The 57,183-nt window shown below is 73.0% G+C and carries 53 protein-coding genes (2 of these 53 only partly in view); 23 read left to right on the top strand and 30 right to left on the bottom strand.

The window, feature by feature from the left end; all coding sequences use genetic code 11:
• From D7044_RS11590 to D7044_RS11565, 6 genes are all read right to left on the bottom strand, one after another.
• Positions 1-154, bottom strand: the 5' end (the start) of a protein-coding gene (locus tag D7044_RS11590; RefSeq protein WP_120679201.1) for a DEAD/DEAH box helicase. The gene continues 1,181 nt to the left of window position 1, outside the view; 154 of the gene's 1,335 nt are visible here — the first part of the coding sequence; the start codon lies at positions 152-154; its stop codon lies beyond the left edge, outside the window.
• A 192-nt stretch (positions 155-346) separates the two neighbouring features.
• Positions 347-550 (bottom strand): transcription antiterminator/RNA stability regulator CspE, encoded by a 204-nt coding sequence (gene cspE / locus D7044_RS11585; RefSeq protein WP_076466503.1) that lies wholly within the window; start codon positions 548-550, stop codon positions 347-349.
• A gap of 196 nt (positions 551-746) precedes the next feature.
• Positions 747-4,241, bottom strand: a complete 3,495-nt coding sequence (locus tag D7044_RS11580; protein ID WP_120688845.1) for an ATP-dependent helicase — start codon at positions 4,239-4,241, stop codon at positions 747-749.
• 63 nt (positions 4,242-4,304) lie between these two features.
• Positions 4,305-7,967, bottom strand: coding sequence for an ATP-dependent helicase (locus D7044_RS11575; protein WP_120688844.1), 3,663 nt, complete (start codon positions 7,965-7,967; stop codon positions 4,305-4,307).
• 156 nt (positions 7,968-8,123) lie between these two features.
• The gene (locus D7044_RS11570) at positions 8,124-8,669 is read right to left on the bottom strand and encodes an LOG family protein (RefSeq protein WP_120679195.1); all 546 of its coding nucleotides are present in this window, start codon (positions 8,667-8,669) and stop codon (positions 8,124-8,126) included.
• A gap of 4 nt (positions 8,670-8,673) precedes the next feature.
• Complete coding sequence (locus D7044_RS11565) at positions 8,674-9,558, bottom strand: LOG family protein (protein WP_120679193.1); 885 nt, start codon at positions 9,556-9,558, stop codon at positions 8,674-8,676.
• Positions 9,559-9,713: 155 nt separating this feature from the next.
• On the opposite strand from D7044_RS11565, the gene D7044_RS32590 reads away from it, so the two are divergent.
• Positions 9,714-9,881, top strand: a complete 168-nt coding sequence (locus D7044_RS32590) for a hypothetical protein (RefSeq protein WP_199716578.1) — start codon at positions 9,714-9,716, stop codon at positions 9,879-9,881.
• A 72-nt stretch (positions 9,882-9,953) separates the two neighbouring features.
• Here the strand turns inward: D7044_RS32590 and dapE are convergent, their stop codons facing one another.
• Complete coding sequence (gene dapE / locus D7044_RS11560) at positions 9,954-11,027, bottom strand: succinyl-diaminopimelate desuccinylase (protein ID WP_120679191.1); 1,074 nt, start codon at positions 11,025-11,027, stop codon at positions 9,954-9,956.
• An 81-nt stretch (positions 11,028-11,108) separates the two neighbouring features.
• On the opposite strand from dapE, the gene dapD reads away from it, so the two are divergent.
• A complete protein-coding gene (gene dapD / locus D7044_RS11555) occupies positions 11,109-12,068 on the top strand; it encodes a 2,3,4,5-tetrahydropyridine-2,6-dicarboxylate N-succinyltransferase (RefSeq protein WP_120679189.1) in 960 nt (319 codons plus the stop codon).
• Positions 12,069-12,121: 53 nt separating this feature from the next.
• Here the strand turns inward: dapD and D7044_RS11550 are convergent, their stop codons facing one another.
• Positions 12,122-15,457 (bottom strand): S8 family serine peptidase, encoded by a 3,336-nt coding sequence (locus D7044_RS11550; RefSeq protein WP_120688843.1) that lies wholly within the window; start codon positions 15,455-15,457, stop codon positions 12,122-12,124.
• Between the two features lie 137 nt (positions 15,458-15,594).
• Here D7044_RS11550 and D7044_RS11545 point away from each other — a divergent pair, with 137 nt between their 5' ends.
• Together D7044_RS11545 and D7044_RS11540 are read left to right on the top strand one after the other, a co-directional pair.
• Entirely contained in the window at positions 15,595-16,152 is a 558-nt protein-coding gene (locus tag D7044_RS11545; RefSeq protein ID WP_120679184.1) for a sugar O-acetyltransferase, read from the top strand.
• A 102-nt stretch (positions 16,153-16,254) separates the two neighbouring features.
• A complete protein-coding gene (locus D7044_RS11540; protein WP_233564952.1) occupies positions 16,255-18,873 on the top strand; it encodes a hypothetical protein in 2,619 nt (872 codons plus the stop codon).
• Here D7044_RS11540 and D7044_RS11535 read toward each other — a convergent pair.
• The 5 genes from D7044_RS11535 to fdxA are packed head-to-tail and all read right to left on the bottom strand — an operon-like array spanning position 18,850 to position 22,689.
• Positions 18,850-19,497, bottom strand: coding sequence for a nucleoside/nucleotide kinase family protein (locus D7044_RS11535; RefSeq protein WP_120688842.1), 648 nt, complete (start codon positions 19,495-19,497; stop codon positions 18,850-18,852). The genes D7044_RS11540 and D7044_RS11535 overlap by 24 nt on opposite strands.
• Positions 19,497-20,138 (bottom strand): SIMPL domain-containing protein, encoded by a 642-nt coding sequence (locus D7044_RS11530; RefSeq protein WP_120688841.1) that lies wholly within the window; start codon positions 20,136-20,138, stop codon positions 19,497-19,499. The genes D7044_RS11535 and D7044_RS11530 overlap by 1 nt, the downstream gene beginning before the upstream one ends.
• 55 nt (positions 20,139-20,193) lie before the next feature.
• Positions 20,194-21,207, bottom strand: a complete 1,014-nt coding sequence (locus tag D7044_RS11525; RefSeq protein ID WP_120688928.1) for a prephenate dehydrogenase — start codon at positions 21,205-21,207, stop codon at positions 20,194-20,196.
• Between the two features lie 49 nt (positions 21,208-21,256).
• Positions 21,257-22,366, bottom strand: a complete 1,110-nt coding sequence (gene dapC, locus D7044_RS11520; RefSeq protein WP_120679178.1) for a succinyldiaminopimelate transaminase — start codon at positions 22,364-22,366, stop codon at positions 21,257-21,259.
• Positions 22,363-22,689, bottom strand: a complete 327-nt coding sequence (gene fdxA, locus D7044_RS11515) for a ferredoxin (protein WP_076466513.1) — start codon at positions 22,687-22,689, stop codon at positions 22,363-22,365. The genes dapC and fdxA overlap by 4 nt, the downstream gene beginning before the upstream one ends.
• 78 nt (positions 22,690-22,767) lie before the next feature.
• Here fdxA and D7044_RS11510 point away from each other — a divergent pair, with 78 nt between their 5' ends.
• Entirely contained in the window at positions 22,768-23,745 is a 978-nt protein-coding gene (locus tag D7044_RS11510) for a GNAT family N-acetyltransferase (RefSeq protein ID WP_120688840.1), read from the top strand.
• A gap of 28 nt (positions 23,746-23,773) precedes the next feature.
• Here D7044_RS11510 and D7044_RS11505 read toward each other — a convergent pair whose 3' ends face one another.
• The 3 genes from D7044_RS11505 to mshB form a co-directional block, all read right to left on the bottom strand.
• Positions 23,774-24,238, bottom strand: coding sequence for a hypothetical protein (locus D7044_RS11505; protein WP_120688839.1), 465 nt, complete (start codon positions 24,236-24,238; stop codon positions 23,774-23,776).
• 78 nt (positions 24,239-24,316) lie between these two features.
• Positions 24,317-24,757: a hypothetical protein gene (locus tag D7044_RS11500; protein ID WP_120679834.1), complete on the bottom strand. Its 441-nt coding sequence runs from the start codon at positions 24,755-24,757 to the stop codon at positions 24,317-24,319.
• Positions 24,758-24,768: 11 nt separating this feature from the next.
• Positions 24,769-25,692 (bottom strand): N-acetyl-1-D-myo-inositol-2-amino-2-deoxy-alpha-D-glucopyranoside deacetylase, encoded by a 924-nt coding sequence (mshB, locus tag D7044_RS11495; protein WP_120679172.1) that lies wholly within the window; start codon positions 25,690-25,692, stop codon positions 24,769-24,771.
• 85 nt (positions 25,693-25,777) lie between these two features.
• On the opposite strand from mshB, the gene D7044_RS11490 reads away from it, so the two are divergent.
• Positions 25,778-27,925, top strand: a complete 2,148-nt coding sequence (locus tag D7044_RS11490; protein ID WP_120688838.1) for a prolyl oligopeptidase family serine peptidase — start codon at positions 25,778-25,780, stop codon at positions 27,923-27,925.
• Between the two features lie 110 nt (positions 27,926-28,035).
• On the opposite strand, the gene D7044_RS11485 is transcribed toward D7044_RS11490, so the two are convergent.
• From D7044_RS11485 to D7044_RS11465, 5 genes are all read right to left on the bottom strand, one after another.
• Positions 28,036-29,778, bottom strand: coding sequence for an ABC transporter substrate-binding protein (locus D7044_RS11485; RefSeq protein ID WP_120688837.1), 1,743 nt, complete (start codon positions 29,776-29,778; stop codon positions 28,036-28,038).
• 181 nt (positions 29,779-29,959) lie between these two features.
• Positions 29,960-30,946: an ABC transporter permease gene (locus D7044_RS11480; protein WP_120688836.1), complete on the bottom strand. Its 987-nt coding sequence runs from the start codon at positions 30,944-30,946 to the stop codon at positions 29,960-29,962.
• 67 nt (positions 30,947-31,013) lie between these two features.
• A complete protein-coding gene (locus D7044_RS11475; RefSeq protein ID WP_120688835.1) occupies positions 31,014-32,021 on the bottom strand; it encodes an ABC transporter permease in 1,008 nt (335 codons plus the stop codon).
• Positions 32,018-33,073, bottom strand: a complete 1,056-nt coding sequence (locus D7044_RS11470) for an ABC transporter ATP-binding protein (protein ID WP_120688834.1) — start codon at positions 33,071-33,073, stop codon at positions 32,018-32,020. The genes D7044_RS11475 and D7044_RS11470 overlap by 4 nt, the downstream gene beginning before the upstream one ends.
• 114 nt (positions 33,074-33,187) lie before the next feature.
• Positions 33,188-34,243, bottom strand: a complete 1,056-nt coding sequence (locus tag D7044_RS11465) for an ABC transporter ATP-binding protein (protein ID WP_233564961.1) — start codon at positions 34,241-34,243, stop codon at positions 33,188-33,190.
• 289 nt (positions 34,244-34,532) lie between these two features.
• Here D7044_RS11465 and D7044_RS11460 point away from each other — a divergent pair, with 289 nt between their 5' ends.
• The 6 genes from D7044_RS11460 to D7044_RS11435 all read left to right on the top strand — a co-directional run bounded on the left by D7044_RS11460 (position 34,533) and on the right by D7044_RS11435 (position 42,064).
• Entirely contained in the window at positions 34,533-35,081 is a 549-nt protein-coding gene (locus D7044_RS11460) for a Uma2 family endonuclease (RefSeq protein WP_120688927.1), read from the top strand.
• 33 nt (positions 35,082-35,114) lie between these two features.
• Positions 35,115-36,551 carry a TldD/PmbA family protein gene (locus tag D7044_RS11455; protein ID WP_120688832.1) on the top strand — a complete coding sequence of 479 codons (1,437 nt, stop codon included), beginning with the start codon at positions 35,115-35,117 and terminating at the stop codon, positions 36,549-36,551.
• Entirely contained in the window at positions 36,548-37,951 is a 1,404-nt protein-coding gene (locus D7044_RS11450) for a TldD/PmbA family protein (protein WP_233563200.1), read from the top strand. The genes D7044_RS11455 and D7044_RS11450 overlap by 4 nt, the downstream gene beginning before the upstream one ends.
• A gap of 314 nt (positions 37,952-38,265) precedes the next feature.
• A complete protein-coding gene (locus D7044_RS11445) occupies positions 38,266-39,072 on the top strand; it encodes a hypothetical protein (RefSeq protein WP_120688831.1) in 807 nt (268 codons plus the stop codon).
• A gap of 11 nt (positions 39,073-39,083) precedes the next feature.
• A complete protein-coding gene (locus tag D7044_RS11440; RefSeq protein ID WP_120688830.1) occupies positions 39,084-41,000 on the top strand; it encodes a fumarate reductase/succinate dehydrogenase flavoprotein subunit in 1,917 nt (638 codons plus the stop codon).
• The gene (locus tag D7044_RS11435; protein ID WP_120679151.1) at positions 41,000-42,064 is read left to right on the top strand and encodes a succinate dehydrogenase/fumarate reductase iron-sulfur subunit; all 1,065 of its coding nucleotides are present in this window, start codon (positions 41,000-41,002) and stop codon (positions 42,062-42,064) included. The genes D7044_RS11440 and D7044_RS11435 overlap by 1 nt, the downstream gene beginning before the upstream one ends.
• Positions 42,065-42,254: 190 nt before the next feature.
• Here D7044_RS11435 and D7044_RS11430 read toward each other — a convergent pair whose 3' ends face one another.
• Positions 42,255-42,695 (bottom strand): (deoxy)nucleoside triphosphate pyrophosphohydrolase, encoded by a 441-nt coding sequence (locus D7044_RS11430; protein ID WP_120679149.1) that lies wholly within the window; start codon positions 42,693-42,695, stop codon positions 42,255-42,257.
• Between the two features lie 183 nt (positions 42,696-42,878).
• Here D7044_RS11430 and D7044_RS11425 point away from each other — a divergent pair, with 183 nt between their 5' ends.
• Positions 42,879-43,184, top strand: a complete 306-nt coding sequence (locus D7044_RS11425) for a 4a-hydroxytetrahydrobiopterin dehydratase (RefSeq protein WP_120688829.1) — start codon at positions 42,879-42,881, stop codon at positions 43,182-43,184.
• A 119-nt stretch (positions 43,185-43,303) separates the two neighbouring features.
• Here the strand turns inward: D7044_RS11425 and D7044_RS11420 are convergent, their stop codons facing one another.
• Positions 43,304-43,699 (bottom strand): VOC family protein, encoded by a 396-nt coding sequence (locus tag D7044_RS11420; RefSeq protein ID WP_120679145.1) that lies wholly within the window; start codon positions 43,697-43,699, stop codon positions 43,304-43,306.
• On the bottom strand, positions 43,696-44,055 hold the full coding sequence (locus tag D7044_RS11415) for a DUF1801 domain-containing protein (protein WP_120688926.1): 360 nt from the start codon (positions 44,053-44,055) through the stop codon (positions 43,696-43,698). The genes D7044_RS11420 and D7044_RS11415 overlap by 4 nt, the downstream gene beginning before the upstream one ends.
• 108 nt (positions 44,056-44,163) lie before the next feature.
• Between D7044_RS11415 and D7044_RS11410 the strand changes: the two genes are divergently transcribed.
• From D7044_RS11410 to D7044_RS11390, 5 genes are all read left to right on the top strand, one after another.
• A complete protein-coding gene (locus D7044_RS11410) occupies positions 44,164-45,048 on the top strand; it encodes a LysR family transcriptional regulator (protein WP_120679141.1) in 885 nt (294 codons plus the stop codon).
• Positions 45,049-45,094: 46 nt separating this feature from the next.
• Complete coding sequence (locus tag D7044_RS11405; protein ID WP_120679139.1) at positions 45,095-45,457, top strand: PH domain-containing protein; 363 nt, start codon at positions 45,095-45,097, stop codon at positions 45,455-45,457.
• A gap of 65 nt (positions 45,458-45,522) precedes the next feature.
• Positions 45,523-46,278: a class I SAM-dependent methyltransferase gene (locus D7044_RS11400; protein ID WP_120688828.1), complete on the top strand. Its 756-nt coding sequence runs from the start codon at positions 45,523-45,525 to the stop codon at positions 46,276-46,278.
• A gap of 166 nt (positions 46,279-46,444) precedes the next feature.
• Positions 46,445-46,825 carry a carboxymuconolactone decarboxylase family protein gene (locus tag D7044_RS11395; protein ID WP_233564951.1) on the top strand — a complete coding sequence of 127 codons (381 nt, stop codon included), beginning with the start codon at positions 46,445-46,447 and terminating at the stop codon, positions 46,823-46,825.
• Positions 46,826-46,910: 85 nt separating this feature from the next.
• Positions 46,911-47,369 carry a GNAT family N-acetyltransferase gene (locus tag D7044_RS11390; RefSeq protein WP_120679133.1) on the top strand — a complete coding sequence of 153 codons (459 nt, stop codon included), beginning with the start codon at positions 46,911-46,913 and terminating at the stop codon, positions 47,367-47,369.
• A gap of 18 nt (positions 47,370-47,387) precedes the next feature.
• Here D7044_RS11390 and D7044_RS11385 read toward each other — a convergent pair whose 3' ends face one another.
• Positions 47,388-48,491: a threonine aldolase family protein gene (locus D7044_RS11385; protein WP_120688827.1), complete on the bottom strand. Its 1,104-nt coding sequence runs from the start codon at positions 48,489-48,491 to the stop codon at positions 47,388-47,390.
• Positions 48,492-48,677: 186 nt separating this feature from the next.
• Here D7044_RS11385 and D7044_RS11380 point away from each other — a divergent pair, with 186 nt between their 5' ends.
• Positions 48,678-49,490, top strand: coding sequence for an alpha/beta fold hydrolase (locus tag D7044_RS11380; protein ID WP_158609981.1), 813 nt, complete (start codon positions 48,678-48,680; stop codon positions 49,488-49,490).
• Between the two features lie 39 nt (positions 49,491-49,529).
• Here D7044_RS11380 and ychF read toward each other — a convergent pair whose 3' ends face one another.
• The 4 genes from ychF to D7044_RS11360 all read right to left on the bottom strand — a co-directional run bounded on the left by ychF (position 49,530) and on the right by D7044_RS11360 (position 52,476).
• A complete protein-coding gene (gene ychF / locus D7044_RS11375) occupies positions 49,530-50,615 on the bottom strand; it encodes a redox-regulated ATPase YchF (protein WP_120679130.1) in 1,086 nt (361 codons plus the stop codon).
• A 23-nt stretch (positions 50,616-50,638) separates the two neighbouring features.
• A complete protein-coding gene (locus D7044_RS11370) occupies positions 50,639-51,373 on the bottom strand; it encodes a Type 1 glutamine amidotransferase-like domain-containing protein (protein WP_120688825.1) in 735 nt (244 codons plus the stop codon).
• Between the two features lie 84 nt (positions 51,374-51,457).
• Positions 51,458-51,970, bottom strand: coding sequence for a hypothetical protein (locus D7044_RS11365; protein ID WP_233563198.1), 513 nt, complete (start codon positions 51,968-51,970; stop codon positions 51,458-51,460).
• Positions 51,971-52,083: 113 nt separating this feature from the next.
• Complete coding sequence (locus D7044_RS11360) at positions 52,084-52,476, bottom strand: winged helix-turn-helix transcriptional regulator (RefSeq protein WP_199716577.1); 393 nt, start codon at positions 52,474-52,476, stop codon at positions 52,084-52,086.
• A gap of 66 nt (positions 52,477-52,542) precedes the next feature.
• Here D7044_RS11360 and D7044_RS11355 point away from each other — a divergent pair, with 66 nt between their 5' ends.
• The 4 genes from D7044_RS11355 (at position 52,543) to D7044_RS11340 (ending at position 56,933) form a co-directional block, all read left to right on the top strand.
• Positions 52,543-53,442: an LLM class flavin-dependent oxidoreductase gene (locus D7044_RS11355; protein WP_120688824.1), complete on the top strand. Its 900-nt coding sequence runs from the start codon at positions 52,543-52,545 to the stop codon at positions 53,440-53,442.
• Positions 53,439-54,767: an FAD-binding oxidoreductase gene (locus D7044_RS11350; protein ID WP_120688823.1), complete on the top strand. Its 1,329-nt coding sequence runs from the start codon at positions 53,439-53,441 to the stop codon at positions 54,765-54,767. Before D7044_RS11355 ends, D7044_RS11350 begins: the two co-directional genes overlap by 4 nt.
• A 136-nt stretch (positions 54,768-54,903) precedes the next feature.
• On the top strand, positions 54,904-56,424 hold the full coding sequence (locus D7044_RS11345) for a DNA-3-methyladenine glycosylase 2 family protein (protein ID WP_120688924.1): 1,521 nt from the start codon (positions 54,904-54,906) through the stop codon (positions 56,422-56,424).
• Entirely contained in the window at positions 56,421-56,933 is a 513-nt protein-coding gene (locus tag D7044_RS11340; RefSeq protein ID WP_120688822.1) for a methylated-DNA--[protein]-cysteine S-methyltransferase, read from the top strand. The genes D7044_RS11345 and D7044_RS11340 overlap by 4 nt, the downstream gene beginning before the upstream one ends.
• 38 nt (positions 56,934-56,971) lie before the next feature.
• Here the strand turns inward: D7044_RS11340 and D7044_RS11335 are convergent, their stop codons facing one another.
• Positions 56,972-57,183: the end of a nitroreductase family protein gene (locus D7044_RS11335; protein ID WP_120688821.1), read on the bottom strand. 436 nt of this gene lie beyond the right edge of the window; only the last 212 of its 648 coding nucleotides appear in the window; its start codon lies off the right edge, out of view; the stop codon is at positions 56,972-56,974.

Genomic DNA, 57,183 nt, shown 5'->3' with positions numbered 1-57,183 from the left:
TACGACCCCGGCCGAGCACGTCCCGGCCGGCGAGCGAGTCGGGCAGGGTGGCGGACTGGATGGGGAACGGCTCGGCGATGCCCTGTGCCGACAACGCGGCGAGCAGGGCCGGAGCCAGGCCGGTACCGGCGAACGACGGAATGACGTCAGTCATGAGAAAGCCTTCCTCGAGGCGGCACGTGTCGAGGAAGGCGCCGGGGTGGCGCTGTCGCCGGTGCGGCGGAGCCGCCGGCGGTCGCAAGCACGAACCGAGTGGGGTACAGGTCGGCCCGCCGCCGTGCGGCGGCGGGCCGACTCGTCACTGCGCCCCGAAGAGCGCGGTGGGTGGTACGGAGTTACCCGACGATCAGAGCGGGCGGATGTTGGCCGCCTGCGGGCCCTTCTGGCCCTGCGTCACCTCGAACTCGACCCGCTGGTTCTCGTCCAGGCTCCGGTAGCCGGAGGACTGGATCGCCGAGAAGTGCGCGAAGACGTCGGCGCCGCCGTCGTCCGGGGTGATGAACCCGAAGCCCTTGTCAGCGTTGAACCACTTGACCGTGCCAATTGCCATGTTTCGTCTCCTTGACGGAACGTCGAACCCGCACCTGCTGCGGGCCCGGGAGCACTCGCGTGAATCACGTCGAGCACCTGTCGCTGCTGGTCGCCCCGCCCGGAGAACTCCGGACACAACAAAGTGCGCCTGGGGTCACGATCCACCAGGCGCACACAGAGTCTCTGGTAACCAAAACTGCAACAGCTCCAACCTATCACGGATGGACGCGCGATGTGTCGGCTTCTGCCGAGTCGGGCACGGCGGCGATCAGGTCGGTCAACCCGGCCACGTCGAGCAGGTCCGCCGGACGGACGGTCACCCCGTCCCGTACGTAGTGGAACGCCGCGCCAACCCGGTCGACCGGAACCCCGGCCAGCTCCGCCCAGGCCAGCCGGTAGACGGCCAACTGCACGGCGGCGGCCTCCGCCGCCGCGCCGGTCGGCTGCGCGCCGGTCTTCCAGTCCACCACGTCGTACCGGCCGCCGGGACGGCCGAAGACCGCGTCCATCCGCCCCCGGACCACCACCCCGGCGATCACCGTGGCGAACGGCACCTCCACCTCGACCGGCACCCGTTCGGCCCACTCGCTCGCCAGGAAGCGCTCCTGCAACTCGGCGAGCGCCTCGTCCGGCGCGGCGTCCGCGTCGGCCGCACCCGGCAACTCGTCCAGGTCGAGCAGCCGGTCCGCACCGAACCGCTGCTCCAGCCAGGTGTGGAAGGCGGTGCCCCGCCGGGCGTACGGGTTGGGTTCGGAGGGCACCGGACGGCGCAGCGTACGGGCCAGCCCGTGCGGGTCGCGACGCAGCGCCACCAACTGGGTGACGCTCAGCTGACCGGGCAACGCCACCTCGACCGCGCCCGTGGCCCGGGTCAGCTCGGCCCGCTCGGTCAGCAGCAGATCGACCTCCTGCCGCCAGCGCGCCACCTCCGGGTCGTCCGCCACCGGATCCGGCCCGGCGTCGCCCCCGGCCCGCGCGCCCTGCCGCACCTCGGCCGGCGCGCCGTCGAGCGCCTCCCGGACGGGGGCCGGTTCGTCGTCCGGCGACTCGTGCGGATCGCCCGCCGCCGCGTCGACCTCCGGTCCCCCGGTCAGGAACCGCCGGACCATCGCCGCGGCCTCGGTCAGCGCCGGGCGGCGCGCGCCCAACGGATCGGCCGGCCACTCCGCCCGGAGCACCACCTCGGTGGTCGGATTTCCCGCGTCCGGCGCCGGCTCGGAGACCCAGACGTCGACCAGGTGCCCGGACCCGCCCTCCGCGCAGGCGTCCTGCACCTCCTGCAGAAACACCGACGGGCCACGGGCCCGCTTGGTCCCCTCCCCCCACCAGTAGCCGGAGCAGAGCAGCAGCCGGCGGGGACGGGTCACGGCGACGTACGCCAGCCGCCGCTCCTCCCGCTCGTCGTGCGCCCGCCAGTCGTCGGTGAAGTCGGTCAACGCCCGGGCCACCCCGCGCTGGTCGGTCACCTCGCCGAGGTCCAACCGGGGCAGGCCGTCGGCGTCGCCGCGCAGCGGGAACGGCAGCACGCCCAGCCCGCCGAGCCAGTGGTCGGAGTTGCGGACCAGCCCCGGCCAGACGCCGCGGGTCAGGCCGGCGACCGCCACCACGTCCCACTCCAGGCCCTTCGCCGAGTGCGCGGTGAGCACCTGCACCGCGCCCTCGACGACCTCCACCTCGCCCGGGGTGAGGCCCCGCTCCTCGTCCTCCGCGGCGGCCAGGTAGGCGAGGAACGCCGAGAGCGTCGCGCCCGGTGTCTCGCCGCTGAACCTCGCCGCCACGTCACCGAGCGCGTCCAGGTGACCGCGGGCCAGGCCGGCGTCGCCCGTGCCGTCCCGGCCGGCCCGGACCGCCACCTCCACGTCCAGGCCGACGGTCCGCTCGATGTCCGCGATCAGATCGGGCAGCGACTGGTCCAGCCGGTAGCGGAGCAACGCCAACTCCCGGCCGTACGCGCGCAGCCGCGCGAAGCCCTCCGCCGAGTACGCCTGCGCCGGGCCGAGGTCGGCCAGCGCCTCGACGAGCGTCGCCTCGTCGAGCTGATCCGGAGTGATCTCGGGCAGATCGTCGGTGGCGAGCTGACGCCGAGCCACGGCGATGGCGCGTGCCCGGCGGTGCAGGGCCACCAGGTCACGCGGCCCGATCCGCCAGCGCGCGCCGGTGAGCAGGCGCAGCAGCGCCGCGCCGTCGGTCGGGTCGGCCAGCACCCGCAGCGTGCAGACCACGTCCCGCACCTCCGGGGTGTCCAGCAGACCGCCCAGGCCCACCACCTCGACCGGCAGCCCCCGCTCCCGCAGCGCCGACTCGATCGCCGGGATCTGGCTGCGTACCCGGACCAGCACGGCGGTCGTCGGCCGCAGCGGCACCGGAATGTGCTCGGGCAGCGCGTCGGGCATCCGGGCCGCGCCCCGCCAGGCGGCCAGCACACTGTCGGCGATCCACGCCGCCTCGTCGGCGTACGTCTCGAGCAGCGCGCAGTGCACGGTGCCGCCGGCCGCGCCGCGGGGGCTGCGATGCGGAATCGGATCGCGAACGGTCTGCGCGGCGTGCAGCTCCGGCACCCGCGCGCCCGCCGCCCGCAACGGCGTGGCCAGCGCGTTCGCCACCCCGAGGATCTCCGGTCGGTTACGCCAACTGGTGGTCAGGCCGAGCGCGGGGGCGGGCGTGCCGTCGCGGCGGGCGAACTCGGCGGGGAACCGGTCCAGGGTGCCCGCCGACGCCCCCCGCCAGCCGTAGATCGACTGACACGGGTCACCGACAGCGGTCACCGGGTGCCCGCCGCCGAAGAGGGCGCCGAGGAGCACCACCTGGGCGTGGCTGGTGTCCTGGTACTCGTCGAGCAGCACCACCCGGTAGCGGTCCCGCTCGATCGCGCCGACCCCCGGGTGGTCCCGGGCCACCCGGGCCGCCCGGGCCAGCTGGTCGGCGAAGTCCATCGCCTCGAAGTCCTCCTTGCGCCGGGCGTACGCCCGCACCAGCGGAAGCAACTTCAGGCGGGTCTGCTGGAGCTGGAGCGCCTTGCGCACGTCGGCGTAGACCCGGCCGGAGCTGGCCTGCACCTCCGCGAAGAACCGGCCCGTCCAGGCGGCCAGCTCGTCCGGGCCCACCAGGTGCTCGTCCAGCTCACCGGCGAGCGCCAGCACCGCGTCGGTGATGGTGCTCGGCATCCGGTCCACCTCGGACATGTCGCCGTCGAAGTTGCGTACCAGCAGGTCCACCAGCTGCCAGCGGGACGCCTCGGTGAGCAGCCGGGTGGACGGCTCGTAGCCGGCGCGCAGGCCGTGCTCCGTGACGATCCGCCCGGCGTACGAGTGGTAGGTGGCGATGGTCGGCTCGCCGGCGAGCGGATCGTCCAGCGAGTCCCGCTGCCGCCGGCCGAGCCGCCGGATCAGCTGGTCGAGTCGGGTACGGACGCGGTGCGCCAGCTCCCCGGCGGCCTTGCGGGTGAAGGTCAGCCCGAGCACCTGCTCGGGACGGACGTACGAGTTGGCCACCAGCCAGACCACCCGGGCGGCCATCGTCTCCGTCTTGCCGGAGCCGGCTCCCGCGACCACCAGCAGCGGCTCCACCGGCGCGGCGATGATCGCCGCCTGCTCCCGGGTGGGTGCCGGCAGCCGCAGCAGGCGGGCCAGCTCGACCGGGGTGTAGCGGGGTCCGGCGTCGGCCACCCGGGGCGCCGGGGTCGCGGCGCCGAAGAGGGCGGGTTGGGTCACGGCGACACCTCGGTTCGCGGCTCGGGGCCAGTCGGGCCACTCCTCGCGCTCACGCTCGTCAGCTCACTCCCCGCGTTCCGGCTGCCCCGGGCGGCGGACGGCCGGCGGTTCGACGACCTGACGCCCCTGCCCGGAGACCGGGCAGCTGGTCCGCACCGGGCAGACCCGGCACTTCGAGTTCGCGACGGCGGCGAAGGTGGCGGCCGCCATCGTATCGGCGGTGCGGCGCACCAGGGCGGTCGCCCAGCCGGCCTCCGGCCCCTGCGCGGCCGGCGGCTGGCTCTGCTCCTTCGCGTCCTTGGCCGTGGTGCCGAGCTGCACCAGCGCGGCGCCACCGGACTCGTCTCCGAAGTCGGCGAACGCCCCGGCCTCGACGGCCGCCTGATAGGCGCCCAACTGCGGATGCTCGGCCAGGTCGCTCCCGGTCACCGCGGTGGACTTGCCGGTCTTCAGGTCGACCACCACGAGCCGCCCATCGGCGTCGACCTCCAGCCGGTCGACCCGGCCGACCAGCTCGACGGGGTGGTGCGGGTCGTCCAGACGTACGGCGAACTCGTGCTCGATGGCGAGCAGCCGGCGGGGGTTACCGGCCAGCCAGCGGAGCAGCTTGTCGACCATCGCCTCGGCGCGGGACCGCTCCGGCCCGGCCATCCAGCGGGCCGCCAGTTCGATCGCGTCGAACCGGGCGGCCACGTAGTCGAGCAGCGCGCCCCGGTCGGCGCTGGCGTCCTCGGCGAGCATCGCGGCGGCGTGCACCAGATTCCCCACCCCCTGCGCGGTGCTGGCCGGCGCGCTGCCGCCGTGCCGCTCCAGCAACCAGCGCAGGCTGCACCGCAGCGCGCTCTCCATCGCCGAGGGAGTCACCCGGACCGGATCCCCCTCGTCCACCAGCGGCCGGTCGTCGGAGAGCCCGCGCAGCCCCCACCAGTCGTCCGGATGCGCGCCGGGCACGCCGGCCGCCGCGAGCCGGGCCAGCTCGGCCGCCGCGGCGCGCCGCCGGGCGTACGGGACCGCCGGGTCGACCACCACGGTGCGCAGCTCGGCGACGACGGCGGGCAACGTGAGCGCCCGGGGAGGCCGGGTGACGGGCAGCGCTGCGGGCCACCCGGTCGCCGCGCCGGCACGTTCCTCCTGGTCGCTGCCGCTGTCGTCCGAGCCGCGTGACACGGGTTGCTCCGGCGGCCCGTCGGCGATCGCGTCGCGTGAGCCCGGCCCGCCGCCGACCGCGTCGCGTGAGTCGGGCCCGCCAGCGACCGCGTCGCGCGAGCCCGGCCGGCCGGCGGTCGTGTGGTCCGAGCCGGACCGGTCGCCCGGTCGGTCGTCGGGGTCGCGATCCTCCGGGTCACCGTCGGGCGTGGGTCGCGGGGCGGGTGGGGTGGGGCCGTCGCCGGGCGGGTCGACGGGCCCCAGCTCGTGCAGGAAGCGGCTCGGCTGCTCCTCGTGGTCGTCCCCGCCCACCGCCGCCGAGGCGACCGCGCTGACCAGCAGCCGACGCCGGGCCCGGGTCACCGCGACGTGGAACAGCCGCCGCTCCTCGTCGAGCAGGGCCGAGGTCTGCCCGACCACCGTGGCCACCCTGCCGCCGTCGACGGCGCGGCCGGCGAGCACGTCGACCAGCCGCTCGGAGCCGAGCAGACTGCCCCGCAGCCGCAGATCGGGCCAGACCCCCTCCTGGACGCCGGCGACCGCGACCACATCCCACTCCAGCCCCTTCGCCGCGTGCGTGGTGAGCAGCCGGACGGCGTCGCCCCGGTCGGCGGTCGGGGCGAGGGTGTCGGCCGGCAACTCCTGGCCGAGAACGTGGTCGAGGAACACCTCCGTACGCGCGCCTGGCAGCCGGTCGGTGAACCGGGCCGCCGCGTCGAAGAGCACCATCACCGCGTCGAGGTCCCGGTCGGCGGCCTCGGCCCGACGCCGCCGCGCGACGTCCCCCTCGCCGGGCACCGGCCGGCCCCGGCTGATCGCGCCGGCCCACCGCTCGGCCAGGCCGCTGGCCTGCCACACCGCCCAGAGCACGTCCTCGGCCGTGGCGCCGGGACGCTCGGCCGCCTCTCGGGCGCGCGCCAGCAGCGCCGCCACGGTCTGCGCCGGCTCGGCCCATCGCCGGTCGATGCCGGCCAGCTCCGCCGGGTCCCGCAGCGCGGCGACGAGCAGCTCGCCGGAGGGACGCCGTTCACCGGCCGCCAGAGCCAGGGCGCGCAGGCCCTGCCGTAGCCGCCGCTCGGCCAGCGGGTCGGCTCCGCCGAGCGGCGAGTGCAGCAGCGCGACGGCCGCCTCCTCGTCGAGCCGCTCCGGTTCGAGCGCGCAGCGCAGCAGCAGGAGCAGCGGCGCGACCGCCGGTTGCAGGTGCAGCGGCAGGTCCTCGCCGTGCACGACGGTGGGCACCCCGGCGGCGTGCAGCGCCCGTTGCAGCGTGGGCAGCGCGAGCGCGGTGGAGCGGAGCAGCACCGCCATCGCCGACCAGGGAACCCCGTCGAGCAGGTGCGCCGTGCGCAGCGTGTGGGCCAGCCAGGCCGCCTCGCTGGTCGCCGAGCGGAAGGTGTGCACCTCCACGGCGCCGGGCGGCGCGTCGGGCAACGGTCGCAGCCGGCGGTGCGCCGCCGGGCCACGCAGCCGACGGGAGATCCGGCCGGCTGCGGTCAGCAGTCGGGCGCCGGCCCGGTAGGAGGTGGCGAGCAGCACCTGCGCCGCCGGCGCGCCGGAGACCGTCCGGAACCGGTGCGGGAACATGGTCACCCCGGCCGGGTCGGCACCCCGGAAGGCGTACGTGGACGAATCCGGATCGGCGAAGGCGACCAGCGGCTTCCCGCCCCCGGCCACCACGGCGAGCAGCTCCAGCTGGGCCGGGTCGGTGTCGGCCAGCTCGTCGACGTAGACGTACGCCAGCCGGCGCCGCTCGGCCGCGAGCAGCTCCTCGTCGTCGCGCAGCAGCCCGGTGGCGGCCCGGACCAGCTCGGCCGGGTCGTACGCGATCGAGCCGCGGTTGCTGACGTCGCGCAGCGCCAGCACGGCGACGTACTCCCGGAGGAACCGCGCGGCCGCCGGCCAGTCGGCCCGGCCGAGCCGCTCGCCGAGGCGGGCCAGCTCCACCGGGCCCACCCCGCGTTCGGCGGCGCGCATCAGCAGGTCCCGCAGCTGGGCGGCGAAGGCCCGGGTGCGTAGGGCGGGGCGCATGTCCTCCGGCCAGCCGACCGGGTCGTCCTCCGGCTCCTCGCCGACCACGTCCAGCAGCTCGCGGATGATCAGATCCTGCTCGGGACCGGTGAGCAGCCGGGGTGACGGCTCGCCCCGCTCGGCGGCGGCGCGCCGGAGCAGCCCGAAGGCGTACGCCGGGAAGGTGCGTACCAGCGGCTCGCGCAGCACCCGGTGACCCTCGCGGGCCACCCGGGCCTCGATCCGGTGGCGCAGCGCGGTGGCGCCCCGGCGGCTGAAGGTGAGCACGAGGATCCGCTCGGGGTCGACCCCCTCGGTCACCCGTGCGGCGACCGCTTCGACGAGCGTGCTGGTCTTGCCGGTGCCCGGCCCGCCCGTGACGAGCATCGGCCCGTCGGTGTGCCCGATCACCTCCGCCTGCACCGGGTCGGCCCGCCAGGTCGACCCGTCACCCGGACGCCACGGGCCGCCCGCCGGCCGCGCCGACGTGCCGTTCCCGGCGGCCGACCCTCCGGGCCGGCGGAGCCCGTCGGTCGGCCCAGTGGGCCGACGCACCAACCGGTACGCCTGCATCAGCTCATCCCACCACGCCCCTACGACACCCCCCGCACGCCACCCCGCCTGCCGGACGCCGCCGGAGGGGGCTGAGGGCACTTTGCCGGAAAGTGTCGGCTTCCGGGCCGGCGAGGCAACACCTTCAGGGAAAGTGCCGGGCAGGGTCGGGGACGGTCAGGCCAGGTGGGATTCGAGGGCGTCCAGGGCGGCGGGGACGGAGTCGACGACCGTCAGCAGGTCGAGGCCGGCCGGCTTGAGGAAGTGCTGGTCGGTGAGGTCGGCGAGCCAGTTCAGCAGCGGCCGGTAGAACCCGTCGGTGTCCACCAGCACCATCGGCTTGGCGTGCAGGGTGAGCGTGGCGGTCGTCCAGACCTCGAAGAGCTCGTCCAAGGTGCCGAGCCCGCCCGGCAGCGTCAGGAACGCGTCCGACTTGTCGATCATCAGGGTCTTACGGCTCGCCATCGAATCGGTGATCAACAGCTCGTCCGAGCGCAGGTCGGCGACCTCCAGGTCGACCAGCGCCTGCGGTATCACCCCGACGGTCGGGCCGCCGGCCGCCCGCGCCCCGTCGGCGATCGCGCCCATCATCCCGACGCAGCCACCGCCACTGACCAGGGTGTGCCCGCGCCGGGCGATCTCCGCGCCGGTCTCGGTCGCCAGGTCGAGCCAGCGCTGCTCGATCGTCCGGGAGGAGGCGCAGAAGACACAGATGGCAGCCACTCGCTCAGCTCTCCCTCGCTCCACCGGAATCGGCGGCGTCACGCTCGTCCGCGGCCTCCGCCGCGTCCCGCTGGTCGGCGGCGACGCGGGCCACCGCCTCCTCCCGGACCGCCTCCTGCTCGGCGGAGAGCGCCGCCTCGGCCTCCACGATGTGCCGGACCGCCGCCTCGACGGAGTCGGTGAGGCAGATCAACTCCAGGTCGACCGGCCCGATCTTGCCGTCGGCGGCCATCGTGTCGCGGAGCCAGTCGATCAGCCCCTGCCAGTACGCCGTGCCCATCAGCACCACCGGGAACCGGGTGACCTTGCCGGTCTGCACCAGGGTGAGCGCCTCGAAGAGCTCGTCCATGGTGCCGAACCCGCCGGGGAGCACCACGAACCCGTGGGCGTACTTGACGAACATGGTCTTGCGGGCGAAGAAGTAGCGGAAGTCGATGGCGAGGTCGACCCAGTCGTTGATGCCCTGCTCGAAGGGGAGCTCGATGCCGAGCCCGACGGAGAGGCCACCGGCCCCGCTGGCGCCCCGGTTGGCGGCCTCCATCACACCCGGGCCGCCGCCCGTGATCACCGCGTAGCCGGCCCGGGCCAGCGCGGCTCCCAGCTCCTCGGCCAGCCGGCACTCGGGGCTGTCCGGGCCGCTGCGCGCGGAGCCGAAGACGCTGACCGCCGGCGGGAGGTCGGCGAGGGTGTCGAAGCCCTCCACGAACTCCGAGAGGATGCGCAGCGCCCGCCAGGCGTCCCTGGTCTTCCAGTCGCCGCGCCCTCGGGAATCGAGCAGACGCTGATCGGCGGTGCTGTCCGGGATGGCCTGCCGGCGCAGGGTGACAGCCCCCCGGTGCCGCTCCCGCCCCGCTCTGCGGCCCGGCTCCCGCCCGTTGCTCTGACTCATGCAAGCAACCGTAGTGGAGCGACCCCCGCCGGGTGCACGGGCCGAGAACGCGTCGAAATAGTTCGCGATCTTGGGCAACCAAAACCGTCGCCCGTACGTCTTACTATTCACATACCGGGTATGCCCCGGCGCGCGCCTTCGGGGGAGGAGCCAGCGTGATCAGCAACAGCGAGATGATCCGGATCCGTCGTCAGATGCAGCGACGGATCCGCGACGTGGTGGCCGAGCGTCGCCGCGCCCGGCAGATGGAGCCGGCCGGCGAGCCGACCGGTGACTCCGACACCCGCCAGAGCACCGACCCGTCCCTCACCGCCCCACTCTGACCAACCGGCCAGGCCGGGAACGATCAGGAGGCTCGCGCCACCCGGCGCGAGCCTCCTGATCCATGTACGGGGTCAGGAGGAGGCCAGCCACCGGTGCAGGGTGGCCGCGCCGTCACGGATCTTGCCGATCTCGACGTGCTCGTCCTTGTGGTGGGCCAGGTTCGGATCACCGGGGCCGAAGTTCAACGCCGGAATGCCCAGCGCCGCGAAGCGGGCCACGTCCGTCCAGCCCAGCTTGCCGATCGGCGCGGCACCCACCGCTTCGAGGAACTCCCGCGCCGGCGGCGCCTCCAGCCCCGGCAGGGCGCCGGCCGCCGCGTCGGTCACCACCAGGTCGAAGCCGGCGAAGACCTCCCGCAGGTGCGCCTCGGCGGCCGCCGGGTCGCGGTCCGGGGCGTACCGGTAGTTGATCTCGATCTCACAACGGTCGGGGATGACGTTGCCGGCCACCCCGCCCTCGATCCGCACCGCGTTGAGGCCCTCGCGGTAGTCGCAGCCGTCGATGGTGACCCGGCGTGCCTCGTACGCCGTCAGGCGGCGCAACACCTCGACGGCGCCGTGGATGGCGTTCACCCCGTGCCAGGACCGCGCCGCGTGGGCCCGCTCGCCGTACGTGGTGACGTTCGCCCGCATGGTCCCCTGGCAACCGGCCTCGACGATGCCGTACGTGGGCTCCAGCAGCACCGCGAAGTCCGCCTGCAGCCACTCCGGGTGCGCCTCGCCGACCAGGAGCAGCCCGTTGTACCTCGACTCGATCTCCTCGGCCTCGTAGAAGAAGTACGTCACGTCGTACCGAGGGTCCGGCAGCGTCACCGCCAGGTGCAGGGCGTACGCCACCCCCGACTTCATGTCCGACGTGCCGCAGCCGTACATCAGGTCGCCGCGCATGGTGGACGGGAAGTTGTTGTTCAGCGGCACCGTGTCCAGATGCCCGGCCAACACCACCCGCTGCGACCGGCCCAGCTCGGTTCGCGCCATCACCGTGTTGCCGTGCCGGTACGTGGTGAGGTGCGGCACACCCCGGAGCACCTCCTCGACGCAGTCGGCGATCGCCTTCTCGTTGAGGGAGACGGACTCGATGTCGACGAGGGCGCGGGTCAACGCCACCGGATCGGCGAGGACCTCGGGGGTCAGCGGGTTCTCCATGTTTCGCACGGTACCGTCAGAGCCGGTGGGGGTGCCGAGTGAGCTTGCACCCGCACGACCCCGCGAACGAAGGGTGAATCTGTGACGTCCGCGCAATCCGCCTGGGGCATCGGCCTGGCCACGGTCGCCGCCGACGATCAGGTGCTCGACACCTGGTACCCGACCGGCAAGCTGGGGCTCGGCGAGCTCCCGCTGGTGGCCGGCGAGGAGAAGGCGGACGTGCTCGACCTGCCGCCGTCGGCGGTCGGCGAGCGGACCCTGCCCGGCCTGCGGGCCGTCCAGGTCGTCACCCAGATCGGCTCGCTGGACGATCCGATCAAGGACGCCGCCGACGCGTACCTCCGGCTGCACCTGCTCTCCCACCGCCTGGTGCGACCCAACGAGCTCAACCTGGACGGCATCTTCGGCAAGCTGGCGAACGTGGCCTGGACCTCGGCCGGGCCGTGCCCGCCGGAGCGGGTCGACGAGCTGCGGGTCATCGAGCGGGCCGCCGGTCGCCACCTGGCCGTGTACGGGGTGGACAAGTTCCCCCGGATGACCGACTACGTGGTGCCCTCCGGCGTGCGGATCGCCGACGCCGACCGGGTCCGCCTCGGCGCGTACCTGGCCTCCGGCACCACCGTGATGCACGAGGGCTTCGTGAACTTCAACGCCGGCACGCTCGGCACCTCGATGGTCGAGGGGCGCATCGTGCAGGGCGTGGTGGTCGGCGACGGCTCCGACGTCGGCGGCGGGGCCTCGATCATGGGCACCCTCTCCGGTGGCGGCACCGACAAGGTCCGCATCGGTGAGCGGAGCCTGATCGGCGCGAACGCCGGGGTCGGCATCTCCCTCGGCGACGACTGCGTGGTCGAGGCCGGCTGCTACATCACCGCCGCGTCGAAGATCACTCTGCCGGACGGTCGGGTGGTCAAGGCACGGGAGCTCTCCGGCGTGGACGGCCTGCTCTTCTGGCGCAACTCGGTCAACGGGGCGCTGGAGGCGAGGCCGCGCACCGGCCGGGGCATCGAGCTGAACGCGGCACTGCACGCCAACGACTGACCCGGTGAGCCCTCCGGGCCGGCGGTCACCCACCGACCCGGAGGAGCCCGGCGTCACCTCAGCCGGTACGCCTGGATGACGTGCTGGGTCACCGTGTTGCCGGCGCTGTCGCGCGCGGTGGCCCGCAGCGAGGCGTACCCGGGCCCGGCCGGGTGCCGGACGGCGGCCTTCCAGCCGTCGCCGGACTTCCGGACCTTCGCCCGCTGCCAGGTCGACCCGCCGTCGTAGGAGACCTCCACCATGAGCGCGGCGACGCGCGCCGAGGGAGCGCCCGGCTGCCGCTGCACCTGGACCGGGACGACGAAGCTCCGGCCGGCGGGCGCGTTGTTCGCGGCGTCCAGCGGTGGCGCGAAGCGGACGGCCATCGCGGGCAACGCGGCGAAGTCCTCGCCGGGGACGTGCCGGGAGCGGAACGTCCAGGCCGCGCCGACCTCGGTGCTCAGGTCGGTGAAGCTCCGCTTCGTCGCCGTCTCCAGCCGGTAGCCGGCGCCCCCCGGCGGCACCTCGAACTGGCCGAAGCCCGGGTCGGCGCTCTCCCCCACCAGCTTCCCGTTCCGGTAGAGCGCCGTCCGGGCGCTGTCCGGAAGCGAACCGCCGGCGTGACCGGACACGTCGCTGTGCAGCGGCACGTCCAGCACGATCACGTCGCCCTGCCGGGTGAGGCCCTGCCCGGGCCAGCGCGGCGCCGGGAAGGACGGCCCGTACGGCGCGCCGTTCCAGACCTCCCGGAGGTGCTTGCCGGCCCGGTAGGCCCGAGCGTCGCCGGCCAGCATGGCCCGGGGTTCGAGCCACCCGTCTCCGGTACGCACGCCGAAGGTCAACTCCGAGGTCCAGCGCACGCCCCGGGTGTTGTAGTGCTCGACCCGCTGCCCCGGCACCGCCGTCGGCAGCCCGACGGCCCAGCCGCCGACGGCCGGTTCCAGCTGCGGGAAGACCAACCGCTCGGTCTCCAGGCCGGGGTACCCGCCGCGGAACGTGTGGGTGACGGTGGCCAGGTCACGGGCGCGGTAGTCCCGGTCGAAGCCGGTCGGCAGCCGGCCGGGGAAGCCCTCGCTGAGCGCGTAGAGGTACGGGCTGCTGGCCGCCTCCCGGTCGGCCCACTGGCTGCTCACCGTGCCGACGAAACGCGCCGCCGAGCCGTTCGGGCCGAGCTGGCCGCTGGACAGGCCGGTGAAGTCGAACCCGAGCAGGCTGAAGCTGTACGAGCCGACGTCGGCGACGAAGACGTTCGCCCCGATGTCGACGAGCTGTGGCGTGGCCGTCGGGTCCGGCACCGTGCTGCGTACCGGCTTCGCCCGTCGGGCGTCGACGGTGAGCTCCGTGTCCCGGTCGAGCATCAGCTCGGGCCGGGCGATCATGGCGGCCCGGGAGTTCTGCTCGTCACCGCTGAACACGTAGCTGACCAGCGCGTACCGCCCCTTGGGCAGCCGGACCTGCACGGTGCCGTCCGGGTCGTACAGGTCGTGACTGGTGACGTCGGCCAGGTCGACGAGCGTGGTGCCGTGCTGGCCCGTCGCCGCACCCGTGTCGTCGAGGTGCCGGACGGTCAGCTGGTAGCTCTCCACCTCCCGGTGCACGGCGACCGGGGTGACCGCGACCGCGTCACCGGATCGGGCGACGACCCGCCCGGTGTAGTACCCGTCGGTGTCGCCGACCCGGGTGTCGGCGGTGACCGTGGCGGTCGCCGTACCGCCGGCCGGCACGGTCACCCGGCCGGTGCTCAGGCTGAACATCCCGCTCGGCGCGGGCGCTCCGCCGGGGCCGGTGACGTCGAGCGTGAGGTCCAGGGTGAGCGCCGTCGAGCCGTCGTTGCGCCAGGTCAGCTGGCGGGTGATCGGGGTGTCGTCGCCGTGCGGCCAGAGTGCCCGCCCGAACGAGACGCTCACCGGGTCACTGGTGACGGTCTGACCGATCGCCCGGGCCACGTCGACCCGCCCGGCGCCCTGCTCGTAGGCGGACCGCTGCGGGTGCGGCTTCGCCGAGGCCATCAGCGTCGCCTTCAGCTGCCCGGCCGTCCAGTCGCCGTGCTGGTCGGCGAGGAGCGCCACCGCGCCCGCGACGTGCGGCGCGGCCATCGAGGTGCCGGAGATGGAGACGTACGACTCGCCCACCGGGTCGCCGATCTGGCCGTCGGCGGCCCGGGCGGCCACGATCTCCACGCCCGGTGCGGTGAGGTCCGGCTTGATCGCCTCGTCGCCGACCCGCGGGCCGCGGCTGGAGAAGTCGGCGAGTTCGTCCTCGCGGTTCACCGCGCCGACGGCGAGCGCCGCGTCGGCGGTGCCGGGCGACCCGACCGGGGCGTACCCCCCGTCGTTGCCGGCGGAGACCACGAAGAGCGTGCCGGTCTCCTCGGTCAGCTGGGTCACCGCCTCCTCGAGCGGGTCGGTCTCCGGCGTGTCCATGCCGGTGAGGCTCATGTTCACCACGTCCGCCCGCTGCTCGACGGCGGCCCAGTGCATGCCTGCGAGGATGGCGGAGTCGGTGCAGAAGTCGGTCTCGCAGACCTTGCCGGAGAGCAGGGTGGCGTCCGGCGCCACGCCGCGGTACCGGCCTCCGGAGGCGGCGCCGCTGCCCGCGATGATCGAGGCCACATGGGTGCCGTGCCCCACCAGGTCACCCGGGGCCGGGTCCTCGGTGAAGTTGCGGGCCTCGGCCACCCGGCCGGCCAGGTCCGGGTGATCGGTGTCCACCCCGGTGTCGAGCACCGCGACGCGGACGCCCGCACCGGTGTATCCGGCCACGTACGCGGCGGGCGCACCGATCTGCGGGACGCTGTGTTCCAGCGTGATCCGCCGCCGGCCGTCGAGCCAGATCCGGTCGACGGCGGCCGCACCGGCCCGGGCCCCGGCTCGGCCGGCGAGGACCGTCCAGAGCTGCTCCGCCCGGTCCTTGCGCACCGTGCCGGCCACCCCGTCGATGGCGGGCAGATCGCGGGTGACGGTGAAGCCCGGCGGGGTGGCGGCGCGCCGCTCGGCCCCGGCGGCCCGGCGCAGCAGCACCGGGAGGTCGTCGTTGCGCGCGTCGTCGTAGCCGGCCGCGATCAGCTCGGTGACGTCGAAGAGCCGCCGGTCGACGCGGCCGGCGCCGATCAGCGGCAGCGCGTCCTGCGGCACGACCGAGAGCCGCCCGTGGTCCCGGCCGGTCAGGAAGCGTACGTGTTCGCGCCCCGGACCGGGCCGCACGCTGGCTGCGCCGGACGCGCTGACGGTCACCCGGTCCCCGGTGAGCAGGGTGACCGTGGCGGGCTGGTCGGCGGTCCTCGACGAGGCCGGCCCGGCGGCCGCCGGCGTCACCGGGGCGCCCGGTGGGGCGGCCACGGCGACCGCCGGCGCGGCGAGCACGAGGGCGATCGCGAGGCCTGTTCCGGTCAACTTCCGTGTTCGGTGCAACGGATCCTCCCTGATGGGGCGTGGTAACCGATGAGGGCATCGACGCCGGTCAGCATTGCATACGCGGTATGCGGTGAAGAGTCAGAAAATTGACTGACTTTCCGGCAGTAGGGCGAAAAGGCCGGGATGATCTACCGGTGACGTCCATGAAGGAGCGCCTGCTCGCGGGCGACCTGTACCAGGCCGACGACCCGGAGATCGTCGCCGAGCTGGCCCGCGCCGTACGCCTGATGGAGCGCTTCAACACCAGCCCCGCCGACGATCCCGCCGCCCGGCTCGCGGCGCTGCGAGACCTGCTCGGCGAGGTGGGTGCGGAGACCGAGATCCGGCCACCCTTCTACTGCGACTACGGCTCACGGACTCGGATCGGGCCGCGCTGCTTCGTCAACTTCAACGCCGTCTTCCTCGACGTCGCACCGATCACCATCGGCGCGGACGTCCAGATCGGCCCGAACGTCCAACTGCTCACCCCGACGCATCCCGTGGAGCCCGAGCCGCGCCGGGCGAAGTGGGAGTCGGCCAGGCCGATCACCATCGGCGACAACGTCTGGCTCGGCGGCGGCGTCATCGTGCTCGCCGGAATCGACGTCGGGGCGAACACCGTCGTCGGCGCGGGGGCCGTGGTTACCCGCGACCTACCACCGAACGTCGTCGCGCTCGGCAACCCCGCCCGCGCCGTACGGTCCGTCGAATAGTCGTTATCAAGGCTTCCACCTGCACGAACGACCGTTCCACGGCTTGCCAGCCACCCCCTACGACCGGCACTGTGGGTAATGACGTCTTCATCGGGAGGCGGCATGATCGGTCGGGTTCTCGAGCTACGGGTGCACGGGGTGTCCAACACGCCCCCGGCGCAGATCCTCGGCCTGCGCCCCGATCCGACCGGCGGGTCGCCCCAGCCGCGCCTGGTCGCCGGCGGCGCGGCGACCGGCTTCTACCGCGCCCCCGGCACCGGAACGGACGACCCGCTCGTCGTCGAGGCGTACAGCTGGGGGCAGTTGACCTCCGGCGCACGGACCGCGCGCGACGTCGAGCGCGCCCTCTGGACGCTGCTGCTGCCCTTCACCCTCGCCAACGTCGCGCTGCACGCCCGGCCCGCGATACCCCCGGAGTCGGACCGGGAACGCTGGTCCAGCGGCCCCGGCCTGACCGCCTGGCTGATTCGCCTCTTCTGCCTCAGCCTGACCTGCACGGTGGTCGTCGCGGTGACCGGGATCGGCGTCGACCTGATCGGCTGGCAGTGCGTCGACGAGGAGTGCCTGCGCCGGGTCCCGGGACCGTGGGAGTTCCTCGGCGAGGGGTGGTGGAGCGAGGGTGCCCGCGCGCTCGCCATCGGGCTCGTCGCCCCGATCGGGCTGCTCGCGCTGCTGGGGCTGCTCGCCTGGCGGACGTACCAGTACGAAGCCCAGATGCCCGCCGGCCCCGGCACCGGCCCCCTCCCCCGCCAGCCGCGGCCGATCCACGCCGACGCGCCGCCCGACGACCCGGAGCCCCGCCCCGACCGGCCACCTACCGAGCCGACGAACCCGTTGCAGGACCGCACCTTCTGGCACGGGGAGGGGCAGCTGCGCCGCTCGGCCGTGCTGCACCTCTGCACCGGCGCGATCGTCGCCGCCGCGGTGCCGCTCGGCACGGTGCTGGCCATGGACCCGCCCCGGGGAATCCGCGCGCTGGTCGCCTGGCCCACCGCCGCGGCCGGCGGCGCGGCCCTGCTGATCGTGGTGGTGGCGCTCGGCCGGCCGAGCCTCACCCGGCGGAGCGGCGCCACCCGGATCGGCCGGTGGACCGTCGGGGTCGCCGGGCTCACCGCGCTCACCGTGACCGGCACCGTGGCGCTCCTGCTGCTGCCCGACGGGCCGGCTGGTACCCCCCTCGCCGGGCTGCGCCCACCGACCGGCTGCGCCCGCGATCCCGGCACGCCGGGCTGCCTCGTCGACAGGTCGCTGCCCGGATACGACTGGATCGTCTCCTGGCTGAGCCTGGGCCAGCTGCTGCTACTGATCGCGATCGGCGCGGTCGCCCGCGCCGGCCGCCGCGCGTTGGCGCCACCGATGACCGCCGCAGGCCTGCTCGTGCTCGGCGTGTCCTGGGTCGACGGCCGGTTGCCCCTGGTGCCGGAGGCGCCGGCGCCCCTGAAGGTGTGGATGCTCGTCGTGCCGGCCGTCGCGCTCGCCGCCGTCGGACTGGCGCTGCCCCCCACCCACGCGGTCGACGAGCGCGCCGCCGCGCCACACAGCGCGGTCGCGTGGGGTGGCCGGGGGCCGGCCGTCATCGCGGGCGCTGGTTGGCTGCTCTGCGTCGCCAACTGCGCGGGGCTGCTCTACTGGGTCGCCGACCGGCTCAACAACGGGGCCACCCCGAGCGGCCGGAGCACGATCACCCCACCGGTCCCGGTGCTGTGGAGCGGGCTCGCCTTCGCCGTCGCGATCGTCGCGCTCGCGGTCACCGTCGCCCGCGCCGGCCTGCTGCTGAACCGGCTGCGCCGCCAGGCGTACGCCGAGCTGACGCCCGCCGGGCACGCGCTCTCCCCGCACGAGCTGCGCCGGTGCCGCGACGTCAGCCTCTTCCACGCCCTGCACCGGCTGGTCGGCGAGCACGCGATCCGGCTCGTCGGGCGCTACGCCGTGGTCGCCGCCGGGGTGGCCACCCTCGGCTGCGCGGCCGTGCTGTCCCACGCCCGACCGCATCCGATGCGGGCCACCGAGGGCGCGGCCGTGGTGAAGTTCGTCGCCGACGTCGGTGGCTCGATGCTCGGTTGGCTGCCCGTGCTGGTCGCCGCGATCGGCGCGCTGGTCTACCGCAACGACACCGTACGGCGCACCGTCGGAGTGATCTGGGACGTGGGCACGTTCTGGCCGCGCTCCGCCCACCCGCTCGCCCCGCCGAGCTACGCCGAGCGCGCCGTGCCCGAGCTGCAGACCAGGATCGCCGGGCTGCTCGCCCTCCGCGACGGCGACCCGCGCCGGATGGCGGGCATCATCCTCTCCGGCCACAGCCAGGGCACGGTGATCTGCGCGGCCGTCATCCTGCAACTGCCCGACCGGTGGCGGCGCCGGATCTGGTTCTTCTCGTACGGCTGCCAGCTGACCCGGCTCTACGGGCGGGTCTTCCCGGCCTACTTCGGGCCGGACCGGCTACCCACGTTGACCGGTGCGTTGACCACCTCCGCCGGCCGGTCGGGCTGGACGAACTTCTGGCGGAGCACCGACCCGCTCGGCTGGCCGGTCGACGCGGGCGAGCGGAACACGACCGTGCGCGACCCGGAGGCGCTGCACCCCAGCGACGGCGAGGTGGCCGACCCACCCATCCGGAACCACAGCGGCTACCCGCAGGCGCCGGAGTTCCAGCAGGAGCGGGCCCGGGTCACGCGGCTGCTGCTGCGCGAGGTCCCGCTACCCCGGCGGGGCCTCGGCTAGCCGCACCACCATGTCCGCCCGGCCGGCGGTGCCGGCGACAAGCGTCGCGTTCTCCTCGTCGCTGCCCATCGCCCACGCCCGCGCCGCCGTCTCGGACCGCCCGTACGCGACGTGCCGGGCGGTGAGCCGACGCAGCCGCAGCTCGGCGTCGAGGTCGAGGAACCACGCCTCGTGCAGCAGGGACCGCACCTCGTCCCACGGCGTCAACGGCAGCAGCAGGTAGTTGCCCTCGGTCACCACGAGGCGCACCTCCGGCGGCACCTCGATCGAGCCGGCGATCGGCTCCTCCAGGTCACGGCGGAACGCGGGCGCGTAGACGGAGGTCGGCTCCAGCCGGTGCAGCCGGCGCAGCAGCGAGACGTAGCCGTTGGCGTCGAAGGTGTCGGCAGCGCCCTTACGGTCGGCGCGGGCGAGCCGCTCCAGCTGCACCTGGGCGAGATGGAAACCGTCCATCGGCACCAACCGGGCGGCCGACCCGACCCCGGCGACGATCCGCTCGGCGAGGGTGGACTTGCCCGCGCCCGGCGCGCCCGCGATGCCGAGCAGCTGGCGGGGGCCGGCCTCGGCGAGGGAGCGCGCCCGCTCGATCAGCTCCTCGACCGGGAGCACCTGTGCCGGCGCCATCAGCCCAGAACCGGCTCGGAGATCGCGAACCGCGCCTGCACGGCGGCCTGCACCGACTGCGGCTGCGGATCGAGGTCGAGCTCCGGCCTCCCGCCCCCCTCGGGGCCGCCCGCGTACGCCATCCGGGCCATCATCGGCCGCTCGACACCGGTGTCCGCCAGCTCGACGAGCGCGGTGACACGGGCACCGAGCGCCTCGGCGTACTCCCGGCCCCGGGCGAGGGCGTCGGCGATCGCGGCGTGCCGGACCTCGCGGTACGTCGGGCTGTCCGGCCGTAGCGACCACCACGGCCCGGCGATCTCGACCTGGTCCAGCTCGGCCACGCGGAGCATCAGCTCGCCGAGGGCGGTGAAGTCGCTGACCGTGACGGTGGTGGTGACACTTCCGTGCCAGGCGACCACCCGCTCGGTGCCGCGCCGGGTCTCCGGGCGCACCCGCAGCTCCCCGGTCTCCCGCCGCTCGATCGCCGCGCCCTCGCCGTCGAGCCGCACGCGGACGGCGGCGGCCCGTTCGGCCAGCCTGGTCAGGGTGGCCTCCCGCTCCCGGTCGCGGGCTGTCACGGTGACCGCGAACCGGGCCAGCTCCGGGGGCACCTCCCGGTACGCCTCCCCGCGTACCGTCACCACCGGCCCGTCCACCATGCCCTCACCCTAGTCGTGGCCGCGCCCGAGCGCCGGAGCAGCGCTCAGCTCGCGCTCACGCCGGCGGACGACGCGCCAGGTAGGTCACCACGTCCGCATCGGCGGCGCAGCCGGTCAGCTGGCCGCCCGCCGAGCCCAGCTCCAGCAGGTACGCCAACTCGTCGGCGTGGTCCCCGTCGATCGGGAACTCACGCCGCTGCTCGTCCAGCGCCCGGTCGAGGAGCGCGTGACGTAGCTCCTGCGCCCGCCGGTAGCGCTCGACCAGCGCGTCCGCGTCGTCCCGGCGCAACGCGTCGACCAGCGCGTCGAGCACCACGCGGACCTGGCCGAGCTGGCCGAGCACCTCGTCCCGGTTCTGGAAGAGCATGTCCGCGATGCGCTCCACCGGCGTGCCGACCACCCGCGTGCCGTCCCGGAAGCTCCCGGCCGCCAGGCCGAGCACGGCGTCCCGGATCCCCACGTCGGCCGCCGCCCCGGCGAGGCTCCCCGCCAGCAGGTGGGGGACGTGGGAGGAGAGGGCGACCACCGAGTCGTGCACCGTCGGAGACATCGGCACGACGCGGGCCGAGAAGACCGTCACGAGGAGGCCGGCCAGCATTCGGAACGGCCCGATCCCGTCGAGGCTCGGGCAGAGCACCCAGGCCGCCCCGTCGAACAGCTCCGGCACGGCGGCGGTCAGCCCGGACCGCTCGGTGCCCGCCATCGGGTGGCCGGGCACGAACCGCCCGGTCAGGCCCTGCTCGACCGCGAAGCGGGCCACCGCGTCCTTGGTGCTGCCCACGTCGGTGACCACACAGTCGTCACCGGTGTGCCGGGCGACGGTGAGCAGGGTCTCCGGCAGGCTGGCCAGCGGCCCGGCGAGGAAGACGACGTCCCGGTCCCGGACCGCGTCGGCCAGCGCGTCGGGGAAGCGGACACCCCGGTCACGGCCGACGGCGCGGGTGGCCGGATCCGGGTCCCAGCCGACGACGTCCGGGTAGACCTCCCGCAGCCGGAGCAGGATGGACCCGCCGATGAGGCCGGTACCCACCACCGCGACCCTCGGCCGCTGACCCACGCTGCGCACCATCACGTACCCCGGTGTCCCGCTCGTACCGTCGTCGACCGACGACGCGACGTCACTGGTCGGCGAGCCGGCCGGCCACCGCGGCGACCCGCTCGTCGGACTCGGTGAGCGCGACCCGGACGTGCTGCCCACCGGTCGGACCGTAGAAGAGGCCGGGGGCGACGAGGACGCCCCGCCGGGCCAGCCAGTCCACCGTCTTCCAGCAGTCCTCGCCGCGGGTCGCCCAGAGGTAGAGGCCCGCCTCCGAGTGCTCGATGGTGAAGCCGGCCGCCTCGAACGCCTGACGCAGCACCTCGCGTCGGGCCCGGTAACGCTCCCGCTGCTCCACGGCGTGCTCGTCGTCCTGCAGGGCGGCCACCATCGCCGCCTGCACCGGCGCGGGCACGATCATGCCGGCGTGCTTGCGCACCGCGAGCAGCTCCGCCACCAGCGCCGCGTCACCGGCGACGAAACCGGCTCGGTAGCCGGCGAGGTTCGACCGCTTGGAGAGCGAGTGCACCGCCAGTACCCCGTCGTACGAGCCGCCACAGACCTCGGGCGAGAGCACCGAGACCGGCTCGGCCGACCAGCCCAGGGGTAGGTAGCACTCGTCACTGGCGACCACTGCGCCCCGCTCGCGCGCCCAGTCGACCACCTTGCGCAGGTGGGCGGCGGGCAGCACCTTGCCGTTCGGGTTGCCCGGCGAGTTGACCCAGACCAGCCGGACCCGCGAGGTCGGACCGACCGACGTCAGCGAGTCGCTGCGCACCACGGTGGCACCGGCGAGTCGGGCACCCACCTCGTAGGTCGGGTAGCTGACCGACGGCACCACGACCACGTCGTCCGGCCCGATCCCGAGCAGGGTCGGCAGCCAGGCGACCAGCTCCTTCGAGCCGATGGTCGGCAGCACGCCCAGACCGTTCGCCCCGGCGCCGCAGGCGCGGACGACCCAGGCGGTGATCGCCGCGCGCAGCGCGGGGGTGCCGGCGGTCAGCGGGTAACCGGGGGAGTCGGAGGCGTCAGCCAGCGCCTGCCGGATCACCTGCGGCACCGGGTCGACCGGCGTGCCGACGGAGAGGTTGATCAGGCCCTCCGGGTGCGCGGCGGCGACGGTGGCCGCCGCGTCCAGAGTGTCCCAGGGGAAGTCGGGCAGGTGCGCCGAGATCGGCGCGGGCCGGCTCAGTGTCCCTCACCGCGCGGCGGCTGCGCGGCGACGAACGCCGCATCCTTCTCCACCTTGCCGATCTTCGAGGCGCCGCCGGGCGAGCCGAGGTCCTCGAAGAACTCGTAGTTGGCGCCCGTGTAGTCCTTCCACTGCTCCGGCACGTCGTCCTCGTAGAAGATCGCCTCGACCGGGCAGACGGGCTCACAGGCACCACAGTCGACGCACTCGTCGGGGTGGATGTAGAGCATCCGGTTGCCCTCGTAAATGCAGTCGACCGGGCACTCCTCGATGCATGCCTTGTCGAGCACATCCACGCACGGCTCGGCGATGATGTAGGTCACCGGTCTTCTCCTCCGCAAGACGCGCCGCGATCTCCGCGACGGTAAGAGCCTAGTATCTCGCCGGGGAGGGGGTCGATCGTGCTGGGTCAGCAGGATGTGGGACACCGGATCGTGGTTCGGCGGATTGTCGGTATTCGCGAAGGCCGACCCCTGTTCTCCGACGCCCTCGGCGAGTTGGTCGAGCTGGACGAGACCCATCTCACGTTGAGCACCGCGCACGGCCCGCTGCGCGTGCCCCGGGACGAGGTGCACCGGGCCAAGCGGGTGCCGCCGGCCCGCCGCCCCACCGCGGCGGCCGTGATCGAGCTGGAGCTCGCCGCCGACGAGGCCTGGCCGGCGCCCACGCGCGAGCGGCTGGGTGGCTGGCTGCTGCGGGCCGCCGACGGCTGGACCGGGCGGGCCAACTCGGCGCTACCCGTCGGCGACCCGGACCGGCCGCTGCCGGCGGCCCTGGACACGGTCGAGCGGTGGTACGCCGAGCGTGGCCTCACCCCGCTGGTGAACACCCCGCTGCCACTCGCCACGCCGGTCGGCGCCGAGCTGGACGCCCGGGGCTGGAGCGGCCGACCGCCGGTGCTGGTGCAGACCGCGCCGCTCCCCCTGGTGACCGCCGCCTCGCCGACCCCACCGGCGCCCCGGGGCCCGGGCGGGTCGGCGTCGATACGGCTGGCGACCGCCCCCGCACCGGAGTGGCTGGCGGTCGTGGGTGACCGCAAGGCCGGCCTGCCGGACGCCGCCCGCCACGTGCTGACCGCGGTGGAGCAGGTCCGCTTCGCGCACGCGTACGCCGACGGCGAGCTGGTCGGGATGGGCCGGGGCACGGTGACCGGACAGGGCCGCTGGCTGGGGCTGACCGTCATCGAGGTGCTGCCGGCGGCCCGACGTCAGGGGCTGGCCGGCCGGATCGTCCGCGCGCTCGGGCAGTGGGGCGCGGAGGCCGGCGCCACTGACGCCTTCCTCCAGGTCGAGCAGCGCAACACCGCCGCCGTCGCCCTCTACCGCCGGTTCGGCTTCACCACCCACCACACGTACCTGACCCGCGTCCCCCCGCACTGACCCGTCGGGGCGGCACGATCCGGCCCGGTCAGCGACGGACGACCTTGCGGGGCTTGGCGGCCTTCAGCTCGGCGTAGCGCTTCAGGCCCTGCGACCGGTGGTCGAGGCCGAGCGCGGTGGCCACCAGGTAGCCGACCAGCGTCCCCGCCAGGGCGGCGCCGAGGTAGAGCCAGATCTGGGCGAAGAAGGTGCCCGCGCCACCGGCGAACGGACTGTCGCCCACCAGCAGCGGACCGACCAGCACCGTCAGGAGCATCGCGACCAGCACCGTGCCCGCCACGTCGGCCGACCATTCGCCCAGCGGTCGACGCCGCCCCCAGACGAAGGCGAGCACGGCGAGGATCACCCCGATCAGCACGAACATGCCGAGTGACACCCGGTCGGCGGCGGTGTCGTCGCCGTCGAAGCCGAAGTGGATGATCAACCGAGCGACCACGTTGACCGCGAAGAGCAGCCCGGCGAGCACCCCGATGTCGCGCCAGCGCCTCTCCATCGCACGACCTCCCGCCCAACCGTCCCCTCGGACGGTTTCCTGGCAGGAATATCTACCACTCGAACCTGTGTGCCGTCATCACCCGGGCGAGTGCGACGGCGGCGCGAGGATCTGCCGGAAACCCATCACGGCGAAGGTCATCGCGCCGGCCACGATCATGACGAGGCCGACCCAGTTGTCACCGGCGAGGAGCAGGTCCCCCTCGGCGGTCCGGATCGCCGCGACCGCCATCAGCACGAACCACGGCACCGCGGGCAGCGCCACCGACCAGCGGCGGCCGACCGTCCGGTGGGCGAACCAACCGAGCGCGATGTTCGCGCCGACCGCCACCAGCACCGACACCCCGACGAGCTGGCCGGCCACCCGGAGCGTGGCGAGCAGCAGCTCCACCACCCCGGTCACCACACCGGCGACGACCGCCACGAGGCCGCCGGCCACCCGCAGGCCGAGGTCGAGCAGGCGCGGCGGCGGGCCCGCCGGTGGCGGGTTGGTCTCGTCCGGGGCTACCGACATGGGAATGGTGGGGAGGGTCACCGCAGACCGGCCACCGCTGCCGGGGCCCGGTCGTGGCCGTGGTCGGCGAGCCCGGCGAAGAGGTCGTCCTCCCAGCCGTACGGGCCGCTGCCCGCACCCTTATCCCCCTTCGCGAGGGTGAAATACTCCAGCCCCATGAACTCGCCCCCGATGGCGCCGGCGATCGTGTAGAGCCACGAGGTCGGTGGGATCTGGGTGGCGTGGGCGCGCAGCGCGGCCTGCTTCGCGGCGTGTTGCTCGGTGGCGTCGATCCGGGCCGCGATCTGCTCGTCGGGGGTGCCGAACGGAAGCTCCGCGACGTCCTCGATCCCGGCGAACGGGTTGTCGGACGACTCGACGAACTGGTCCATGCCGGCCTTGAGCACGCTGAGCGGCATGGCCGTCCAGTAGACCTTCTCCGGAGCGATCCCCTCGGCCTCGGCCAGCTGATGCGCGCGCATCGCCACCCGGTGCGCCTGGATGTGGTCCGGGTGCCCGTAGAAGCCGTTCTCGTCGTACGTGATCATGACCTGCGGACGAACCTCCCGCATCACCTCGACCAGGTGACCGGCGGCCTCGTCCAGGTCGGCCTGCCAGAACGCCCGGGGGTGCTCGTTGGTGGCCAGCCCCATCATGCCGGAGTCCCGGTAGCGGCCCGCGCCGCCGAGGAAGCGGTGGTCGGTGACGCCCAGCGCCGCGCAGGCCGCGGTCAGCTCGGCGATCCGGTAGCCGCCGAGCTGGTCGGCCTGGTCGGCGGCGAGCTGCGCCAGCGCCGGCACGTGGATCTCGCCCTCCTCGCCGAGCGTGCACGTCACCAGCGTCACGTGCGCACCGGTGGCGGCGTAGTGCGCCATCGTCGAACCGGTTCCGATGGTCTCGTCGTCCGGGTGCGCGTGGACCAGCAGAAGGCGGCGGTCGGGCAGCATCGTCACGCCCGTCACTCTAACCGGCGGTTCCGTCCGGCCGACCCCAACGCGTCCGTGCAGGTCGGCCACATCACCTCCGGAGCCGACTTACGATCTGGCCGTGGACTATCCGGAGCTGGCCGCCCGTACCCGCCGGTTCAGCCACGGCGCGCCGCGCGCCGTCTCCGTGGCCGACGACGGATCCCGGGTGATCTTCCTGCGCTCGGCCGGCCCGGAGGACCCGGCCGACGCGCTCTGGCTCCTGGACGTCGCCTCCGGCGAGGAACGGCTGGTCGCCGACCCGGCGGTGCTGCTCGGGACCGACAGCGGCCCGGCCACCCTCTCCCCCGGCGAGCGGGCGCTGCGCGAGCGGTTGCGGCTCAGCGCCGACGGCATCGGCTCGTACGCCCTGGACGCCGCCGGGCGGGTGGCGGTCTTCGCGATCGCCGGCCGGCTCTTCCGGGCCGATCTGGTGCACGGTGACGTGGTGGAGGTGACCACCGTCGGACCGGTCCTCGACCCCCGGCCGGACCCGACCGGCGTTCGGCTCGCCTACGTCACCGACGCCGCGGACGGAGTCCGCCGGGGCGAGCTGCGCGTGGTCGACGCCGACGGCACCGACACGATGCTCGCCGGGGAGGACTCCGGCGTCACCTGGGGTCTGCCCGAGCACATCGCCGCCGAGGAGTTCGCCCGGTTCCGGGGCTACTGGTGGGCGCCGGACGGCCGCTCGGTGCTCGCTGCGCGGGTCGACGAGTCCCGGCTGGACCGGTGGCACCTGCACGACCCGGCCGACCCGGCCAGCCCGCCGACGACCGTCGCCTACCCACGGGCTGGCGGGCCGAACGCCGAGGTCAGCCTGCACCTGCTCGACCTGGACGACGGGTGGGTCGACGTGCACTGGGACCGGGAGACCTACCCCTACCTGACCTCGGTCAGCTGGGCGGACGGCGGCCCGCTGATCACCGTGCTGCGTCGTTCGCAGCAGCACGGCCTGGTGCTCGCGGTGGATCCGCGCACGGGTGAGACGCAGGTCCACGCCGAGCTGGCCGATCCGCGCTGGGTCGAGCCGATCGCCGGCACCCCGGCGCACCTGCCCGACGGGCGGGTGCTGGTCGGTGGTGAGCTGGCCCACGACGGGTACGACGCGCGGTGTCTCTTCGCCGACGGCACGCTGCTCACCCCGCCCTCGCTCTACGTCCGGCGCGTCGTGGGACGGCTGCCCAGCACCGGCGCGGGCGCGCCCGACCTGCTGGTCGAGGCGAGTGACGGCGAGCCGAGCGAGCGGCACCTGTTCCGGGTACGCACGACCATCGGCAGCGGGGTCGACGCCCGCCGGTTGACCTCCGACTCGGGATGGCACACCGCAGCGGTCGGCGGGGACGTGCTCGTGGTGGGCAGCGCCTCGCTCGACCACGCGGGAACGCGGTGGACGGTACGGCGCGGCGACGAGGAGGTGGCGTTGCTGAACTCGTACGCCGCCGTCTCGCCCTACTCGCCGCTGCCGCTGCTGGAGCGGGTGACCGACCGGCGGTTGCCGAGCGCGGTGCTCTACCCGAACAGCTACGTCACGGGTCGCCGGCTGCCGGTGCTGCTGGACATCTACGGCGGCCCCGGCCACCAGGAGGTGGTCGCGGCGCGTTCGGCCTGGTTGGAGCGGCAGTGGTGGGCCGACGCCGGGTTCGCGGTGGTGGTCGTGGACAACCGCGGCACGCCGGGGGTGGCGCCCTCGTTCGAGAAGGCGATCCACCGGCGGTTGGCCGACGTGATCCTGCTCGACCAGGTGGACGCGCTCACCGCGCTGGCCGACAAGCACCCGGATCTCGACCTGAGCCGGGTGGCGGTGCGGGGTTGGTCGTTCGGCGGCTGGCTGGCCGGGCTCGCGGTGCTGCGGCACCCGGAGCTGTTCCGGTGCGGCATCGCCGGGGCCCCGGTCAGCGACTGGGGTCTCTACGACACCGCCTACAGCGAGCGCTTCCTGGGGATGCCCGACGAGGGCTCGGACGTCTACGCGCACCATTCGCTGGTCGAGCTGGCCGCCGAGCCGGTGACAAATCCGGCGGAGGCCCGCCCGTTGCTGCTGGTGCACGGCATGGTGGACGACAACGTGGTCGCCGCGCACACCCTGCGGCTCTCGGCCGCGCTGCTCTCCTCCGGGCGGCCGCACTCGGTGCTGCCGCTGACCGGGGCGACGCACATGGCGGCCGGCGGCACCGCCGAGCGCCTGCTCCGGCTGGAGCTGGACTTCCTCCGCACGCACCTGGGATAGCGCGGGCCGCCCCGACCGGCGCCGAGGGCACGCACAATCCCCCGACCGCCGGGTGCGCACGACCCCCGGCCGACGACGGTGTCGACCGGGGGCCCGTTCGTGCGGCGGGACTACTGCTTGACGTACGCGTTCACGAAGGCGGGGTAGCCGAAGACGCTGGAGATGAAGACGCCGCCGGCCTTGGAGCCGTGCACGTTGTAGGCGACGTCGACGAAGAGCGGCACGACCGGCGCGTACTCCTTCATCATCCGCTCGTCGAGCTTGGCCCACTCCGGGCCCTGCTCGGCGGGGGAGAGCGCCAGGATCCGGTCCATCTCGGTGTTGACCGCCGGGTCGTTGAAGTACGACTGGTTGCTGTTGCCCTCGGGCTTGATGGTGCGCCCGTCGTAGAGCACCGGCAGGATCGACGCGCCGCTCGGCCAGTCGGCCGCCCAGTTACCGATGTACAGGTCCCAGGGGTTGTCCTTCTTCTTGATCTCGTCGAGCTTGGCGTCGTCCGGGATGTTCCGCAGCGTGATCTTGAAGCCGGCCCGCTCCAGGTTGGCCTTGAGCTGGGTGCCCTGCAGCTGCTCGGTCGCGCCGTCGGAGACGCCGAGGACCAGCTCCGGGGTCTGACCGGCGAGCAGCTCCTTGGCCTTGTCCACGTTCCCGTTGGCGCCGGCCGGGTACGCGTCGTACGCCTTGAAGCCGATGGTCGACGGCGGCATCAGCGTGGTGAGCGGCGCGGCGACGGTCGGCCCACCCATCGCCTTGATCAGACCTTCCCGGTCGATCGCGTAGTTGAGCGCCTGACGGATCTTCAGGTCCTTGACCCGCTGGTTGTTGATGACCAGCTGGTTGGCGCTCGGGGTCGGCGAGAGGATGGTGCGGGACTTCAGCGCGGCGTCGCCGGCCACCTTGGCGACCAGTGAGGCCGGCACGGTGTTGAAGGCGAGCGCGCTCTGGTCGGCGCCGTTGTCGGCGATCACCCGGTTGCTGGCGGCGTCCGGGGTCGGGCCGAAGCTCCAGACGAACTGGTCCGGGTACTGGTGCCGGACCGGGTCGGTCTTGGCGTCCCAGTTCGGGTTCCGGTCCAGGGTCAGCTTCACGCCGACCTGGTTGTCAGCGATCTTGTACGGCCCGGACGAGAAAGGCTTGTTGTCCAGGTTCACGCCGGTGTCCTTGGCGGGCGGCAGCGGCGCGGTGGTCGGCAACGAGACGGCGAACGGCAGGTCGCAGCGGGGCTTGGCGAACTCGAAGCGCAGCGTCTTGTCGTCCGGCGTGGTCAGCCCGGGCGGCAGCGAACCCTTGTTCTTCTTGAAGTCCCACTTGGTGTCGAACTGCGGGGTGTCGGCCAGCCACTCCTGGATGTAGGTCGGGCCGCCGGTGAGGTCCGGGTCGAAGGAGCGGGCGATGCCGTAGGCGATCTCCTTCGAGGTGATCGGGCTGCCGTCCTCGAACTTCACCCCGTCCTTGATCTTGAATTCCCAGACCTTGCAGTCCTTGTTGACGTCGTTGCCGGGCGTCTCGGCGAGGTCACCGACCAGGACCAGGCCGCCCTTGCCGTCGTCCTTCCAGGTGGTGAGGTAACGGGCGAAGAGCGGGCTCGCCATCAGACCGGCGAACGAGTACGTCCGCTGCGGGTCCAGGTGGGAGATGGGCGTCTCCCGGATGATGGTGAAGGTGCCGCCCTTGCTCGCTCCGGCCACCTCCGCGGCCGGGCCCTGCGAGTCCTTCGGGTCGGTCGCGATCACCCCGGTCTGCGTACGGTTGGTGTCCACGGTGGTGCCTTCGCCCGTGTTCTTCGAGCAGGCACCCAACGCCACAACCAGTGCGATCGCGCCGCCTGCGGCGGCCGCCACGCGTGGTCGCATCTCCTACCTCCTCCACCCATCTGACGTGCGGGTCCGCCGGAGGTGGAACCGCCGACGTCCCGAGGATCGTAAAGAAGAAAACCTACGGATTGTGTAACAGTTGTCGATAAATTTCACCATCGGCCGGCGGCTCGACCCTCGTCCGCCCCGCCCCGGCACCGCCCGGCGTCCCGGGCTCGGGTCAGTGCAGCCGTACCCGGGGGTCGATGGCCGCGTACAGGAGGTCGACCAGCACGTTCGCGAGCACCACGAAGACCGCCGCGATCAGCACGGTGGCCATGATCGTGGGCAGGTCGCCGGCCCGTACCGCGTCGACGGCCGTACGACCCAACCCCTGGATGCCGAAGGTCGTCTCGGTGATCACCGTGCCGCCGAGCGCGCCACCGACGTCCAGCCCGGCGATCGTCACCACCGGTGTGATCGCCGCGCGCAGCGCGTGCCGCCCGTACACCTTCGGCTTGGCCAGGCCCTTCGCCCGCGCGGTGCGGACGAAGTCCTCCGAGAGCGTCTCCAGCATCTGCGCGCGGGAGAGCCGGGCGTAGATCGCGGAGAAGAGGAAGGCCAGCGAGAACCAGGCCAGCACCAGCCCGCTCGCCCACTTCAGCGGATTGTCGAAGATCGACGTGTAGCTGGGCACCGGCAGGATCCGCAGGTTGTAGACGAAGACCAGCAGCAGCACCGCACCGACGAAGTAGAGCTGCAACGACGCCCCGGTGAGCGAGAAGCCGATGGCGAGCCGGTCCAACCAGGTGCCGCGGCGCAGCGCCGAGATCATGCCGAGCCCCACGCCGAGCAGCAGCCAGAGAACCGCCGCCGGGATCACGATGCTGAGCGTCACCGGCAGCACCCGCGCGATGGTGTCGGAGACCGCCTCGTTGGTGACGTACGACCAGCCCAGGCAGGGCGCGTCGCAGCGGCCGCCCTGGACGCTGCCCAGGTCCCGACCGGTGACGATGCCCTTCATGTAGCCGGCGTACTGCGTGACCAGCGGGTCGTTCAGGCCCAACTCGTCCCGGACCCGCTCCAGCCGCTCCGGGTTGCAGTTCTTCGGGCACATGCCGGTGACCGGGTCACGGGGCAGGGCGAAGAACATCAGGAAGGTCAGCACGCTCACCGCGAAGAGCGTCAGCGTGGCGGAGAAGAGCCGCTTGACCAGGAATCGCGTCATCAGAGCACCCCTTCGTTCGCAACCGCTCGACTCCGTGGCGTCGCACTCGGCACGCTCATCTCGACACCTACCGGGACGACTTCGGGTCGAGCGCGTCGCGCAGCGCGTCCCCGAAGAGGTTGAAGGCGAACACGAGCGCGAAGATCGCGATGCCCGGGAAGAAGACGTACGCGGGGTCGGTCTGCAGGTAGTCCAGGCTGCGGTAGATCATCCGGCCGAAGCTCGGCGTCTCGTCGCTCAGCCCCACCCCAATGAAGGAGAGCGCCGCCTCGCTGGTGATGAACTGCGGCACGGCCAGGGAGAACGAGACCAGGATCGGTGCCCAGATGTTCGGCAGCAGCTGCCGGAAGAGCATGTGTCCCAGGCCGGCGCCGCTGGCCCGGGCGGCCTCCACGAACTCCCGCTCGCGCAGTGCGATCACCTGGCCACGGACCAGCCGGGCGGTGCTCGTCCAGCCGAAGACGGCGAAGACGCCGATCAGCACCGCCACCCCGAAGGCCGGCGAGACGGCCTCCCGCTCGCCGTAGAAGCGCAGCACCAGCGTCGGGGTCAGGGCCAGCGCGATGACCAGGAACGGCATGGCCAGCGTCAGGTCGGTGATCCAGTTGATCACCGCGTCCAGCCACCCGCCGAGGTAGCCGGCGAGCGTACCGAGCACGACCCCGATCGTCGCGGTGATGACCGCCGCGGCGAACGCGATGAAGAGCGAGGTACGCAGGCCGTAGATCAGCCGGATGAAGATGTCCCGGCCCAGCCCCGGCTCCAGGCCGAACCAGTGCTCGCCGGAGACGCCACCGGCATAGCCCAGCGGCATGCCGAAGCCGTCGAGCAGGCTCTGGAACTGCTCCTTCGGACCGATGCCGTAGAGCAGCTCGACGAGCGGCGCGGCGAGCGCCAGCAGTAGGAAGAGGAGGAGCATCGCGCCGCTGACCATCGCCGTACGATCGCGCCGCAGCCGGATCCAGGCGAGCCGGCCGGGTGAGCGGCCGACGACGTCCCTGCTCTCCGGGGTCTCCGCGCCGCCGCCGGACTCGATCTCGGCGAGCGCCACACCCTCCACCGGGGACAGGCTCACTTCGACACCTCCTCGACGGCCGCGCCGGCCGTGCCGCCGCTCTCCCCCGCCACCGGGCCGGACTCCGGGAAGTGGCAGGCGGTGGCCTGCCCGCCGCCGTCCCGCGACACCAGCGCCGGCTCCTCGGTCGCGCAGATCTCCCGCGCCTTCCAGCACCGGGTGCGGAACCGGCAACCCGACGGCGGGTCGAGCGGGGTCGGCACGTCACCGGTGAGCCGGATCCGGCCCGCCGGGCCGAGCTTGGTGACGTCCGGGATCGCCGAGAGCAGCGCCCGGGTGTACGGATGCTGCGGCCGCTCGTAGATGTCGGCCCGGTCGCCGATCTCCACGATCTTGCCGAGGTACATCACGGCGACCCGCTGGCAGAAGTGGCGGACCACGGCCAGGTCGTGCGCGATGAAGACGAACGCCAACCCCAGGTCCCGCTGCAGCTCGCGAAGCAGGTTGACCACCTGCGCCTGGATCGACACGTCCAGGGCGGAGACCGGCTCGTCGGCGACGATGAGCTTCGGCCGCAGCGCCAACGCCCGGGCGATGCCGATCCGCTGCCGCTGCCCGCCGGAGAACTCGTGCGGGTACCGGTTGTAGTGCTCCGGGTTCAGCCCGACGACCTCCAGCAGCTCCTGCACGCGCGCCTTGACGCCACCCGCCGGCTCGACGCCGTTGACCTGCAACGGCATGGCGATGATCCGGCCCACCGTGTGCCGGGGATTCAGCGAGGCGTACGGGTCCTGGAAGATGATCTGCAGGTCCTGGCGCAGCGGGCGCAGCTCACGCCGGCCGGCGTGGGTGATGTCCCGGCCGTCGAACTCGATCGTGCCGGCGCTCGGCTCCAGCAGTCGCACCAGCATCCGACCGGTGGTGGTCTTGCCGCAGCCGGACTCACCGACCAGGCCGACCGTCTCACCGGGCCGCACGTCGAAGTCCAGCCCGTCGACCGCCCGCACCACGCCGCGGCTGCGCAGGCCGGTGCGTACCGGGAAGTGCTTGGCCAGCCCACGTACCCGTAGCAGCGGCTCGGCCTCCGCCGACGGCGTGCCCACCTCACTCATCGGAGCCTGCCTTCGTTCGCGACTGCGGTACTCCGCTGCGCTGCGTTCCTCGCGCTCACCGACACCCGCCTTCGTTCGCGACTGCGGTACTCCGCTGCGCTGCGTTCCTCGCGCTCACCGAGCGACCCCCACATGTGCGATCTCCTCGCGGTAGAGCCGCGTCCGCTCCTCGGCGGCCAGGTGGCAGGAGACCAGGTGGCCCTCCTCCCCGGCCGGGCGCAGCTCGGGCACCTCGCTGCGGGACCGGTCCCCGTTGCGGTCGGCGTACCGGCAGCGCGGGTGGAAGGAGCAGCCCGAGGGGAGGTTGATCAGGCTCGGCGGGTTGCCCCGGATCGGCACCAGCTCCGCGTCCGCGTCGCCGTGCAGGGAGGGCACGCTGGAGAGCAACCCCCAGGTGTACGGGTGCTGCGGCCGGCGGAGCACCTGCTCGACGCTGCCGCGTTCGACGGCCCGGCCCCCGTACATGACGAGTACGTCGTCGGCGACCTGGCTGACCACGCCGAGGTCGTGCGTGATCAGGATGATCGCGGAGTGGAACTCGGCCTGGAGGTCGGCGAGCAGGTCCAGGATCTGCGCCTGCACGGTGACGTCGAGGGCGGTGGTCGGCTCGTCGGCGATGAGCAGGTCCGGGTCGTTGACCAGCGCCATCGCGATCATCGCCCGCTGGCGCATGCCGCCGGAGAACTCGTGCGGGTACTGGTCGAAGCGGCGCGCCGGTTGCGGAATGCCGACCCGGCCGAGCATGTCGACCGCCCGCTGCCGGGCCTCCCGCTTGCCCGCGCGCGGGTGGTGCACCCGGTACGCCTCGGCGATCTGCCGCCCGACCGTGAAGTACGGGTGCAGCGCCGAAAGCGGATCCTGGAAGATCATCGCCATGTCGCGGCCACGCAGCCGGCGTACCTCCTCCTCCGGCAGGCCGACCAACTGCCGACCGCCGACGAAGATCTCGCCGCCGATGCTGGCGCGCTTGGCGTTGTGCAGGCCGAGGATGGCGAGTGAGGTGACGCTCTTGCCCGATCCGGACTCACCGACGATGCCGAGCGTGCGGCCACGCTCCACCGTGAACGAGACTCCATCCACCGCCCGGACCACACCGTCCTCGGTGTTGAAACGCACCCGCAGGTCGTTCACCCGCAGGTACGGCGCGTCGCCGGAGCGCTGCTCCGGCACGCTGGGACGATCGCCCGTCTGCCCGGACGGCACCGACTCCGACCTGCCCACGACCGCCTCCCCCAGTGACGAAGAGAACTTACAGGAAATCCCTGAGGGTGAAAATAAGCTACAAAGTCGCGGGCTGTCAGCGGCCGTCAGCGTAACGACTCGGCAACGTCCATGAACAGCCCTCACCAGCACATTCACGAAGTCCACTCGCCGGCTTCGCCACGTCACCGCACCTCTGGTGCGACGATGACAGCGGCAGTCAGGCAAGCATTCCCGCCGACACGAGGTGGAGGTGACCATGACCGTGGCGGTGTTCGACCACGAAGGCCCGTGGACCGAAGAGGAGTACCTCTCCCTCGGCGAGACGTCCCAGCGCGTCGAACTCTTCGACGGGAGCCTTCACGTGACCCCAGCACCAACCCCACGACACCAACGCATCTCCCGCAAGCTCGGAAACATCTTCGAAGCAGCGGCTGAAGCCGTGGGGCTCGAACTGCTCGAAGCGGTGAACGTCCGACTACGGCCGGGCCGCATCCCGATTCCCGACCTCGTGATCACTTCACCGGTGAACCTCGACGAGCCGTACGTCGAGGCGACGAGCGTCCGCCTGATCTGCGAGATCGTCTCTCCCGGTAACGCCTCGACCGACAAGGTGCTCAAGATGCACTACTACGCGGCCGCCGGCATCGACTGGTACCTGCTGGTGGATCAGGCGGCCGAGACACTCCGTCTCTATCGACGCCGCGGCCGCCACTACGTCGAACACTCGGCGGCCAAGCGCGCCGAGGCCCTGGAGCTGACCGAGCCGGTCCGGGCCACGATCCGGCCCGAAGAGCTGCTGCCCTGACGCAGGTCGGGCCGCTGGCCTAGGGTCGGTCGCATGAACGAGTTCGACGCGGCGACCGCCGCCGTACAGGCCGCTGTGGACGCCGGCGCCCGGTACGCCGACGCGCGCGTGATGCACCGGAGCTACGAGTCGATGGCGGCGCGCAACGGCGAGATCGAGGAGCTGACCCAGCACGAGAGCACGGGCCTGGGCGTACGCGCGCTGGTCGGGTCGAGCTGGGGCTTCTACGCCGTACCCGAGCTCTCCGACGCGGCCGCCCGCGACGCCGGTCGGCGCGCCGCGCGGATCGCCGCCGCGAGCGCGCGGGTGCCCGGCCCGCCCGTCGACCTGACGCCCGCCGAGGCGGTCACCGCGACCTGGGCCTCGGAGTGCCGCATCGACCCGCTCGGCGTGCCGCTCTCCGACAAGGGCGACCTACTGGTCCGGGCGACCACGACCATGCGGGAGCACGGCGCCGACCTGGCCGAGGGCCTCTACCAGATCTGGGACACGGCCAAGTGGTTCGTCTCCAGCGAGGGGCACCGGATCGACCAGCGCATCCGCGAGTGCGGCGGCGGGATCTCCGCCACCTCGATCGGCGACGGCGAGACGCAGCGCCGCTCCTACCCCAGCTACCGGGGCCAGTACGGCACCACCGGCTGGGAGCTCGTGGAGTCGCTGGACCTGGCCGCGCACGCCGCCCGGATCGCCGACGAGTCCCGGGCGCTGCTCACCGCGCCCGCGTGCCCGGCCGGCGAGACCGACCTGATCCTCGGTGGCGAACAGCTGGCGTTGCAGATCCACGAGTCGGTGGGGCACGCCATCGAGCTGGACCGGATCCTCGGCTGGGAGGCCGCCTTCGCCGGCACGTCCTGGCTGGACCTGGCTCAGCTCGGCTCGCTGCGCTACGGCTCCGAGCTGATGAACATCACCATCGACCCGACCATCCCGGGGGCGCTCGGCAGCTTCGGCTTCGACGACGAGGGCTCCCCCGCGGTGAAGCGGGACGCGGTCCGCGAGGGCCGTTGGGTGGGCGTGCTCGCCGGCCGGGACTCGGCCGCCGTCGCGGGCCTGGACTACGGCGGGAGCGTACGGTCCGACGGCTGGGCCCGGCTGCCGATGGTGCGGATGACGAACGTGGGTCTCGAACCCGGCCCGCACACCCTTGAGGAGATCATCTCGGAGACCGACGACGGGGTGCTGATGGATTTGAACCGCTCCTGGTCGATCGACGACAAACGGCTCAACTTCCAGTTCGGCTGCGAGATCGGCTGGGAGGTGAAGCGGGGCCGGCGCGGGCGGATGCTGCGCAACCCGACCTACACCGGCATCGGCCCGCTCTTCTGGCGGTCGATGGACATGCTCTCCTCGGAGACCACCGCCTGGGGGACGCCGAACTGCGGGAAGGGCCAGCCCGGCCAGACCGGGCACACCGGCCACCCGGCCGCGCCGGCCCGGTTCCGCAACGTCCGCGTGGGAGTGTCCGCGTGAGCGCGAGGAGTGAGTTGGAGCTCGCCGGTCAGGTGATCGACCTGGTCCGCCGCATCGGCGGCCCGGACGCGGAGGCCGAGGCGGTGGTCACCCGGGCGGATCTGGCGTTGACCCGGTTCGCCAACTCCTTCATCCACCAGAACGTCGCCGAGTCGGGCGTGGGCGTCCGGCTGCGGGTGCACGTCGACGGGCGTACCGCCGCGGCGAACGGCAGCTCGGTGAGCCCGGAGGGGCTGCGTACGCTGGTCGAGCGGACTCTCGCCGCAGCGCGGCTCGGTCCGCCCGATCCGGCCTGGCCGGGGCTCACCCCGGCCACGCCGACGCCGTCGTCCGGCCCGGCCGACGAGGCCACCGCGTACGCCGACCCGGACCAGCGGGCCGAGCGGGTCCGCGCCTTCGTCGACGCGGCCGGTGGACTGGAGACGGCCGGCTACTGCCGTACCACCCACCGGTCGTCGGGGTTCGCGAACAGCGCGGGACATTCGGCGTACGGGCACGCCGTCGAGGCGGCCATGGACGGCATCGCCCGAGCCGGCGGCGCGGACGGGGTCGCCCGACTCTGCGCGGACCGGCTGGCCGACCTCGACGGCGCCGTGCTGGGCGCGCGGGCGGCGACCAAGGCCCGGGCGGCGGTGGACCCGGTCGAGCTGACCCCGGGGCGGTACGAGGTGGTGTTCGAGCCGGCCGCGGTGGCGGACCTGCTCCAGAACCTCTCCTGGTACGGCTTCAACGGCAAGCGCCACGCCGAGCGGCAGTCGTTCGCCGAACCGGGCGTGGCGCAGTTCGATCCGGCCGTCACCGTGGTCGACGATCCGCTCAGCGCGGTCGACCTGCCGTTCGATGTGGAGGGGACGCCCCGCCGCCGGTTGACGCTCGTCGAGGCCGGCACCACCCGCGCGGTCGTACACGATCGGCGGACCGCCGCGGACGCGGGTACGCACTCCACGGGGCACGGCATCGCCGGTGGCGCGAGCTTCGGCCCGATCCCCCGTAACCTGCGGCTGCTCGGGCGCGACGGGACGGACGGTGACGCGGACGGCGCGGCCGGTCTGCCGACCGTCGGCGCGGTCGCCGACCGGGACACCGCGGCCCTGGTGGCGCAGGTCGAGCGGGGGTTGCTGGTCAGCGACCTGTGGTACACCCGGGTGCTCGACCCGAAGAGCCTGGTGGTGACCGGGTTGACCCGCAACGGGGTCTGGCTGGTCGAGGACGGACAGGTCACCTCGGCCGTACGCGACTTCCGGTTCACCGAGTCGTACCCGCGGGCTTTGGGGCCCGGTCGGGTGCTCGGCGTCGGCCGCGAGCCGGTCCGGCAACCGGACCGGCTGGACGGTGTCTGGTGGACGGCCCCACCGCTGCGGCTCGCCGCGTGGAACTTCACCGGCGGCGCCTCCGGCTGACCGGCGGACGCCTCCGGTCGGCGCTTCGGCGCTGCTCGGCCACCCCGGCGTCGGGACGGGACAGAGACCTTCTTAACATCGTCACATCGATCATCGTGCCGGGGGCTCTCGAGCCGGTCGGACACACGGGACGTCGCCTTGGACGGACGGCAAGCGAAGATCGGCGTAACGTGTGTCACTTAGCTGCGCCGGTGTGCCGGCGTGGTCGTTGGTGTGCGCATGACGTGGCAAGCGGGTGCGGTTTCGCCGGTCCGCGTGCCGACCGGAGGAAGTTCCGCCCGCGCGGGTGCGGGCCCGTCGAGGAGACGACTCGAATGACATCAACGGCAACGAGGCCGCGGGGAGCGCGGGCGCGCGCCGCCATCGCGGCGAAGACGTTGCGCACCGACCGCTGGTGGTTCGCCCCACTGATCACCGTCGTCGGACTCACCGCCTGGGTCGCGTACGCGACGGTCCGGGTCTACATGCACAAGTGGTACTGGGTCGAGGAGTTCCACTACCTGACCCCGTTCTACTCACCGTGCATCACGGACCGGTGCGTCGAGGGGTCGGCGCACTTCGGAACGATCCTCCCCGACTGGTGGATCATCCCGGAGGCCGCGTTCACCCTGCCCTTCCTGCTGCTGTTCCGGCTGACCTGCTACTACTACCGCAAGGCGTACTACCGGTCGTTCTGGCTCTCGCCGCCGGCCTGCGCGGTACCGGACGGGCACCAGACCTACAGCGGTGAGACCCGCTTCCCGCTGCTCGGGCAGAACCTGCACCGCTACTTCTTCTACGCCGCCGTGATCATCTCGCTGATCAACAGCTGGGACGCGGTCCTCGCCTTCCACTCGCCGCAGGGCTTCGGCTTCGGGCTGGGCAACCTGATCCTGATCGCCAACGTGGTGATGCTCTGGGCGTACACCATCTCCTGCCACTCCTGCCGGCACATCATCGGCGGACGGCTCAAGCACTTCTCCAAGCACCCGCTGCGCTACCGGGCCTGGACCGGCGTGTCCTGGCTCAACGTCCGGCACATGCAGCTCGCCTGGATCACGCTCGGCACCCTGGCGCTGACCGACTTCTACGTCATGGCGGTCGCGGCCGACTGGATCCCCGACCTGCGGTTCATCAACTAGAGGGCCTGGACATGACGACTACCACTCGCATCGAACGACACCACTACGACGTCGTCGTGATCGGTGCCGGCGGCGCCGGCCTGCGCGCGGCGATCGAGGCCCGGCTGGCCGGCAAGAAGACGGCGATCATCTCGAAGTCGCTCTTCGGCAAGGCGCACACCGTGATGGCCGAGGGCGGCGCCGCGGCCGCGATGGGGAACGTGAACCCGCGCGACAACTGGCAGGTGCACTACCGCGACACCATGCGCGGCGGGAAGTTCCTGAACAACTTCCGGATGGCCGAGCTGCACGCGAAGGAGTCGCCGCAGCGGATCTGGGAGCTGGAGACCTACGGTGCGCTCTTCGACCGCACCAAGAACGGCAAGATCTCCCAGCGCAACTTCGGCGGCCACGAGTACCCGCGACTGGCGCACGTCGGCGACCGTACCGGCCTGGAGCTGATCCGCACCCTCCAGCAGAAGATCGTCTCGCTTCAGCAGGAGGACAAGCGCGAGTTCGGCTCGTACGACGCCCGGATCCGGGTCTTCTCCGAGACCACCGTCACCGAGCTGCTGCTCGACGGTGACCGGGTGGCCGGGGCGTTCGGCTACTACCGGGAGTCCGGCGAGTTCATCCTCTTCGAGGCGCCCGCCGTGGTGCTGGCGACCGGCGGGGTCGGCCGCTCCTACAAGGTCACCTCGAACTCGTGGGAGTACACCGGGGACGGTCACGCGCTCGCGCTGCGCGCCGGGGCGAACCTGATCAACATGGAGTTCCTCCAGTTCCACCCGACCGGAATGGTCTGGCCACCGTCGGTGAAGGGCATCCTCGTCACCGAGTCGGTGCGCGGCGACGGCGGCGTGCTGCGAAACTCCGAGGGCAAGCGGTTCATGTTCGACTACGTGCCCGACGTCTTCCGCAAGCAGTACGCGGAGACCGAGGAGGAGGCGGACCGCTGGTACACCGACCCGGACAACAACCGGCGCCCGCCGGAGCTGCTCCCGCGTGACGAGGTGGCCCGGGCCATCAACAGCGAGGTCAAGGCCGGCCGGGGCACGCCTGCCGGCGGCGTCTACCTCGACATCGCCAGCCGCAAGTCGGCCGACGAGATCCGCCGACGGCTGCCGTCGATGTACCACCAGTTCAAGGAGCTGGCCGACGTCGACATCACCAAGGAGCCGATGGAGGTCGGCCCGACCTGCCACTACGTGATGGGCGGCGTCGAGGTCGAGCCGGACAGCGGGGCGGCGGTGGGCCACGTACGCGGCCTCTTCGCCGCCGGTGAGGTCTCCGGCGGCATGCACGGCTCCAACCGGCTCGGCGGGAACTCCCTCTCCGACCTGCTCGTCTTCGGCAAGCGGGCGGGCGGCCACGCCGCCTCGTACGCGGACAGCCTGCCCGAGCGGCCGAAGGTGGCGCTGCCGGCGGTCGAGGCCGCGGTGGAGACGGCGCTGGCGCCGTTGCAGCGCGACACGGGAGAGAGCCCGTACACCCTCCAGCAGGATCTCCAGGCGGTCATGGGGGATCTGGTCGGCATCATCCGGCGCGAGGGTGAGCTGGCAGACGCGTTGGTCCGCCTCGCCGAGCTGCGGGAGCGGGTGGCGAAGGTGAGCGCGGCCGGTGGGCGGCGCTACAACCCGGGCTGGCATCTCGCGCTGGACCTGCGCAACATGCTGGTGGTCTCGGAGTGCACCGCCAAGGCGGCGCTGGAGCGGCGGGAGTCGCGCGGCGGGCACACCCGGGAGGACCACCCGGCCATGGACCCGCAGTGGCGCCGGGTGAATCTGGTCTGCTCGCTGGAGGGCGACTCGGTGAACCTGGCCCGCAAGCCGCTGCCGAAGATGCGCCCCGAGCTGATCAGGCTGTTCGACCGCGCCGAGCTGGCCAAGTACCTGACGGACGAGGAACTCACGGAGTTCGACGCCCTCGCTGAGGAGGCGGGCAACTGATGGGAACCAAGCGCCAATTCCGCATCTGGCGGGGCGACGAGGACGGCGGCGACCTGCAGGACTACATGGTCGAGGTGAACGAGGGCGAGGTCGTCCTCGACGTGATCCATCGCCTCCAGGCCACCGACGCACCGGACCTGGCCTGCCGGTGGAACTGCAAGGCGGGCAAGTGCGGCTCCTGCTCGATGGAGATCAACGGCAAGCCTCGTCTGGGCTGCATGACGCGGATGTCCACCTTCGAGGAGAACGAGACCGTCACCGTCGCCCCGCTGCGCACGTTCCCGGTCATCCGGGACCTGGTCACCGACGTGTCGTTCAACTACGAGAAGGCCCGGGAGACCCCGGCCTTCGCACCCCCGGCCGACGTGCCGCCCGGCGACTACCGGATGCAGCAGGTCGACGTGGAGCGCTCGCAGGAGTTCCGCAAGTGCATCGAGTGCTTCCTCTGCCAGAACGTCTGCCACGTGATCCGCGACCACGAGGAGAACAAGCCGGCCTTCTCCGGGCCGCGGTTCTTCATCCGCGCCGCCGAGCTGGACATGCACCCGCTCGACACCCGAACCGACCGTAAGGAGTACGCGCAGGCGGAGATGGGCCTGGGCTACTGCAACATCACCAAGTGCTGCACCGAGGTCTGCCCCGAGCACATCAAGATCACCGACAACGGGATCATCCCCATGAAGGAACGGGCCGTCGACCGCAGGTACGATCCCCTTGTGTGGCTTGGTAGCAAGATCTTCCGTCGGGGTGAGACGCCCCAGACCAGCGTGACCAGCGCCCGCGCGGCCGGCCCGGCGACGCCCGGCCCGGTCGGGGGCTCATTGCACTCGCACGCCGGCGGCTCGCACGACCCGCAGGCCGAGGCCCAGGCGCAGAGCGGGGTGAACTGGCACCGCGAGGTTCCCCACCCGACCGCGCCGGCGGTGGACGAGCGGGGCAAGTTGCCGCTCACGGAGCTCACCTTCGACCGGGCGGCCGCGCCGTCGCCGTTCGGCGACGACGTGACGTTCCCGCTCCCTCCGGAGCACCTGAACTTCGCCCACCCGGAGCAGGACAAGCACTGAGCACGTCGACGACGATGACGGGGGCCGCGGCACTTGCCGCCGGCCCCCGTCCTTATCGTGCCCGGATGCCCGGTTCCCCGACCTGGAGCACCGGAACGGCGTCGTCCCCTCGCCGAGCGCGCGACCTGAACCTCGGCGGCCCGTGGTGGCCGCTCGCGGAGCGCCTCGCCGGTATCCGGCTGGCGGCCGGTCAGTCCGCGGCCAGCAGGGGACGGAGCGCGGCCACGATGGGGGCATCGGCGGGCAGCCACGTCACGGAGTCCAGCTCCCCGGCGGAGAGCCAGCGCAGCGCCGAGTGCTCCAGCGGCTGGGGCTGGGCGTCGCCGAGCAGCTGGGCCGCGTACACCTTGAGCACGGAGCGGCCGTGGGCCATCCGCACGTCGCGGCCGACCCGCTCGCCGATCTCCACGTCCACGGCCAGCTCCTCGACGCACTCCCGGACCAGCGCCTCGGGCTCGGACTCCCCCGGCTCGACCTTGCCGCCCGGGAACTCCCACATGCCGGCCACCTCCGGCGGCGCGGAGCGGGCGCACGCGAGCACCCGTCCGTCCCGGATTATCGCCGCGCCGACGACCACCTTGAGGTCCCGCCGTGCGGCCTGCCCGCCACCACTCGCCCGTTCGGTCTGCACGGCCGTCCAGCGTGCCAGATCAATCGGCGGTTTGGATACCGGATCCGGCCGCTAGGTCAGCAAGACCCGGAAGTGTGGGCGTGGACACACGAAGCGCGGGGCGAAAGACTGGAAGCCACCGACAAGACACGGGACGGCGACGATTTGGCCACAAGCCGGCAACGGCGCCTGGGAGGTGCGGTGATGCGCGCGCTGTTCAACGGCCGAGCGAAGCAGGACTACCTCTCCGATGCGCTCACACTGCTCCCCGGATGGACCCGCGACGGTGAGCAGATCCGACGCACCCTCGTGATCGACGACAGCCAGCACGCCGCGCTGACGGAGCGGGTGAAGGTGGTCGCGGACGCGCTGCACCTGCGTCCGGAGATCAGCCGCCGAGTGGACCACACCCTGATCCGGGTCGGGCACGACAACACTCCGCTCAGCGAGGGCGAGGTGCTGCTCGCCGCCCGGATCGAGGACGCGTACCGGGCGGTCACCGAAGCCTGACCGGCGGGCCGTCGCGCGAACGAGGAGCGGCCGAACCGAGAGATCGGGCGGCAGCTCGGAACGGCGCCCCGCCGGAGCCGTGCATCCGGCCGCCGGCGGGGCTTCGTCAGGGAAGGCGGTCAGCCGTGCCGGTCCGCCGGATACCAGCGCAGTTCGACGGAGTTGCCGTCCGGGTCGCGAACGTAGATCGAAGTCGCGGAGCCCCGCGCCCCGAACCTCCCGACCGGCCCCTCCAACACCGTGAACGCCCCGGAGTCGATCACAGCGGCCCAGTCCAGTGGGGCGACCACCAGGCAGAAGTGGTCGACGTTCGACTCCCCCCGGTCGCCCCTGACCAGGTCGATGATGGTGTCCGAGCTGACCCGTACCGAGGGGAACGGGACCCGCCCCGCACGCCACTCGTCGACCCGAACCGGTGCGAGGCCGAGCCGGCCGCAGTAGAACTCCAGCGAACGCTCGACGTCGGCCACGTTGAGCACGAGGTGGTCGAACCCGGTGACCCGCACGCCGCTCACCGCTCCAGCTCCCGCGCCCGGCCCAGCCAGCCGGTGAAGAGGGTCGGGTCGACGTCGGCGACCGTGCGCAGCCTGACCGAGGCCATCCGGCGAGCCCCCGGGGCCAATCGCCCGGACGGGTCGTCGACCTCCTGCCCGCGCCACAACCCGAAGGTGACGTACGTGCCGTACGCCTTGACCAGGCCGACCGGTCGCTGACCCGGCTTGTCGCCGAGGCCCCAGACCGGATGGCCGTGCCACATCCCAGCGGTGGCGTCGGGCAGGGCCGCGTCGATGACGGCACGGAGCTTCTCACCGACCTCCCGCAGGGGCGGTCGCAGATCGGTCAGGTACTGGTCGATGGTGGTGCTGCTCATGGCGTGCCTCTCGCTCGGGAACGACTCCAGCCTCCGCCGATCGTCGGCGGCCACCAAGACGCGTTCGGGCTACGATCGTTGCCCCTGACGCAACGATGGGACGGCGCGATGCTGGAGCGGTACGAGGTCGAGACGTTCCTGACCCTCGCCGACGAGCTGCACTTCGGGCGTACCGCCGAACGGCTGCGGCTGACGACCGGCCGGGTCAGCCATGTGATCAAGCGTCTGGAGCGTCGGGTCGGCGCTCCGCTCTTCGCGCGGACCAGCCGCGTCGTCCGGCTCACCCCGATCGGGCGGCAGCTCGCCGACGACCTCCGGCCGCTGGTCGCCGGGATCGAGGACGCGCTCGCCCGGGCCGTCGACGCCGGGCGCGGGGTCACCGGAACGCTGCGGGTCGCGTTCCTCGGCGAGTGGACGGCCCCGGTGCTGCTCAAGGCCGTCGCCGTCTTCAGCGAGCGGCATCCCGACTGTGCGGTCGAGGTACGCGAGGTGCAGCTCTTCAACTCCCGGCCCAGCCTGCTCGACGGGTCGGTCGACGTGCTCGTCGCCGCGTACCCTTTCGACGGGATGGCGACCGGCCCGGTGCTGCTCACCGAGGACCGGGTACTGGCCGTACCGGCCGGGCATCCGCTGGCCACCAGGGAGTCGGTCTCGCTCGAGGTGCTGGCCGACCACCCGGTCGTGCAGTACCCCGCGGCGACCTCCGACGGGTTCAAGCGGGACCGGACCCCGGATCACACCCCGTCGGGCCGTCCGGTGCCGAAGGGGCCGGCGGGCAACACGTTCTCGGAGATGTTGTCGCTGGTGGCGCTCGGGCGGGGTGTGCTGCCGGTCGGCGAGCACACCCGCCGGTACTACCCCCGCCCCGACGTCGCCTACGTGCCGATCCATGACGCCCCGCCGATCCGGCGCGGCCCGGTCTGGGTGGAGTCGAACACCACGGCGCGGGTCCGTGAGTTCGTCCGGGCCGCGGCCGACTCGGTCGAGCGCTGACCCGCGCCGTCCCGACGGCTGGCACCCGCTGCCTACCGTGACCCGCATGGCGAACGCGACGTACGACCGCAAGGAGCAGTTGCAGCAGATCCAGAGCGGGCTCCTCGACGGGGAGCAGATAATCGCCGTCTACGACGCCGTCGGCACCGGCACCGGCTTCATCGGCCTCACCGATCGGCGCGTGATCATCCAGGACCGCTCGTTCATCGGCAAGCGGTACGCGATCACCAGCATTCCGTACTCGAAGATCACCAGCGTGAGCGTGGTCAGCAACAAGTCGTGGGGCGGCTCGTTCTTCTCCACGGGTGCGATCGCGATCCACGTCGGTACACACACCTACGAGGTGGAGTTCCGTGGTGCGCAGAAGAGCCACCACGTGCACAACGTGATCCTGCACTACATCTCCTGACCGCGACGGTGCGGCGTGCGGAGACGAGCGAGAGGCGGCGGCGTGGCGGGCCGGAGGTCGGACCGGTGAGGCACCGGGAGTTCGAGGACCCGCGGCTGGTGCAGGTGTACGACGCCGAATGCACGTGGGGCCCCGACGACGACTTCTTCCTCGCCTCGGTCGGCGAGACGCCCGGGGCGCGGGTGCTCGACCTCGGCTGCGGCACCGGGCGGCTGACCGTCGCGTTGGCGGCGGCCGGTCACCGGGTCACCGGCGTCGACCCGGCGCACGCCTCCCTCGCGGCCGCCCGCCGTAAGCCCGGTGCCGACCGGGTCACCTGGGTCGAGGGCACCTCGGCCGCGCTCCCGACCGGGACGTACGACGTGGCCGTGATGACCAGCCATGTGGCTCAGTTCTTCGCGACCCGCGCCCAGTGGGCGGCCACCCTCGGTGACCTGCGCCGGGCGTTGGTGCCCGGCGGCCGGCTGCTCTTCGACTCCCGTGACCCGGCCGACCGGCGTTGGGAGCGGTGGAACCCGGTCGACTCGCGACGCCGGGTCACCCTGCCGGACGGCCGGGAGGTGCGGGCCTGGACCGAGATGACGGCGATCTCGGAGGGCACCGTCGGCATCGTGCACCACTACGTGTTTCCCGGCCGGGAGGAGCTGTCCAGCGCCGCCACGCTGCGGTTCCGCAGCGAACGGGAACTGCGCGACTCGCTGCTGACGGCCGGATTCTCCGTCGAGCACGTCTTCGGTGGCTGGCGGCGCGAGCCGGTCGGGGCGGGCGACGGGGAGCTCGTCGTCGTCGCCCGCGCGAGCGGCTCAGCGACGCCGCTCTGACCCCGTGCGGGCGATCAGCGGCCACGAAGACGGCAGCTCGCACGGGCATAGCCGGCGGCGGAGCGGGAAGAGGAGACGACCGCCCCGCCGGTCGGGTACGGGCGGCAGCGAGAGCGCGTCCGGTCACACGGCGACCGGACGGCACGTACGGGTTTCGGGAGAGGCGATGATGGCCGACCAATCGGAGAGCTACCAGCAGGCGCTCGACACCGCCGAACGGCTTCTGGGGGCGCCGCTCACGCTCCCGCTCGCCCCCGGTGAGCCGGAGGTCGGTCAAGACTTCCGTCGCCTCGCCACGATGCAGACCTTCGGCGAGTCGTGGCCGCGCCCTGGGTTGGACACCCGGAGCCGGGCGCTGGTCTCCGTCGCCATCGCCGCCACGCTCGGCACGCACGAGCCGCTGCGCGGGCAGCTGCGGATCGCCCTGCACTCCGGCGTAAGCAAGGAGGAGATCGTCGAACTCTTCATCCACCTCGCCGCGTACGCCGGGGCGGCCCGCGCCTTCGACTGCTACCAGGTCGCGCTCGCGGTCTTCGGCGAGAACTGACGCTTCCGCCGCAGCCCTTAAGATCCACTGTCGGGGCGGCCGCCGCCGCACCGGGCTGGTCCGCGCGAGCGCACAGGGGTGGCAGATGCAGGTGACCGTACGGGCCGCGACGGTGGCGGACGCGGAGACGTTGGGCGGGCTCCGGTGGCGCCGCGTCACCGAGGAGAGCGGCTACACCGGCACCGACCGCGACGCGTTCCTGCGGTCGTTCGCCGCCTGGGCCGCCGACCACCTGTCGAGCCATCTCCCCTTCCTCGCCGAGGTCGACGGCTCGGTGGTCGGAATGGCGTGGCTGATGGTCGCCGACCGGGTGCCCACGCCCGCCGACCGGGCCCGGCGCAGCGGCGACGTCCAGTCGGTGTACGTGGTGCCCGAGCTGCGCGACAGCGGGATCGGCGGCGAGCTGCTCGGTGCCGTGCTCGAAGAGGCCGGCAAGCTGGACCTGGAGCACGTGACGGTCCACTCCAGCGAGCGCGCGGTGCGCTTCTACCAGCGGGTCGGCTTCCAGCACGACGAGCAGTGGCTCCGCTGGCAGCCGGCCTGACGGCCACCGGCGGACCGGTCAGTCCCGCAGCGCGCCGGCGACGTGCAGGAACCGTTCACCGACCTCGACGATTTCCTCGGCGCTCCACTCGAGGCCGGGCGCGGCGACGGTGACCTCGGTCCTCGACACGCCCGGCACCTCGGTCTCCTGCCAGCCGGCCACGAACCACACCTTCTCCTTCTCGGCGAGCGCCAGCGCCGCCTCGTTGAGCGCCTGCGCCGGATGGGGCAGCCAGAGCCGGAACTGGTGCGTGTGCGGTGGGTCCGGATACACCCGCGCCCCGGGCAGCGCGGCGAGGGCCGCGGCGACCGTCCGGGCGTGCCGCACGTACTCGGGGAGGCGCGGCAGCACCCGGTCGAGGCCGGCGAGGGCGCTGAGGGCGGCAGGCCACTGCTGGAACACCTGCCCGCCGTAGCGGTGCCGCCAGACCCGGGCGTAATCCGCGAGCTCGGTGCTGCCGGCGAGCGCGCCGCCGCTGATGCCACCGAGCGACTTGTAGAACGAGACGTAGGTGCTGTCGGCGAGGCCCGCGATCTCGCCGAGGGTGTGCCCCAGGTAGGGCGTGGACTCCCAGATCCGGGCGCCGTCGAAGTGCACGCGCGCGCCGACGGCACGCGCCGCGGCGGACACGGCCACGAGCTCGTCCCAGGAGGGGAGCACGAAGCCGGCGTCACGCAGCGGAAGCTCGATGACCACGGTGCTCACCGACTCGACGAGCGCGCTGATCTCCTCGGCGGTGGGGTTGCGGGGCGCGGTCGTCGGCCAGGTGCTGCGCAAGCCGCTCAGCTGGGCGTAGGCGTGCCGCTCGTGTACCTCCTGATGCCCGAGCGGGTGGAGGGCCGCCGTGCGATGCCCGCTGCGGTCGGCGCCGTAGCGCAGGGCGACCTGCTGGGCCATCGTTCCCGTGGGGAAGAAGACGGCGGCCTCGGTGCCGAGAAGCTCCGCCACCCGCTCCTCCAGCGCGGCCACCGGTCCGTCGCCGTAGTAGTCGGGCTGACCGTCCAGGTCCGCGCCCGCACCCAGTTCGGCGAGGTGCTCCCGCATGGTCGCCGGCCGGGCGCCGGAGAGGATTCGGTCGGAGGCGGCCTGGGCGGCCAGCCGGCGCTGCCTTGTGTCGTGCATCGGCAGATCGTCGCAGACGGCCCTGGGTGGCGCTCGGGGCACCGCCGTTACGGCAGCGCCGGCGCTCCGGGCAGCCGGCTGTCGTACTCCCCTTGATCCGCGACGGTTGGCGGCACATGATGCGTGACACTCGGCCGAGTGCCGATGGAGGCGACCGGCGGTTTCCTGCTGGAGGCGAGGAGCGACATGGATTTCGCACTGCCGGACAGTCGGATCCTGGGCTGGGCGGAGTACGGCGATCCGGCCGGGGTGCCCGTGGTGTACCTGCACGGCACGCCCGGTTCTCGGCTCAGCCGCCCGGACGACGCCGCGTTGGCGGACGTTCGCCTGATAACCGTGGACCGGCCTGGATACGGCCGGTCCACACCTCTCCGGCGGCCAACGCTTCTCGGCGTCACCGATGCGGTCGGTGCGCTGATGGCCTCGCTGGAAATCGAGCGGTTCGGAGTGGTCGGGTTCTCCGGTGGCGCACCGTACGCCGTGGCCTGTGGTGCCCGGTTCCCGCAACGTCTGACCGGCGTCGTCGCCGCCGGATTCACCGGTCCGTACCGGGAGCTGCAGACGGTACGCGGCCGACAGCGGCTGCAAGCGTGGACGATTCGCAACATCCCGGGACTCGGTCGCTCCTACGTGACCCGGGCTGCCGCCTGGTACGCCGAAGACCCCCTCAAACAGCACCGAGAACTGCTTGCGACCGGCCAGGACACCTGGCTGCAGCCGAGTGGGGAGTCCAACCTCGAAGGCGCCCGCCAGGGAGCCGCCGGCCTGGTCGGCGATTGGCTGGCGACGGACATTCGTCCGTGGGGATTCCACCTCCGAGACGTGCCCTGCCGCGTCCTCGTCTGGGCTGGTCGACACGACCCCGGCAGAGCTGTCGCCGACGCGCCACTGATCGCCGCCCGGATGCCCGACGCCGAGGTCCGCATCGGTGAGGACGCCGCCCACACACCGTCTCCGGCCCACTGGCGGGAGATGCTGACGTGGGTCAGGGGTGGCTAGGAGCCGGCAGGCGTACGGCGTGCGGTAGGGCCTGGAAGTTCAGACGTTGAAGCGGAACTCGACGACGTCGCCGTCCTGCATGACGTACTCCTTGCCCTCGATCCGGACCTTGCCGGCCGCCTTGGCGGCGGACATGCTCCCGGCCCCGACGAGGTCGCCGTAGGAGACCACCTCGGCCTTGATGAAGCCGCGCTGGAAGTCGGAGTGGATGACCCCGGCGGCCTCCGGCGCGGTCGCGCCGATCGGGACGGTCCAGGCCCGCGCCTCCTTGGGGCCGGCCGTGAGGTACGTCTGGAGCCCGAGCGTGCGGAATCCGACCCGGACCAGCTGGTCCAGGCCCGGCTCGTTCTGCCCGATCGACTCCAGCAGCTCGCGGGCCTCGTCCTCCGGCAGGTCCACCAGCTCCGACTCGATCTTGGCGTCCATGAAGATCGCCTCGGCCGGGGCGACGAGCGCGCGCAGTTCGTCGAGGAACTCCGCGTTGCCGAGCTCGGCCTCGTCGACGTTGAAGACGTAGAGGAACGGCTTCGTGGTGAGCAGGTGCAGCTCACGCAGGTGCTCCAGCTCGATGCCCGCGTCAGTGGCGCCCGCGTAGAGGGTGACGCCCGTGTCCAGCAGCTCGACGGCCTTCTTCGCGGCGGTCAGGGCGGCGGCGCGGTCCTTGCGGAGCTTGGCCTCCTTCTCCAGCCGCGGCACCGCCTTCTCCAGCGTCTGGATGTCGGCGAGGATCAGCTCGGTGTTGATCGTCTCGATGTCGTCGGACGGGGACACCTTGCCGTCGACGTGCACCACGTTCGGGTCGGAGAAGGCCCGGACGACCTGGCAGATGGCCGAGGCGTCCCGGATGTTCGCCAGGAAGGCGTTGCCCCGGCCCTGCCCCTTCGAGGCACCGCGGACCAGGCCCGCGATGTCGACGAACGACACCGGCGCGGGCAGCACCTTCTGCGAGGTGAAGATCTCGGCGAGCTTGTGCAGCCGCTCGTCCGGCAGCCCGACAACGCCGACGTTGGGCTCGATCGTGGCGAACGGGTAGTTCGCCGCGAGCACGTCGTTCTTGGTCAGCGCATTGAACAGGGTGCTCTTGCCGACGTTGGGCAGGCCGACGATGCCGATGGTGAGACTCACGACGAGCCAGCTTACCCGTGGCCTCAGCCGAGCAGGCGCGGGGCGATGACGGTTTCCCGGACCGTGCCGTCCTCGGCCCGGCTGACCTCGTACGCCGAGACGCCCTCCCGGTCGGCGACGGCCTCGACGAGCTGGTCGCCCCGGTAAACGAGGCCGACGCCGTCGTCCGTGCAGTGGGAGGTGGGCAGCGTGCCGTCGCCGACCAGCCGGTGCATCAGCGGCCGACGCTGCTCCTCACTGTCGTAGTGCACCCCGTTGCCGTACGGCAGCCAGCCCAACCCGTCGGTGAACGCGCGCAGCTGCGGCCCGAAGCTGTCGGTGGCCCCGCCCACGTGCCAGCAGATCGAACCGGCCGACACCCCGGCCAGGACCACCCCGGCCTGCCAGCACTCGTGCAGGATCTCGTCGAGGCCGTGCACCCGCCAGACCGCGAGGAGGTTCGCCACGCTGCCGCCGCCGACCCAGATGACGTCCTGGGCGAGCAGGTGGGCGCGGATGTCGTCGACGTTCGGCATCGGGAAGAGCGCCAGGTGCGACATGCGGAACCGGGTGCCCGCGAACGCCCCGTACAGGGCGGTGAAGCTGGTGGGCTGGTCGCCGACCGCCTGCCCCAGGTAGCAGATGCGCGGTTCCGGGCCGGCCTGCGCCAGCTCGGCCCCGAGCTCGAAGATCGGTCCGGGCCGCAGATCGTACGTTCCGCGCTTACGGCTGAAGAAACCCATGCTGGTGGCGAGGATGGTCGGTTCGCTGGCGGGCACGATCGTCCTTCCGTCGAGGGCAGCCACCGATCATCCTGCCCCAGTGGCCGCCATCCTCGCCCGGCGGGCGTCGCGCCCCGGCGCTCAGGAGGCGCGTCGCTGGCGGGGCACGAGCGCCGTCGACCCGCCGGTGGGGCACCCGGCGAGGGTCAGCTCGGCGGCGGGCAGCTGCCCGGGCGCCAGCTCGCGGGCCGCCGCCAGCGGAAGGGTGAACCGGGCCTCGGCCGCCGGGCCGGCGACCCGTGACTCGCGCAGCATCCAGCGCACCTCGTCGGCCGTCCAGCCGAGGCGGGACCGCCCGGCGATCTCCCGGACGAGGCGCAGGCCGGGCCCGGTGTCGTCGTCGTAGAAGCGCATGCACCAGTGGTGCGCCCACATGCCGAGCGCCCGCAGCCCGTCCTCGTCGAGTGACCGGGCCAGCCGGCCGCAGGCGGTGTCGACGAAGGGCACACCGAGCTCACCGGCACGGTCGCGCTCGATGGCGCCGACGGCTGCGGGGGCGACGGCCCGCATCCGGCGATAGAAGCCCTGCAGGACGGCCCGGTCCAACGGAGGGAGCTCACTCCGCGTCGCTTCCGGACCCGCCACGCTCGCCATCGCCGCACCCCTTCTTGAGTTGGTGGCCGGACCGTACCCGCCACTACCGACACTTTCGACGGCGGGTGCGTAACCGCCCAGACGGGACGGGACGCCGACCGGACAACGGGTGGTCAACCGGCCGCCCCCGCTCCCGCCCGCGCCCGGCCGCGCGGTGTGAGCCGGCGTCGATGGCTCCAGTCGACAAGCGGCTGGAGCAGCGACATCAGCTCCTGGCCGTCGGTGGTGGGGGCGTAGCGGATCTGGACCGGGGAGGACGGGATCACCGTTCGCTCGATCAAGCCGTCGGACTCGAGTTCCTTGAGGCGCTGGGCGAGCAGCCGGTCGGAGATGCCGATCACGGCGGCCCGGTACTCACCGAACCGGCGCGCTCCCCGCACGCCGGCGAGCAGGATCGCCCCGGTCCACCGCCGGCCGACCAGCTCGAGCGAGTCCTGGAAGACCCGGCAGCCGGTGTCGTCGATGTGTTGGTAGTGCCGCAGAGCGGCGATCTCGGCGCTTGTCACTTACCAAATGTTAGTAGCTAACCTCGGGTTTGCCCACTCCGGCGCCCCGGCCCCACGCTTGGCCCCATGACCGATTACCACCAGCCGATCACCTTCGGCGTGAGCCTCGATCCGTCGGGCGAGAAACTACCCGAAACACGACAACTGGCCCGGGCGGCCGACGCGAGCGGCCTCGCATACCTGGCCGTACAGGACCACGCCTACCAGCCCGGACACTTCGACACCTGGACACTGATCAGCCACCTCGCGGCCGAGACCGACCGGATCTCGTTCCTCACCGACGTGGCCGACCTGCAGCTGCGCCCACCGACCATGCTCGCCAAGGCGGGCGCGTCGCTGAGCGTGCTCACCGGTGGCCGGATCGTCCTCGGCGTCGGCAGCGGCCCCAGCTCGGACGCCGTGGCGGCCATGGGTGGACCCCGCCGCAGCGGCGCGGAGACCATCACGTACACCGCCGAGGGGCTGCAGATCATGCGCCGGGCGCTGGCCGGGGAGACCGTCCGGCACCTCGGCGAGCAGCACACCGTCGAGGGGTACCAGGCCGGCCCCGTGCCGCCCCAGCCCGTGCCGCTCTGGCTGGGCGGCCAGCGGCCCCGCATGCTGACCGTCGCCGGCCGGTACGCCGACGGCTGGATCTCCCCACTCAACATCTACGTACCGCCGGCCGAGGTGCCGGCCCGGCAGCAGATCATCGACGATGCCGCGCGCGCCGCCGGCCGGGACCCGGCGCGGATCCGTCGGGTCTACAACGTCATCGGCGCGATCGGCCCGCGCGGGGGCGGCACCGGCCTCGTCGGCGACGTCCGGCTCTGGGTCGACACGTTGACCCGGTGGGCGGTCGACCTCGGCTTCGACACGTTCGTCTTCTGGCCGATCGCGTCGCCACTCGCACAGCTGCGGGTCTTCGCCGAGCAGGTGGTCCCGGGCGTCCTGGAGCAGGTACGCGAGATCAGGGAGCAGCGATGACCACCCTTCCCGACTCGTTGAAGGGCAAGCTCGTCACCCCCGGCGACGGCCGGTACGCGACGCTGCGCTCGACGTACACGACGCGGCACTCCCCCGCCGGGGTCCTGCTGCCGCGCACGCCCCAGCAGGTGGTCGACGCCGTCCGGTACGCCCGGGACCGCGGCCTGCCCGTCGCCGTACGCAGCGGCGGTCACGGCCTCGCGGGCACCTCGTCCAACGACGGCGGCCTGGTGATCGACCTCTCCGGCCTGAACCGGGTCGACGTGCTCGACGAACGGTCCCGGCTGGTCCGGGTCGAGGCGGGCGCGCGCTGGGCCACGGTGGCGAAGACACTGGCCCCCTACGGCCTGGCGATCAGCTCGGGCGACCACGGCAACGTGGGGGTGGGCGGGCTCGCCACCGGCGGCGGCGTCGGCTGGCTGGTCCGCCGGTTCGGGCTCACGATCGACCGGGTCAGGGCGGTGGAGGTGGTGCTCGCGGACGGGACGCTGATCCGCGCCGACGCCGAGCACGAGCCCGAACTGTTCTGGGTCGTTCGCGGCGCCGGGGCCGGGGTCGGCGTCGTGGTGGCGTTCGAGATCGAGGCGGAGGAGATCCGTAACGTCGGGCTGGCGCAGCTCGCCGTCGAGGCCACCCCGGACGGCGCGCCGGTGCGGCAGTGGGCGGAGTACCTGGCGCAGGCGCCCCGGGAGCTGAGCAGCGCCGCCGTGCTCCTCCCGTACGGGCGTACCACGGTCATGCAGATCACCGCGGTGGTCGCCGCCGAGAGCCTGCGCCGGGCGCGCCCGCTCATCGAACCGCTGCTCGCCATCGGCAGACTGCTCGACCACCGCACCGACCTGGTGCCCTACCCCGCCCTGGTCCCGACCAGTCACCTGCACGCGAACGTCGGACAGCAGCCGAGCCTGAGCACGAACAGCCTGCTCACCATGGACGACGCCGCCGCCCGGGCGATCACGCGGGCGGCGGGCGGGCCGCAGCGGGCGCTGGTGCAGCTGCGATCGGTGGGCGGTGCGGTCAACGACGTCCTCCCGACGGCGACCGCCTACCCGCACCGGCATCAGGACACCCTGGCCGTCGGCTCGGTCTTCCCGCCGCAGGGCGGCGCCGCGCTGGACGCCGCCTGGCGGGGCATCGCCGCGCGCTCCGACGGGGCGTACGTCAACTTCGAGAGCCGGCCGGACCGGGCGGCCTTCGACCGGATCTACCCGGGCGAGACCGGACGGCGGGTGGCGGAGCTGTGGCGGCGGTACGACCCGGACGGCGTCTTCCGCCCCGCGCTGCTCGGTGCGGCGCGCGGCCGCGTTGGCGACCGGAGGCGCTGACGACGGGGCACGGCTCAGTCGGGTGGGCGGCCGGAGGCGTTGACGACGGGGCCGGGAGCGGCGCGGCCGGGCGGTGGCACGCCCACGTCCGATTCCCGCCAGCCGGCACCCCGTCGACGGGGGCATCATCGGTGTCGTGGAGTTGGACTTCGAGCGGTGCTACCGGGCGGTCGACAGCCGTGACCAGCGGTTCGACGGCTGGTTCTACACCGGCGTGACGTCGACCGGGATCTACTGCCGGCCGTCCTGCCCGGCCACCACGCCGAAGCGGCAGAACGTCCGCTTCTTTCCGTCCGCGGCGGCGGCACAGGGGGCGGGGCTGCGAGCCTGCCGCCGCTGCCGGCCGGACGCCGCCCCCGGCTCACCGCAGTGGGACGTACGCGCCGACGTGGTCGGCCGGGCCATGCGGCTGATCGCGGACGGAGTGGTGGACCGGGAGGGGGTGCCCGGGTTGGCCACCCGGCTCGGCTACACCGAGCGGCACCTGCACCGGATGCTGCACGCCGAGGTCGGGGCGGGACCGCTCGCGCTGGCGCGGGCCCAGCGGGCGCAGACCGCCCGGATCCTGATCGAGACGACCGGGCTCGGCATGGCCGAGGTCGCGTTCGCGGCCGGGTTCGGCAGCGTACGGCAGTTCAACGACACGGTCCGGGAGGTCTACGGCGTACCGCCGAGCGAGCTGCGCCGGGCGCGCGGCGGGCGGCGGGTCGCGGGCGGCGCGGGAACGATCACGCTCCGGCTCGCCTACCGCCCGCCGCTGCACGCCACCGCGTTGCTGGACTTCCTCGCACTGCGCGCGCTACCCGGAGTGGAGGAGGTCCGGGACGGCACGTACCGCCGGGGGCTGCGGCTGCCGCACGGCACGGGTGAGGCGGCGTTGACCCCGGCGGACGGTCACGTGTCGGCGGTGCTGCGGCTGAGCGACATGCGTGACCTGGCCCCGGCGGTGGCCCGCTGCCGCCGCCTGCTCGACCTGGACGCCGATCCGGGAGCCGTGGACGGCACGCTCGGCGCGGATCCGGCGTTCGCCGCCGCGGTCGCGGCCGAGCCGGGCATCCGGCTGCCCCGCGCGGTGGACGGCTTCGAGATGGCGGTACGCGCGATCGTCGGCCAGCAGGTCTCGGTGACCTCCGCCCGCACCACGCTGACCCGCCTCCTGGCCCCCACCGTCCCCTCCCCCTCACCCGACCTTGTTGATCATGAGGTTGACGACGGAGTGGATCTCCGAAACGCCCGTCAACCTCATGATCACCGGGCCGACGGCGGACCGGAGCGGGGGTTGCGCGGGTTCCCCAGCGCGGCGGAGATCGCCGGGTTGGACGACTCGGCGTTCCGGATGCCGGCCACTCGACGCGAGACGATCCGGGGCCTGGCCCGGGCGGTGGCCGAGGGCGACCTGGAGCTCGCACCCGGCGGGGACCGGGCCGAGATCGTTCGCCGGCTGGTCGCGCTCCCCGGCATCGGCCCCTGGACCGCCGGGTACGTCGCGATGCGCGCGCTCGGCGATCCGGACGTCCTGCTCCCCACCGACCTGGCCGTCCGGCGCGGCGCGGCCGCGCTCGGCCTGCCCGACGACCCGAAGACCCTCGCCGCGTACGCGGACCGCTGGCGGCCCTGGCGGTCGTACGCGGTGATCAGACTCTGGAGAGCGGTATGACGACAGTAGACAGTTCGGTGCTGACCACCCCGGCCGGCCCGCTGAGCATCGTGGCCGGCCCCGACGGGGCGGTCCGGGCGGCCGGCTTCACCGACGACCCGGAGGCCCTGCTGCCACTGGTGCACCCGACGCTACGGGCGCCCCTGCGGCACCGGGCCGACCTGGGGCCGGTCACCGCAGCCGTCCGTTCCTACCTCGACGGTGACCTGACCGCGATCGACTCGGTGCCGGTCGAGCAGCGCACCGAGGGCGCGTTCCTGGCGCACGCCTGGCAGGTGCTGCGCGACGTCAAGCCGGGCGAGCCGGTCACGTACACGGCGTTCGCCGGGCTCGCCGGGCGACCGCCGGCCGTACGCGCCGCCGCCGCAGCCTGCGCCCGCAACGCGGTAGCGCTCTTCGTGCCCTGCCACCGGGTGCTGCGTACCGACGGGACGCTCGGCGGCTACCGCTGGGGGCTCGACGTGAAGCGGTGGCTGCTCGGTCATGAGCGGCCGACGGCGGTGAGCTGACCCCGGCCGGGGCACGCGACCGCGCCGACCGGCGGCGATCACCAGCGGTCGACGTGCAGCACCTCGTCCAGCGGCTGCCGGGTCGCCGGCCGGAAGCTCTCGCCGGTGTACCAGGCGGTCGGGATCAGCGCCGCCTGGCGTACCTCCTCCGGGAGGCCGAGCAGCTCGGCCACCTCCGCCTCGTAGACCAGGTGCAGGGTGGTCCAGGCGGTGCCGAGGCCACGCGCCCGCGCGGCGAGCATGTAGCTCC

Origin of the sequence: Micromonospora musae, from assembly GCF_003626635.1 — a bacterium.
GTDB lineage: Bacteria > Actinomycetota > Actinomycetes > Mycobacteriales > Micromonosporaceae > Micromonospora > Micromonospora musae.
This window is presented reverse-complemented; position numbering and strand designations above follow the sequence as displayed.

Excerpts from the sequence above, each read along its gene's own strand:
- cspE (WP_076466503.1), bottom strand. The coding sequence starts at position 550 with ATGGCAATTGGCACGGTCAAGTGGTTCAACGCTGACAAGGGCTTCGGG.
- D7044_RS11575 (WP_120688844.1), bottom strand. The coding sequence starts at position 7,967 with ATGCAGGCGTACCGGTTGGTGCGTCGGCCCACTGGGCCGACCGACGGG.
- D7044_RS11565 (WP_120679193.1), bottom strand. The coding sequence starts at position 9,558 with ATGAGTCAGAGCAACGGGCGGGAGCCGGGCCGCAGAGCGGGGCGGGAG.
- dapE (WP_120679191.1), bottom strand. The coding sequence starts at position 11,027 with ATGGAGAACCCGCTGACCCCCGAGGTCCTCGCCGATCCGGTGGCGTTG.
- D7044_RS11540 (WP_233564952.1), top strand. The coding sequence starts at position 16,255 with ATGATCGGTCGGGTTCTCGAGCTACGGGTGCACGGGGTGTCCAACACG.
- D7044_RS11535 (WP_120688842.1), bottom strand. The coding sequence starts at position 19,497 with ATGGCGCCGGCACAGGTGCTCCCGGTCGAGGAGCTGATCGAGCGGGCG.
- D7044_RS11530 (WP_120688841.1), bottom strand. The coding sequence starts at position 20,138 with ATGGTGGACGGGCCGGTGGTGACGGTACGCGGGGAGGCGTACCGGGAG.
- D7044_RS11525 (WP_120688928.1), bottom strand. The coding sequence starts at position 21,207 with ATGGTGCGCAGCGTGGGTCAGCGGCCGAGGGTCGCGGTGGTGGGTACC.
- D7044_RS11505 (WP_120688839.1), bottom strand. The coding sequence starts at position 24,238 with ATGGAGAGGCGCTGGCGCGACATCGGGGTGCTCGCCGGGCTGCTCTTC.
- D7044_RS11485 (WP_120688837.1), bottom strand. The coding sequence starts at position 29,778 with ATGCGACCACGCGTGGCGGCCGCCGCAGGCGGCGCGATCGCACTGGTT.
- D7044_RS11480 (WP_120688836.1), bottom strand. The coding sequence starts at position 30,946 with ATGACGCGATTCCTGGTCAAGCGGCTCTTCTCCGCCACGCTGACGCTC.
- D7044_RS11470 (WP_120688834.1), bottom strand. The coding sequence starts at position 33,073 with ATGAGTGAGGTGGGCACGCCGTCGGCGGAGGCCGAGCCGCTGCTACGG.
- D7044_RS11460 (WP_120688927.1), top strand. The coding sequence starts at position 34,533 with ATGACCGTGGCGGTGTTCGACCACGAAGGCCCGTGGACCGAAGAGGAG.
- D7044_RS11455 (WP_120688832.1), top strand. The coding sequence starts at position 35,115 with ATGAACGAGTTCGACGCGGCGACCGCCGCCGTACAGGCCGCTGTGGAC.
- D7044_RS11445 (WP_120688831.1), top strand. The coding sequence starts at position 38,266 with ATGACATCAACGGCAACGAGGCCGCGGGGAGCGCGGGCGCGCGCCGCC.
- D7044_RS11440 (WP_120688830.1), top strand. The coding sequence starts at position 39,084 with ATGACGACTACCACTCGCATCGAACGACACCACTACGACGTCGTCGTG.
- D7044_RS11435 (WP_120679151.1), top strand. The coding sequence starts at position 41,000 with ATGGGAACCAAGCGCCAATTCCGCATCTGGCGGGGCGACGAGGACGGC.
- D7044_RS11425 (WP_120688829.1), top strand. The coding sequence starts at position 42,879 with ATGCGCGCGCTGTTCAACGGCCGAGCGAAGCAGGACTACCTCTCCGAT.
- D7044_RS11415 (WP_120688926.1), bottom strand. The coding sequence starts at position 44,055 with ATGAGCAGCACCACCATCGACCAGTACCTGACCGATCTGCGACCGCCC.
- D7044_RS11410 (WP_120679141.1), top strand. The coding sequence starts at position 44,164 with ATGCTGGAGCGGTACGAGGTCGAGACGTTCCTGACCCTCGCCGACGAG.
- D7044_RS11405 (WP_120679139.1), top strand. The coding sequence starts at position 45,095 with ATGGCGAACGCGACGTACGACCGCAAGGAGCAGTTGCAGCAGATCCAG.
- D7044_RS11395 (WP_233564951.1), top strand. The coding sequence starts at position 46,445 with ATGATGGCCGACCAATCGGAGAGCTACCAGCAGGCGCTCGACACCGCC.
- D7044_RS11390 (WP_120679133.1), top strand. The coding sequence starts at position 46,911 with ATGCAGGTGACCGTACGGGCCGCGACGGTGGCGGACGCGGAGACGTTG.
- D7044_RS11385 (WP_120688827.1), bottom strand. The coding sequence starts at position 48,491 with ATGCACGACACAAGGCAGCGCCGGCTGGCCGCCCAGGCCGCCTCCGAC.
- D7044_RS11380 (WP_158609981.1), top strand. The coding sequence starts at position 48,678 with ATGGATTTCGCACTGCCGGACAGTCGGATCCTGGGCTGGGCGGAGTAC.
- D7044_RS11365 (WP_233563198.1), bottom strand. The coding sequence starts at position 51,970 with ATGGCGAGCGTGGCGGGTCCGGAAGCGACGCGGAGTGAGCTCCCTCCG.
- D7044_RS11355 (WP_120688824.1), top strand. The coding sequence starts at position 52,543 with ATGACCGATTACCACCAGCCGATCACCTTCGGCGTGAGCCTCGATCCG.
- D7044_RS11350 (WP_120688823.1), top strand. The coding sequence starts at position 53,439 with ATGACCACCCTTCCCGACTCGTTGAAGGGCAAGCTCGTCACCCCCGGC.
- D7044_RS11340 (WP_120688822.1), top strand. The coding sequence starts at position 56,421 with ATGACGACAGTAGACAGTTCGGTGCTGACCACCCCGGCCGGCCCGCTG.